Annotated in this window: 57 protein-coding genes and 1 riboswitch (2 of these 58 only partly in view); of the genes, 28 read left to right on the forward strand and 29 right to left on the reverse strand. The window is 58.3% G+C overall.

The features are described 5' to 3' along the window. Positions 1-236 carry the 3' end of a 3-deoxy-7-phosphoheptulonate synthase AroG gene (gene aroG, locus M8013_RS18285; RefSeq protein WP_271269202.1) on the forward strand. Its footprint begins 817 nt before the window's first position, so 236 of the gene's 1053 nt are visible here — the last part of the coding sequence; its start codon lies beyond the left edge, outside the window; the stop codon is at positions 234-236. Between the two features lie 66 nt (positions 237-302). Here aroG and gpmA read toward each other — a convergent pair whose 3' ends face one another. From gpmA to modE, 7 genes are all read right to left on the reverse strand, one after another. Continuing rightward, complete coding sequence (gpmA, locus tag M8013_RS18290) at positions 303-1055, reverse strand: 2,3-diphosphoglycerate-dependent phosphoglycerate mutase (RefSeq protein ID WP_271269203.1); 753 nt, start codon at positions 1053-1055, stop codon at positions 303-305. 211 nt (positions 1056-1266) lie between these two features. Continuing rightward, on the reverse strand, positions 1267-2307 hold the full coding sequence (gene galM / locus M8013_RS18295) for a galactose-1-epimerase (protein WP_271269204.1): 1041 nt from the start codon (positions 2305-2307) through the stop codon (positions 1267-1269). Beyond that, positions 2301-3449, reverse strand: a complete 1149-nt coding sequence (gene galK / locus M8013_RS18300) for a galactokinase (protein ID WP_271269205.1) — start codon at positions 3447-3449, stop codon at positions 2301-2303. Before galK ends, galM begins: the two co-directional genes overlap by 7 nt. A 2-nt stretch (positions 3450-3451) precedes the next feature. Then, positions 3452-4498: a galactose-1-phosphate uridylyltransferase gene (gene galT, locus M8013_RS18305; protein ID WP_271269206.1), complete on the reverse strand. Its 1047-nt coding sequence runs from the start codon at positions 4496-4498 to the stop codon at positions 3452-3454. 9 nt (positions 4499-4507) lie between these two features. Beyond that, positions 4508-5524, reverse strand: a complete 1017-nt coding sequence (gene galE / locus M8013_RS18310; protein WP_271269207.1) for a UDP-glucose 4-epimerase GalE — start codon at positions 5522-5524, stop codon at positions 4508-4510. 204 nt (positions 5525-5728) lie between these two features. Then, on the reverse strand, positions 5729-7198 hold the full coding sequence (modF, locus tag M8013_RS18315) for a molybdate ABC transporter ATP-binding protein ModF (RefSeq protein WP_271269208.1): 1470 nt from the start codon (positions 7196-7198) through the stop codon (positions 5729-5731). A gap of 67 nt (positions 7199-7265) precedes the next feature. Further along, complete coding sequence (gene modE / locus M8013_RS18320) at positions 7266-8054, reverse strand: molybdenum-dependent transcriptional regulator (RefSeq protein WP_271269209.1); 789 nt, start codon at positions 8052-8054, stop codon at positions 7266-7268. Between the two features lie 127 nt (positions 8055-8181). On the opposite strand from modE, the gene M8013_RS18325 reads away from it, so the two are divergent. The 4 genes from M8013_RS18325 (at position 8182) to modC (ending at position 11034) form a co-directional block, all read left to right on the forward strand. Then, a complete protein-coding gene (locus M8013_RS18325; RefSeq protein ID WP_271269210.1) occupies positions 8182-8331 on the forward strand; it encodes an AcrZ family multidrug efflux pump-associated protein in 150 nt (49 codons plus the stop codon). A 179-nt stretch (positions 8332-8510) separates the two neighbouring features. Next, entirely contained in the window at positions 8511-9287 is a 777-nt protein-coding gene (gene modA, locus M8013_RS18330; protein ID WP_271269211.1) for a molybdate ABC transporter substrate-binding protein, read from the forward strand. Then, positions 9284-9973, forward strand: a complete 690-nt coding sequence (modB, locus tag M8013_RS18335; protein WP_271269212.1) for a molybdate ABC transporter permease subunit — start codon at positions 9284-9286, stop codon at positions 9971-9973. The genes modA and modB overlap by 4 nt, the downstream gene beginning before the upstream one ends. Before the next feature lie 2 nt (positions 9974-9975). After that, on the forward strand, positions 9976-11034 hold the full coding sequence (gene modC / locus M8013_RS18340; RefSeq protein ID WP_271269213.1) for a molybdenum ABC transporter ATP-binding protein ModC: 1059 nt from the start codon (positions 9976-9978) through the stop codon (positions 11032-11034). On the opposite strand, the gene M8013_RS18345 is transcribed toward modC, so the two are convergent. After that, positions 11035-11853 (reverse strand): pyridoxal phosphatase, encoded by an 819-nt coding sequence (locus M8013_RS18345; protein WP_271269214.1) that lies wholly within the window; start codon positions 11851-11853, stop codon positions 11035-11037. A 153-nt stretch (positions 11854-12006) separates the two neighbouring features. Between M8013_RS18345 and pgl the strand changes: the two genes are divergently transcribed. Beyond that, on the forward strand, positions 12007-13002 hold the full coding sequence (pgl, locus tag M8013_RS18350) for a 6-phosphogluconolactonase (RefSeq protein WP_271269215.1): 996 nt from the start codon (positions 12007-12009) through the stop codon (positions 13000-13002). Between the two features lie 431 nt (positions 13003-13433). Then, positions 13434-13523 carry a type I toxin-antitoxin system toxin TisB gene (gene tisB, locus M8013_RS18355; RefSeq protein WP_271269216.1) on the forward strand — a complete coding sequence of 30 codons (90 nt, stop codon included), beginning with the start codon at positions 13434-13436 and terminating at the stop codon, positions 13521-13523. A gap of 52 nt (positions 13524-13575) precedes the next feature. Here the strand turns inward: tisB and M8013_RS18360 are convergent, their stop codons facing one another. After that, the gene (locus tag M8013_RS18360) at positions 13576-14859 is read right to left on the reverse strand and encodes a putative acyl-CoA thioester hydrolase (protein WP_271269217.1); all 1284 of its coding nucleotides are present in this window, start codon (positions 14857-14859) and stop codon (positions 13576-13578) included. A 224-nt stretch (positions 14860-15083) separates the two neighbouring features. On the opposite strand from M8013_RS18360, the gene hutI reads away from it, so the two are divergent. From hutI to hutH, 5 genes are all read left to right on the forward strand, one after another. Then, on the forward strand, positions 15084-16307 hold the full coding sequence (gene hutI / locus M8013_RS18365; RefSeq protein WP_271270155.1) for an imidazolonepropionase: 1224 nt from the start codon (positions 15084-15086) through the stop codon (positions 16305-16307). Beyond that, positions 16304-17242: a formimidoylglutamase gene (hutG, locus tag M8013_RS18370; RefSeq protein ID WP_271269218.1), complete on the forward strand. Its 939-nt coding sequence runs from the start codon at positions 16304-16306 to the stop codon at positions 17240-17242. The genes hutI and hutG overlap by 4 nt, the downstream gene beginning before the upstream one ends. A 43-nt stretch (positions 17243-17285) precedes the next feature. Next, positions 17286-18020, forward strand: coding sequence for a histidine utilization repressor (locus tag M8013_RS18375; protein WP_271269219.1), 735 nt, complete (start codon positions 17286-17288; stop codon positions 18018-18020). Between the two features lie 125 nt (positions 18021-18145). After that, positions 18146-19831, forward strand: a complete 1686-nt coding sequence (gene hutU / locus M8013_RS18380) for a urocanate hydratase (protein ID WP_271269220.1) — start codon at positions 18146-18148, stop codon at positions 19829-19831. After that, positions 19831-21351, forward strand: a complete 1521-nt coding sequence (gene hutH / locus M8013_RS18385) for a histidine ammonia-lyase (RefSeq protein WP_271269221.1) — start codon at positions 19831-19833, stop codon at positions 21349-21351. The genes hutU and hutH overlap by 1 nt, the downstream gene beginning before the upstream one ends. Before the next feature lie 83 nt (positions 21352-21434). Here hutH and M8013_RS18390 read toward each other — a convergent pair whose 3' ends face one another. Both M8013_RS18390 and bioA read right to left on the reverse strand, forming a co-directional pair. Continuing rightward, positions 21435-21911 (reverse strand): kinase inhibitor, encoded by a 477-nt coding sequence (locus M8013_RS18390; RefSeq protein WP_271269222.1) that lies wholly within the window; start codon positions 21909-21911, stop codon positions 21435-21437. Between the two features lie 44 nt (positions 21912-21955). Continuing rightward, the gene (gene bioA / locus M8013_RS18395; protein WP_418939548.1) at positions 21956-23245 is read right to left on the reverse strand and encodes an adenosylmethionine--8-amino-7-oxononanoate transaminase; all 1290 of its coding nucleotides are present in this window, start codon (positions 23243-23245) and stop codon (positions 21956-21958) included. A gap of 87 nt (positions 23246-23332) precedes the next feature. Here bioA and bioB point away from each other — a divergent pair, with 87 nt between their 5' ends. The 4 genes from bioB to bioD are packed head-to-tail and all read left to right on the forward strand — an operon-like array spanning position 23333 to position 26963. Next, positions 23333-24373, forward strand: a complete 1041-nt coding sequence (gene bioB, locus M8013_RS18400) for a biotin synthase BioB (protein WP_271269224.1) — start codon at positions 23333-23335, stop codon at positions 24371-24373. Then, on the forward strand, positions 24370-25527 hold the full coding sequence (gene bioF, locus M8013_RS18405) for an 8-amino-7-oxononanoate synthase (protein WP_271269225.1): 1158 nt from the start codon (positions 24370-24372) through the stop codon (positions 25525-25527). The genes bioB and bioF overlap by 4 nt, the downstream gene beginning before the upstream one ends. Beyond that, positions 25511-26266 carry a malonyl-ACP O-methyltransferase BioC gene (bioC, locus tag M8013_RS18410; protein WP_271269226.1) on the forward strand — a complete coding sequence of 252 codons (756 nt, stop codon included), beginning with the start codon at positions 25511-25513 and terminating at the stop codon, positions 26264-26266. Before bioF ends, bioC begins: the two co-directional genes overlap by 17 nt. Then, entirely contained in the window at positions 26259-26963 is a 705-nt protein-coding gene (gene bioD, locus M8013_RS18415; protein WP_271269227.1) for a dethiobiotin synthase, read from the forward strand. The genes bioC and bioD overlap by 8 nt, the downstream gene beginning before the upstream one ends. On the opposite strand, the gene M8013_RS18420 is transcribed toward bioD, so the two are convergent. Further along, positions 26923-27651, reverse strand: a complete 729-nt coding sequence (locus tag M8013_RS18420; protein WP_271269228.1) for an ABC transporter ATP-binding protein — start codon at positions 27649-27651, stop codon at positions 26923-26925. The genes bioD and M8013_RS18420 overlap by 41 nt on opposite strands. 740 nt (positions 27652-28391) lie before the next feature. Between M8013_RS18420 and uvrB the strand changes: the two genes are divergently transcribed. Beyond that, positions 28392-30407, forward strand: a complete 2016-nt coding sequence (gene uvrB, locus M8013_RS18425) for an excinuclease ABC subunit UvrB (RefSeq protein ID WP_271269229.1) — start codon at positions 28392-28394, stop codon at positions 30405-30407. 95 nt (positions 30408-30502) lie between these two features. Here the strand turns inward: uvrB and yvcK are convergent, their stop codons facing one another. Further along, positions 30503-31411 carry a uridine diphosphate-N-acetylglucosamine-binding protein YvcK gene (gene yvcK, locus M8013_RS18430; RefSeq protein ID WP_271269230.1) on the reverse strand — a complete coding sequence of 303 codons (909 nt, stop codon included), beginning with the start codon at positions 31409-31411 and terminating at the stop codon, positions 30503-30505. Between the two features lie 225 nt (positions 31412-31636). Further along, positions 31637-31771: riboswitch (molybdenum cofactor riboswitch) on the forward strand. On the opposite strand from yvcK, the gene moaA reads away from it, so the two are divergent. The 7 genes from moaA (at position 31759) to M8013_RS18465 (ending at position 35817) form a co-directional block, all read left to right on the forward strand. Next, positions 31759-32748 (forward strand): GTP 3',8-cyclase MoaA, encoded by a 990-nt coding sequence (moaA, locus tag M8013_RS18435; protein WP_271269231.1) that lies wholly within the window; start codon positions 31759-31761, stop codon positions 32746-32748. (Overlaps the previous riboswitch by 13 nt.) Positions 32749-32768: 20 nt before the next feature. After that, a complete protein-coding gene (gene moaB, locus M8013_RS18440; RefSeq protein ID WP_271269232.1) occupies positions 32769-33281 on the forward strand; it encodes a molybdenum cofactor biosynthesis protein B in 513 nt (170 codons plus the stop codon). Positions 33282-33284: 3 nt separating this feature from the next. Continuing rightward, complete coding sequence (moaC, locus tag M8013_RS18445; RefSeq protein ID WP_271269233.1) at positions 33285-33770, forward strand: cyclic pyranopterin monophosphate synthase MoaC; 486 nt, start codon at positions 33285-33287, stop codon at positions 33768-33770. Then, positions 33763-34008 (forward strand): molybdopterin synthase sulfur carrier subunit, encoded by a 246-nt coding sequence (gene moaD, locus M8013_RS18450; protein WP_271269234.1) that lies wholly within the window; start codon positions 33763-33765, stop codon positions 34006-34008. The genes moaC and moaD overlap by 8 nt, the downstream gene beginning before the upstream one ends. A gap of 1 nt (position 34009) precedes the next feature. Next, positions 34010-34462: a molybdopterin synthase catalytic subunit MoaE gene (moaE, locus tag M8013_RS18455; protein WP_271269235.1), complete on the forward strand. Its 453-nt coding sequence runs from the start codon at positions 34010-34012 to the stop codon at positions 34460-34462. A 59-nt stretch (positions 34463-34521) separates the two neighbouring features. Beyond that, positions 34522-35229, forward strand: coding sequence for a Bax inhibitor-1/YccA family protein (locus tag M8013_RS18460; RefSeq protein ID WP_271269236.1), 708 nt, complete (start codon positions 34522-34524; stop codon positions 35227-35229). Between the two features lie 165 nt (positions 35230-35394). Beyond that, positions 35395-35817, forward strand: a complete 423-nt coding sequence (locus M8013_RS18465; RefSeq protein ID WP_271269237.1) for a hypothetical protein — start codon at positions 35395-35397, stop codon at positions 35815-35817. A gap of 27 nt (positions 35818-35844) precedes the next feature. Here M8013_RS18465 and M8013_RS18470 read toward each other — a convergent pair whose 3' ends face one another. Genes M8013_RS18470 through M8013_RS18480 form a run of 3 tightly spaced genes read right to left on the reverse strand, consistent with a single transcriptional unit; the run spans position 35845 to position 38806 of the window. Further along, positions 35845-36807 (reverse strand): lysylphosphatidylglycerol synthase transmembrane domain-containing protein, encoded by a 963-nt coding sequence (locus tag M8013_RS18470; RefSeq protein ID WP_271269238.1) that lies wholly within the window; start codon positions 36805-36807, stop codon positions 35845-35847. Continuing rightward, positions 36807-38048 carry a cardiolipin synthase ClsB gene (gene clsB, locus M8013_RS18475; RefSeq protein ID WP_271269239.1) on the reverse strand — a complete coding sequence of 414 codons (1242 nt, stop codon included), beginning with the start codon at positions 38046-38048 and terminating at the stop codon, positions 36807-36809. Before clsB ends, M8013_RS18470 begins: the two co-directional genes overlap by 1 nt. Then, complete coding sequence (locus M8013_RS18480; protein ID WP_271269240.1) at positions 38045-38806, reverse strand: endonuclease/exonuclease/phosphatase family protein; 762 nt, start codon at positions 38804-38806, stop codon at positions 38045-38047. Before M8013_RS18480 ends, clsB begins: the two co-directional genes overlap by 4 nt. 133 nt (positions 38807-38939) lie before the next feature. Here M8013_RS18480 and M8013_RS18485 point away from each other — a divergent pair, with 133 nt between their 5' ends. Beyond that, positions 38940-39350, forward strand: a complete 411-nt coding sequence (locus tag M8013_RS18485) for a YbhQ family protein (protein WP_271269241.1) — start codon at positions 38940-38942, stop codon at positions 39348-39350. Here M8013_RS18485 and M8013_RS18490 read toward each other — a convergent pair. The 5 genes from M8013_RS18490 to cecR are packed head-to-tail and all read right to left on the reverse strand — an operon-like array spanning position 39312 to position 44952. After that, the gene (locus tag M8013_RS18490; RefSeq protein WP_271269242.1) at positions 39312-40418 is read right to left on the reverse strand and encodes an ABC transporter permease; all 1107 of its coding nucleotides are present in this window, start codon (positions 40416-40418) and stop codon (positions 39312-39314) included. The genes M8013_RS18485 and M8013_RS18490 overlap by 39 nt on opposite strands. Before the next feature lie 9 nt (positions 40419-40427). Next, a complete protein-coding gene (locus tag M8013_RS18495; protein WP_271269243.1) occupies positions 40428-41561 on the reverse strand; it encodes an ABC transporter permease in 1134 nt (377 codons plus the stop codon). Beyond that, entirely contained in the window at positions 41551-43290 is a 1740-nt protein-coding gene (locus tag M8013_RS18500; RefSeq protein WP_271269244.1) for an ATP-binding cassette domain-containing protein, read from the reverse strand. Before M8013_RS18500 ends, M8013_RS18495 begins: the two co-directional genes overlap by 11 nt. Next, the gene (gene hlyD, locus M8013_RS18505) at positions 43283-44278 is read right to left on the reverse strand and encodes a secretion protein HlyD (protein WP_271269245.1); all 996 of its coding nucleotides are present in this window, start codon (positions 44276-44278) and stop codon (positions 43283-43285) included. Before hlyD ends, M8013_RS18500 begins: the two co-directional genes overlap by 8 nt. Further along, positions 44275-44952, reverse strand: coding sequence for a transcriptional regulator CecR (gene cecR, locus M8013_RS18510; protein ID WP_271269246.1), 678 nt, complete (start codon positions 44950-44952; stop codon positions 44275-44277). The genes hlyD and cecR overlap by 4 nt, the downstream gene beginning before the upstream one ends. 230 nt (positions 44953-45182) lie before the next feature. Here cecR and rhlE point away from each other — a divergent pair, with 230 nt between their 5' ends. Next, positions 45183-46559 (forward strand): ATP-dependent RNA helicase RhlE, encoded by a 1377-nt coding sequence (gene rhlE / locus M8013_RS18515; protein WP_271269247.1) that lies wholly within the window; start codon positions 45183-45185, stop codon positions 46557-46559. 95 nt (positions 46560-46654) lie between these two features. Further along, positions 46655-48832 (forward strand): ATP-dependent DNA helicase DinG, encoded by a 2178-nt coding sequence (gene dinG / locus M8013_RS18520; RefSeq protein ID WP_271269248.1) that lies wholly within the window; start codon positions 46655-46657, stop codon positions 48830-48832. Here the strand turns inward: dinG and M8013_RS18525 are convergent. Genes M8013_RS18525 through M8013_RS18545 form a run of 5 tightly spaced genes read right to left on the reverse strand, consistent with a single transcriptional unit; the run spans position 48819 to position 54158 of the window. Beyond that, the gene (locus M8013_RS18525; RefSeq protein ID WP_271269249.1) at positions 48819-49322 is read right to left on the reverse strand and encodes a fimbrial protein; all 504 of its coding nucleotides are present in this window, start codon (positions 49320-49322) and stop codon (positions 48819-48821) included. The genes dinG and M8013_RS18525 overlap by 14 nt on opposite strands. A gap of 8 nt (positions 49323-49330) precedes the next feature. Further along, a complete protein-coding gene (locus tag M8013_RS18530) occupies positions 49331-50320 on the reverse strand; it encodes a fimbrial protein (protein ID WP_271269250.1) in 990 nt (329 codons plus the stop codon). A gap of 16 nt (positions 50321-50336) precedes the next feature. After that, positions 50337-52877 (reverse strand): fimbria/pilus outer membrane usher protein, encoded by a 2541-nt coding sequence (locus M8013_RS18535; protein WP_271269251.1) that lies wholly within the window; start codon positions 52875-52877, stop codon positions 50337-50339. A 13-nt stretch (positions 52878-52890) separates the two neighbouring features. Continuing rightward, positions 52891-53565, reverse strand: a complete 675-nt coding sequence (locus M8013_RS18540; protein ID WP_271269252.1) for a fimbrial biogenesis chaperone — start codon at positions 53563-53565, stop codon at positions 52891-52893. A 56-nt stretch (positions 53566-53621) separates the two neighbouring features. Beyond that, on the reverse strand, positions 53622-54158 hold the full coding sequence (locus M8013_RS18545; RefSeq protein WP_271269253.1) for a fimbrial protein: 537 nt from the start codon (positions 54156-54158) through the stop codon (positions 53622-53624). Between the two features lie 263 nt (positions 54159-54421). Here M8013_RS18545 and ybiB point away from each other — a divergent pair, with 263 nt between their 5' ends. Next, a complete protein-coding gene (gene ybiB, locus M8013_RS18550) occupies positions 54422-55384 on the forward strand; it encodes a DNA-binding protein YbiB (protein ID WP_271269254.1) in 963 nt (320 codons plus the stop codon). Between the two features lie 109 nt (positions 55385-55493). Here ybiB and ybiJ read toward each other — a convergent pair whose 3' ends face one another. The 3 genes from ybiJ to ybiX form a co-directional block, all read right to left on the reverse strand. Further along, on the reverse strand, positions 55494-55754 hold the full coding sequence (gene ybiJ, locus M8013_RS18555; RefSeq protein ID WP_271269255.1) for a DUF1471 family protein YbiJ: 261 nt from the start codon (positions 55752-55754) through the stop codon (positions 55494-55496). A gap of 284 nt (positions 55755-56038) precedes the next feature. Continuing rightward, positions 56039-56305, reverse strand: coding sequence for a DksA/TraR family C4-type zinc finger protein (locus tag M8013_RS18560; RefSeq protein ID WP_271269256.1), 267 nt, complete (start codon positions 56303-56305; stop codon positions 56039-56041). 72 nt (positions 56306-56377) lie between these two features. Then, positions 56378-56422 carry the 3' end of a PKHD-type hydroxylase YbiX gene (gene ybiX / locus M8013_RS18565; protein ID WP_271269257.1) on the reverse strand. 633 nt of this gene lie beyond the right edge of the window, so the window shows 45 of its 678 coding nt (coding positions 634-678); its start codon lies beyond the right edge, outside the window — the gene reads right to left on this strand; its stop codon occupies positions 56378-56380.

Below are 56422 nucleotides of genomic sequence, written 5' to 3' on the forward strand. Positions count from 1 at the left end.
AGCAGTACAAAAAGCAGATGGACGTTGGTGCTGACGTTTGCCAGCAGATTGCGGGCGGCGAAAAGGCGATTATTGGCGTGATGATCGAAAGCCATCTGGTGGAAGGTAATCAGAATCTGGAAGGCAGCGAGCCGCTGGTTTACGGTAAAAGCGTGACCGATGCCTGCATCGGTTGGGAAGATACTGAAACGGTATTGCGCCAGCTGGCGAACGCGGTAAAAGCCCGTCGCGGCTAAAAAAATGCCGGAGATTATCCGGCATTCAAAACGTAAGGCCCGGTCATCGCGACCGGGCTTTTTTTATTACTTGGCTTTGCCCTGGTTCGCAACGGCCGCAGCTTTCGCTGCGATTTCGTCTGCGTTACCCAGATAGTAGCGTTTGATTGGGTTGAAGTTTTCGTCGAACTCATACACCAGCGGCACGCCGGTTGGGATGTTCAGCTCGAGGATCTCGTCTTCGCCCATCTTATCCAGGTATTTCACCAGCGCACGCAGGGAGTTACCGTGAGCGGCGATGATCACGCGCTCACCGCTTTTCAGGCGTGGCAGAATGGTTTCGTCCCAGTAAGGCACAACGCGGTCGATGGTCAGCGCCAGGCTCTCAGTGGTTGGCAGCTCTGCATCAGTCAGTGATGCGTAACGCGGATCGTGGCCCGGGAAGCGCTCGTCATCTTTGGTCAGCTCTGGTGGGGTGATTGCAAAACCACGACGCCACTGCTTAACCTGCTCGTCACCGTATTTCTCAGCGGTTTCGGCTTTGTTCAGACCCTGCAGCGCACCGTAGTGACGCTCGTTCAGTTTCCAGGATTTCTCAACCGGCAGCCAGGCCTGATCCAGTTCGTCAAGAACGTTCCACAGGGTGTGGATGGCACGTTTCAGCACGGAGGTATAAGCAAAGTCGAAGCTGAAGCCTTCCTCTTTCAGCAGTTTGCCTGCTGCTTTCGCTTCACCAACGCCTTTCTCGGACAGGTCAACATCATACCAACCGGTAAAACGGTTTTCGTTGTTCCACTGGCTTTCGCCATGACGCACCAGAACCAGCTTAGTTACAGCCATATCTTACTCCTCCGAATCAAGCATTATTTGAATGATAACAATTCTCATTATATTGCCGCAGCTGTGCCGCGGGCAACGCTTAACCCTAACCATAGCGAAAATAGTCCCGCAGTGTAAGATGCTTGTGAATGAGGGGTTGTGATTTTGTCCGTGAATGGCGCTATTTTCAGCAAGATGGGTAAAAAAAACCCTCCTTGCGGAGGGCTGCATTTTATTGCGCAATAAAGTGGTATTCGGTGACGCTCAGGTACGCCTCACCCGGGCGCAATACGCAGTCCGGCTGCGGCCACTCAGCATGGTTAGGGCTATCCGGTAAAAACTCGCTTTCCAGTGCCAGGCCCTGCCAGTCACTGTATTCCCCTTGCTCACGCGCCGGGGTGCCGCCGAGGTAGTTACCCGAATAAAATTGCAGGGCCGGAGCCGTGGTGTACACGGTCATCTGCAGCTGGTTATCGGCCGACCACAGATGCGCTGCAGGCTGACTGACGTCGCCCTGCGCGTCGAGCAGGAAAGCATGATCGTAACCTTTGACTTTGCGCTGATCGTCATCGGCCAGGAAATCTTGCGCGATGACTTTAGCGGTGCGGAAATCAAAGCTGGTATCCGCCACCGGTTTCAGACCGTCCTGCGGGATCCCCATCTCATCGACGGGCAGATACGTTTGCGCCAGTAGCTGCAGCTGGTGATTGCGCACGTCGCTGCAGTCGCCGTCGAGGTTGAAGTAGGCGTGGTTAGTCAGGTTGACCGGGCAGGGCTTGTCCACCGTGGCGCGGTACTCAATGGCGATACGGTTGTCGTCGGTTAAACGATACTGCACGCTTACCGCGCAGTTGCCCGGGTAGCCCTGATCGCCGTCGGGGGAGTCGAGTGCCAGTAGCGCTTCGGCATTGTTTTGCTGCACGATCCGCCAGCGGCGTTTATCAAAGCCGTCCGGCCCGCCGTGCAGTTGGTTTTCGCCCTGACTTGGCAGCAGGGCGTAGCGCGCGCCGTCCAGCTCGAAGCCGCTTTTGGCGATCCGGTTGGCGTAGCGACCTACCGAGGCCCCCAGGAATGCCGTTTGCTCAACGTACTGTTCCGGAGAGGCGCAGCCGAGCAGCGTTTCGCGCACGCTGCCGTCACTCATCGGGACGCGCGCGGAAAGTAGCGTCGCGCCCCAGTCCATCACCGTAACCACCATCCCTGCGCTGTTGCGCAGGGTTAACAGGCGATACGGCAGGCCATCCGGGGCGAGGGTGGGGGTTTCTCTTAGCACTGGCCCGCTCCTTGTGAGGCATTGCAGACGTAGAACGTCTCTTTGATGCCGGTTTTGGCTTCGTACTGCTGTTCAACGGCTTGCTGAACCACTGGAACTAACGCGTCTGGCACCAGCGCGACGATGCAGCCGCCAAAGCCGCCGCCGGTCATGCGCACGCCACCTTGATCGCCAATCGCGGCTTTCACAATCTCTACCAGCGTGTCGATCTGCGGCACGGTGATTTCGAAGTCATCCCGCATTGAAGCATGAGACTGCGCCATCAGCTCGCCCATACGCAGCAGGTCGCCTTTTTCCAGCGCTGTAGCCGCTTCAACGGTACGGGCGTTCTCGGTCAGGACGTGACGCACGCGTTTTGCCACCACCGGATCCAGCTCATGGGCGACTTTGTTGAACTCATTGAGCGACACATCGCGCAGGGCGGACTGCTGGAAGAAGCGCGCCCCAGTTTCGCACTGCTCGCGGCGGGTGTTGTACTCACTGCCCACCAGCGTGCGTTTGAAATTACTGTTGATAATAATGACCGCGGCACCTTTTGGCAGGCTGACCGCTTTTGTGCCCAGTGAACGGCAGTCGATCAGCAGCGCATGGCCTTTTTTGCCGAGTGCGGAGATCAGCTGATCCATAATGCCGCAGTTGCAGCCGACGAACTGGTTTTCTGCTTCCTGGCCATTCAGGGCGATTTGCGCCCCGTCCAGCGGCAGATGATACAGCTGCTGGAAGACGGTGCCGACCGCCACTTCCAGCGAGGCGGACGAGCTTAAACCTGCGCCCTGCGGGACGTTACCGCTGATCACCAGATCCGCGCCGCCGAAGTTTTTGTTCCGTTTTTGCAGGTGCTTCACCACGCCGCGCACGTAGTTTGACCACTGCTGGGTGTCGTGGGCAACAATCGGTGCATCCAGCGAAAATTCATCGATCTGGTTGTCGTAATCGGCGGCGATCACGCGCACTTTTCGATCATCACGTTTGGCACAGCTGATCACCGTCTGGTAATCAATGGCACAGGGCAGGACAAAACCGTCGTTGTAGTCGGTGTGTTCCCCGATCAAGTTCACGCGGCCAGGGGCCTGAATGGCGTGGGTGGCAGGGTAGCCGAACGTTTCAGCAAACAGGGCGTGGGTTTTATCTTTCAGACTCATTGTTATTCTCCGGATTCGCGAAAATGGACATCGCTCACTGCTCGCAGGCGCAGAGCGGCCTGTTCTGCCGTCAGGTCGCGCTGGGTCTCTGCCAGCATCTCGTAGCCAACCATAAATTTGCGCACGGTCGCAGAACGCAGCAGCGGCGGATAGAAGTGGGCATGCAGCTGCCAGTGCTGATTGTCCTGGTCATTAAACGGCGCGCCGTGCCAGCCCATGGAATAGGGGAATGAGCACTGGAACAGGTTGTCGTAACGACTGGTCAGTTTTTTCAGCGCCAGCGCGAGGTCGCTGCGCTGCGCCTCACTCAGATCGGTGATACGCAGCACGTGGGCTTTCGGCAGCAACAGGGTTTCGAACGGCCATGCTGCCCAGTAAGGCACCACCGCCAGCCAGTGCTCGGTTTCCACCACGGTGCGGCTACCGTCTGCCAGCTCGCGCTGGGCGTAATCCACCAGCATCGGCGAACCGTGTTCGGCGTAATGCGCCTGCTGCAGGCGATCTTCGCGCTCGGCTTCATTTGGCAGGAAGCTGTTGGCCCACACCTGGCCATGCGGATGCGGGTTGGAGCAGCCCATCGCCGCACCTTTGTTCTCGAACACCTGGATCCACGGGTAGGTTTTGCCGAGCTCGGCGGTCTGCTCCTGCCAGGTTTTAACCACCTCGGTCAGGGCCTCGACGCTCAGTTCCGGCAGCGTTTTGCTGTGATCCGGTGAAAAACAGATAACCCGGCTGGTGCCACGCGCACTTTCGCAGCGCATCAGCGGATCGCCGCTTTGCGGTGCGTCGGGGGTATCAGTCATCAGCGCGGCAAAGTCGTTGGTGAAAACGTAAGTGCCTTTGTAATCAGGGTTGATATCGCCGGTGACGCGGGTATTGCCTGGACAGAGGAAACAGTCCGGATCGTGCTGCGGCAGCGTCTGTTTTGCCGGCGTCTCCTGCGCCCCTTGCCACGGGCGTTTGGCACGATGTGGCGAGACCAGGATCCATTGCCCGGTTAACGGGTTAAATCGACGATGCGGGTGATCGACGGGGTTAAATTGAGTCATCACAGATCCTTAATCTGAATATCCCTGCGGGTGGCGTGACTGCCAGCGCCAGGTGTCCTGCGCCATTTCATCCAGCGTGCGCGAGACGCGCCAGTTCAGCTCTTTCTCTGCTTTGGTGGCGTCGGCCCAGTAGGCTGGCAGGTCGCCGTCGCGGCGTGGGGCAAAGTGATACGCCACCGGTTTGCCACAGGCGGTACTGAACGCATTGACCACATCCAGCACGCTGCTGCCAACGCCCGCGCCGAGGTTATAAATATGGACGCCGGGTTTATCCGCCAGCTGCTGCATCGCTGCCACGTGACCTTCAGCGAGATCCATCACATGAATATAGTCGCGCACGCCGGTGCCGTCCGGGGTCGGATAGTCGTTACCGAATATCGCCAGCGAGTCGCGACGGCCCACGGCCACCTGGGCGATGTACGGCATCAGGTTATTCGGAATGCCCTGCGGATCTTCGCCCATGTCGCCTGACGGATGTGCGCCTACCGGGTTGAAATAACGCAGCAGGGCGATACTCCAGTCCGGCTGCGCTTTTTGCAGATCCGTCAGGATCTCTTCCACCATCAGTTTACTTTTGCCGTACGGGCTTTGCGGGGTGCCGGTCGGGAAGCTTTCGGCATACGGAATTTGTGGCTGGTCGCCATAGACGGTCGCGGAAGAGCTGAAGATAAAGTTTTTCACGCCTGCTGCGCGCATGGCGGAGATTAAGCGCAGCGTGCCGTTGACGTTGTTGTCGTAATATTCCAGCGGTTTGGCGACCGACTCACCGACGGCTTTCAGTCCGGCAAAGTGGATCACCGTGTCGATCGCGTGATCGTGCAGGATCTCCGCCATCAGCGCTTCGTTACGAATATCGCCTTCGATAAAGGTGGGTTGTTTACCGGCAAGGCGCTCCATGACCGGCAGCACGCTACGTTTACTGTTGCACAGATTATCGAGGATGATGACGTCGTGACCGTTTTGCAGCAGTTGCACACAGGTATGACTTCCTATGTAACCGCTACCACCTGTTACCAGAACTCGCATATTTCGCTCCATTGGGCTTGTGGTATGAGATAATCCTAGCATACCAGAGAGCGAAAAAGTGTGACACGGGATAAATTAGTGGAATCGTTTACACTGCGCGGAGACGCGCATTCCATCCGGTTATGAAGGATTATAAATCAAACGGATAGCGAGATGATGTTGCAGGTTATCTGAAAAGCGCCGGGGTCTGGCCCCCGGCGCGATTTACAGCGGGCCCAACTGGTAGCGGTACCGCTCGCCGTCGGCGACAAACTCTAGCCGGTGGGTGATACAGGTGGGGGCATCTTCCGCATGATGGGAGACGAACAGCAGCTGCGTTTCACCTTCGCTAATCAGGATGTCGACAAACCGGCGGATCAGCTGGCGGTTGAGCGGGTCCAGCCCCTGCAGCGGCTCATCGAGGATCAATAGCGTGGGGTGTTTAACCAGCGCGCGGACGATCAGCGCCAGCCGCTGCTGGCCCCACGACAGGCTGCTGAACGGCGCATCGGCGACCCGATTATCCATCCCGAGGATGTCCAGCCACTGCTGCGCCAGCTTGTGCTGCTTGTCCGACACCGCCTGATAAATACCAATTGAATCGAAGTAGCCTGAGAGGATCACGTTTCTCAGTGTGGTGCTGACCCGGTAATCGAGGTGCAGGCTGCTGCTGACATAGCCGATATGCTTTTTGATGTCCCAGATGGTTTCGCCGCTGCCGCGCCGGCGGCCAAACAGGGTTAAATCGTTACTGTAACCCTGGGGATGATCGCCGGTTATCAGGCTTAGCAGGGTGGATTTTCCGGCTCCGTTCGGGCCGACAATCTGCCAGTGTTCGCCGGGATTGACCGTCCAGCTCAGGTGGTCGAGGATCGGTCGGTCGTTATAGGACACCACGCCATCGTTGAGCACAATCCGCGGCGCATTCTCCGGCAAACCGTGCCGCGCGGCGGGGGCATCCGGCTCGGGCAGGGCGACGCCGTGCAGTTTTTCGCTGTGCGCCAGTTGGGCAATTAACGCCTGCTTTAGCAAGGCTGATTTTTCGCCGACAGCCGTCAGGGCGCAGTCGACCAGCACCCCGGCATGCTGAACAAAATCAGGGATCTCATCAAAGCGGTTGAGCACGAGTACCAGGGTGTAACCCTGCTGATTGAGCGAGGCCAGCAGGTCAGCCAAATGGCCGCGTGATTTGACGTCGAGGCCGTCAAAGGGTTCATCCAGAATCAGCAGCTCCGGGGCACTCATCAGCGCCTGGCAGAGCAGCGTTTTGCGGGTTTCGCCCGTCGACAGATATTTGAAACGTCTGTCCAGCAGGTGGGTGATGCCGAACTGGTCTGCCAGCTGGCGGCAGCGGGCTTCGTCTTTGATCTCATCCTGGATAATTTCTGAGGCGGTGCGGCCCGTATCTTCTTCGCCCGGGCTCAGCAAATCGGTGTTATTGCGCTGCCACTCGTCGCTGACCAGTTTTTGCAGTTGTTCAAAGGAGAGGCGGGTCAGACGGGTGAAGCGGTTTTGGCGTTCACCTTTCAGCAGAGTCAGCTCGCCGGCCAGGGCGCGCGCCAGCGCGGACTTGCCGCTGCCGTTGCTACCAACAAAAGCCCAGCTTTCGCCCGCGTTGAGGGTGAAATCAGCAAGAGAGAGGGTTCGGGTGTCGCTAAGACGAAACGTGCCTTGCGAAATTTGCAATGATGACATGACGTATCCCATATTTTGCAGCGATAAGCCCCAGGGATACGCACTGTCAGCACGAATGTCAATCCGCTTAGCACAACGTGGCGATAATCACCCGGTCGGCATTAAAATATGCGGTTGCATCAGTACCTTCTTCTAAGCTTGCGGCCTCTGCGACCGGCACGGTGGCGCACAGCGTCTGGCCGTCGGGCAGGGTCATCAGCACTTCACACTGCTCTTCGCCATGACCTATATGGTTGATCACCCCACGCAGTTGATTATCGGCCTGGCTCGCTGCGTCAGCATCGCGGGTGATACTGACCCAAGGCGCTTTCAACAGTACCAGCACCTCCTTGCCTTCATCTAACCCTAGCCGCTCGCCGCTCTGGGCGGTTATCGCTGCTTTCAGGCGGGTTTGGCCATCTGCGAGTAAAATATCCACATGCTGCTGCACCTGGTTATGGTCCCGGGCGGTAACGGTGCCAAACCACTGGTTGCGGGCGCTGGTTTGTAACGAGAAGCGGGAAATGGCAGCCAGCAGGCTGTCCAGCGGCAGGGCGTTGTCATCGCTTAAGACATCGAACGCTTTTTGCTGGATTTGCCCCAGCAGATCGTACAGCTGGATCAGTCGCTGCCCGTAGCGCGTCAGCACGGCACCGCCGCCGCCTTTGCCGCCGGTGGCGCGATCGACCAGCGGTTGTTCGCTCAGGGTGTTCATCTCGTTGATGGCATCCCATGCGCTTTTGTAGCTAATGCCCGCGTTTTTCGCTCCCTGGCTGATGGAGCCGGTCTGCGCGATCTGCTTGAGGAGCGAGATGCGGCGGGGATCGGCGAACAATTTTTGCTGGAGACGAAGGGTGAGGAGAATTTCGGCCTGCATAACAATGTCCTAGCAAAAGCATTATTGTGACGTAATTTGTTCTATGCGCAAACCGTACCGCACAAAAGGGGATGTATTTCTCGCTTTTGCGGTTAGAATACTGGATTCACATTGTCTGGAGAAAGCCATGTTAGAGTTGCTGAAAAGTCTGGTATTCGCCGTGGTCATGGTGCCAGTGGTAATGGCTATCATCCTCGGTGCCATTTACGGCCTCGGTGAAGTTTTCAACGTCTTTTCCAATGTCGGCCACAGAAAACAGCCGAAAAAGCAGCATTAATTTCCTGTAAAAACGCCCGGTCTGACCGGGCGTTTTGCCCTCAAGTTTCCCTCTCTCCCGCCGATATTATTTACGGCATCAATTTGATTTACTCATTAATCGGTACGATTTAACGCTGGGAAAACCTTACAGTTATCGTTATATTTCTTAGTATATAACGATAATCACAGGAGTTACCGATGGCACGTACATGGTTCAAACTTGTTGCTGGCGCAACGCTGACACTCACCCTGACCGGCCAGGCTCTGGCGGATGAAGGCAAAATCACCGTTTTCGCGGCGGCCTCCCTGACCAATGCAATGCAGGATATTGCTGCAGTGTATAAAAAAGAGAAAAACGTCGATGTGGTGTCGTCGTTCGCGTCTTCTTCTACGCTGGCGCGTCAGATTGAAGCCGGCGCACCTGCCGACCTGTTTATCTCGGCCGATCAGAAGTGGATGGATTACGCGGTCGATAAAAAAACGATCGACACTGCAAGCCGTGCGACGCTACTCGGCAATAGCCTGGTGGTGGTTGCGCCGAAGGCCAGCGCTCAGGGCGAGTTCGCCATTACCAACAAGACCGACTGGACCAGCTTGCTGAAAGACGGGCGTCTGGCTGTCGGTGATCCGGATCACGTCCCGGCAGGGATTTACGCGAAAGAAGCACTTCAGAAACTGGGTGCCTGGGAAACGCTGTCGCCAAAGCTGGCACCGGCAGAGGATGTGCGTGGCGCCCTGGCGCTGGTGGCGCGCAGTGAAGCACCGCTCGGGATCGTCTACGGTTCCGATGCGGTTGCCGATAAAGCCGTCAAAGTGGTGAGCACCTTCCCTGAAGACTCGCACAAGAAAGTGGAATACCCGGTTGCCATCATTGATGGGCATAAAAACGCAACCGTCAGCGCCTTCTACGATTACCTGAAGGGCCCGCAGGCGTCTGCCATCTTTAAACGTTATGGATTTACGACTCACGAATGATATTGACCGATCCCGAATGGCAGGCCGTGCTGCTGAGCCTGAAAGTCTCTTCCCTCGCGGTTGCGTTTAGTTTGCCCTTTGGGATCTTCTTCGCCTGGTTACTGGTTCGCTGTAAGTTTCCAGGCAAAGCCCTCCTCGACAGTGTGTTGCATCTGCCGCTGGTGTTACCGCCAGTGGTGGTCGGCTATTTGCTGCTGATCGCCATGGGGCGACGCGGCTTTATTGGCGAAAAGCTGTATGACTGGTTCGGGGTCAGCTTTGCTTTTAGCTGGCGCGGCGCGGTGCTGGCGGCGGCAGTGATGTCGTTCCCGCTGATGGTCCGGGCGATCCGCCTGGCTCTGGAGGCGGTTGATCTCAAACTCGAACAGGCCGCTCGCACGTTAGGCGCCGGGCGCTGGCGCGTCTTTCTCACCATCACACTTCCTCTGACGCTGCCGGGCATTATTGTCGGCACGGTGCTGGCTTTTGCCCGCTCACTGGGCGAGTTTGGTGCAACCATCACTTTTGTGTCCAATATTCCCGGTGAAACCCGCACCATCCCGTCGGCGATGTATACCCTGATCCAGACCCCGGGCGGCGAAGGGGCGGCGGCGCGGCTGTGTTTGATCTCCATCGCGCTGGCGCTGGTCTCGCTGCTGATCTCCGAATGGTTGGCGCGTCTTAGCCGTGAACGGATGGGGAACTGATCATGCTGGAGCTGAATTTTAGCCAGACGTTGGGCGATCACTGTCTGACCATCAACGAAACGCTGCCCGCCAGCGGCATTACCGCCGTTTTTGGCGTCTCCGGGGCGGGGAAAACCTCGCTGATTAACGCCATCAGCGGGCTGACCCGACCGCAGTCAGGGCAAATTGTGCTCAATGGCCGGGTGCTGAACGATGCCGAAAAACGCATCTGCCTGACGCCGGAAAAACGCCGCATTGGCTATGTGTTCCAGGATGCCAGGCTGTTCCCGCATTACAAGGTGCTGGGCAACCTGCGTTACGGCATGGCAAAAAGCATGACCGGGCAGTTTGATAAGCTGATTGCGCTGCTGGGCATTGAGCCGCTGCTAAACCGGCTGCCGTCGTCGCTCTCGGGCGGTGAAAAGCAGCGCGTGGCGATCGGTCGCGCACTGCTGACCGCGCCGGAACTGCTGCTGTTGGATGAGCCGCTGGCCTCTCTCGACATCCCACGCAAGCGTGAACTGCTGCCATATCTGCAACGGCTGGCACGCGAAATCAACATCCCGATGCTGTACGTCAGCCATTCGCTGGATGAGATTTTGCATCTGGCCGACAAAGTGCTGGTGCTGGAAGACGGCAGCGTAAAAGCATTTGGCGATCTGGAAGAGGTGTGGGGCAGCAGCGTGATGCATCCGTGGCTCCCGCAGGAGCAGCAGAGCAGCATTCTGAAAGTGAGCGTGCTGGAACACCATCCGCACTACGCGATGACTGCGCTGGCGATTGGCGATCAGCATGTCTGGGTCAATAAGCTTGATAAACCGCTGCAGGCTGGCCTGCGTATTCGTATCCAGGCCTCGGATGTCTCGCTGGTGCTACAGCCGCCGCTGCAAAGCAGTATCCGTAATATTCTGCGCGCCAAAGTGGCCCAGTGTTATGACGATAACGGCCAGGTGGAAGTCCAACTGGAAATTGGCAGCCGCACGCTGTGGGCGCGCATCAGCCCGTGGGCCAGAGATGAACTCGGGATCAAACCTGGCCTGTGGCTTTATGCGCAAATCAAGAGCGTGTCGATCACCACCTGATTACAGCAGATGGGTATAGATATACTGGGCGATGCTGTCGGTGGTGTTGTCACCAATCACCACGTTAGCGCGGGCTTTGACGGCGTCGTCCGCATTGCCCATCGCCACGCCGGTCCCGGCGGCTTCAAGCATGCTGATATCGTTAAAGTTATCGCCAAAAGCAATCACATCCTTCATCGACCCGCCAACAGATTCCACATACTGCGTCAGGCGTTTGCCTTTACTGTTGCCGCTGCGGGCGATATCCACCTGATCGTGCCATGACCATTCGCACTCCAGGCCCAGCGTTTGCTCAACGTGTTTTGCGAAGTCGTTAAGCCTGGCGGTGTCTTCGTCGGTCAGCGCGAATTTCCAGATGGCGTTTACCTCCTGTGCCGCCTGCGCCAGTGAAGGAACCTGGGTAAATACCGGACGCTGTGCTGCTGGTAATGTCTGCGCCCAGTTGCTGGTACGGATCACGTGGCCGGTCGGGCGCTCGTAAAGCATGGCATCATCAACGTACATCAGGCCGTGGATTGCGTGTTGATCGAGCAGCTCAATCAGCTGCAGCGCCTGCACCACCGGTAAAGGATCGGCCTGCAGAACCTTTTTTGCTGCATAATCATACAAATAGGTGCCATTACAACAAATTGCAGGTGTATCTAACGCCAGTGCCTGATAAAAAGGATGGATAGCAACGTGATGTCTACCCGTTACGATGAGGAGTTGATATCCCGCTTCCTGAGCACGTTTCAGTGCGGCAAGCGAAGAGGGGAGCAAGGTTTTTTGCGGGGTTAACAGCGTACCGTCTAAATCCAGAGCGATCACACGCGAGGTCATTTGAGATTCCTGGTTAATGTTGATATTTCAGGGATGACAGATGGTACACCGCGAAGCAATCGCTGCAAAATGCCGGGTTAATATTCAGCATTCACCGTTAAATCAGACTATCCTGGTACATTACTTTTACGCGCAGTAAGGAAAGGAGCATTCATGAAACAAACCGTTTATACCGCCAGTCCTGAAAGCCAGCAGATCCACGTCTGGCGTCTGAATTCCGAAGGTTCCCTCACCCTGGTTCAGGCCGTCGACGTGCCCGGCCAGGTTCAGCCGATGGTAATCAGCCCGGATAAACGTTTCCTGTACGTGGGTGTGCGTCCGGAATTCCGCGTTCTCGCTTACCGTATTTCTCCCGAAGATGGCGCCCTGACCTATACCGCAGAAGCAGCACTGCCAGGCAGCCCGACCCATATCTCTACCGATTTGCAGGGGCGCTTTATCTTTAGCGGCTCCTATAATTCTGGCTGCGTCAGCGTCACCCGTCTGGAAGACGGGATTCCGGTTGAAACCGTTGACGTGGTTGAAGGGCTGGAAGGATGCCACTCGGCGAACATCTCCCCGGACAACCGCACTCTGTGGGTCCCTGCGCTGAAGCAGGATCGTATCTGCCTGTTTACGCTGGGCGACAACGGCAAGCTGGAGGCGCAAAATCCGGCAGAAATCACCACCGTTGAAGGTGCAGGCCCGCGTCATATGGTGTTCCATCCGAATCAGCAGTATGCCTATGTGGTGAACGAGCTGAACTGCTCGGTGGACGTCTGGGCGCTGAATGCGCCGAACGGTAAGATTGAATGCGTGCAGACGCTGGATATGATGCCGGCAGATTTCACCGACACCCGCTGGGGTGCGGATATTCACATTACCCCTGACGGGCGTCATCTGTATGCCTGCGATCGTACCTCCAGCCTGATCACCGTGTTTAGCATCTCCGAAGACGGTAGCGTACTGGCGATTGAAGGCTTCCAGCCGACCGAGACGCAACCGCGCGGTTTCAACATCGATCACAGCGGTAAATTCCTGATTGCGGCGGGGCAAAAATCCCATCACATCGCGCTGTACGAGATTAAAGGCGAGCAGGGATTACTGGAAGAGAAGGGACGTTACGCTGTCGGCCAGGGGCCAATGTGGGTTGTCGTTAACGCACAGTAAAGCGGATGAAATAAAAAAACCTCGCAAACGCGAGGTTTTTTTATGCCCGGTGGTAGCCGGGTGAGCACATCGGAAACACCAACATTGATATCTTAATGCTAACCTGACGCTATGTAAATCCAACGCAACGTGGCGGTTTATGTTGCCTGTTGGATTAAATTTTAAGTCATTGAAAGATTTGTATTTTTAATGAAATTTGAACAAATTCTTAATCTGTTCAAAACTGTTTTTATATACAGTGCTTAAGGGCTACAATGCTGCCGTTGGTCCGATATGAACAGTTCCGCAAATCAGGTTTCTTACAAGTCCTGGCTGGCGGGTGGTGCCGTCGGTGCCTTAACTGTGGAGCATATCGGAAATACCAACAACCACTGGCGACAGGCAGCGGAAAGGTAAGTCAGTGGAAGTGCTCCTGACCAAAGGAGTGGCGTATGAGCAGTATGGGATGGGTAATTCTGTTCCTGCAACTCATGGTTGCAGTTCTGCAACTGCTGGATGCGTATCTTAAAACCAGCGCCTGACGTGTCCAGCCGCGGCATTAAGGGGGAGAAACTCCCCCTTTTTGCTAATGCTTTACTGCTTCGGTTCAGCGATCACTTTGCTGCCTACGCCGCGGTTGTTGTATTCCCACATGCGGTTGTAGTTAGCGTCGTTAAGGTTGCGCTGCACGTTGCCTTTATCATCAACCGTACCGGTATTACCCGCATACGGACGCTGAGAAATGGCGGCATTGCCCCAGGGTTTCGCCATGTTAAAGCCTTCATTGATCACGCTGTCGCGGATCACCACCTGGCCGTTAGAGGCTGAGTCGACATCCAGAGAACGCCCCAACTGTGCCACACCGTCACCTGCAGCGGTAAAGCGGCTGTTTACCGCCAGGAAGCCGTAGAACATGTTCGACAGCGTTGCCGGGGCAAACACGTAGCCTTCCTGCTGGGTACGGCTATTCATCACGCGGAAGTCGGTATTATCAAATACTACTGCGCCGCGCCCGGAAACGATATCCACATCGCCTTCAATGTAGCTGTTCGTGACCAGCGTACGCGTAATGCGGTTGTTTTTCAGCGCGTTATCTACGCCGCTGTTGGTCACAAAGAAGGTATTCTGGCGGCCGAGAATATTCACCTTGTCGATCTGCACCTGGTCGCCATCGCTGCGCAGTGCCACCGCCTGGTGATTGCCGGCGTCAACGCTGTCGCCGAGGTTGTTTTCGATGGTCAGGTTCTGCAACTGCAGGCCGTTGTTCTGAGACCAGACGACGGCTGAGCACATCACACCAACGGTTGCGCTGTGTTTGCTCTGGCAGCGATCGAACATGTACCAGGCCGGTTTGCCAGGCATGTAGCGGCCCGCCGGGTTAACCGCGCGACGCCAGGTGGTGGTGTCCATTTCGGAATCGAGCGCCAGGCCAATTTTTACGTCCAGCGGTTTTTCGCCTGTGCCGTACAGCGTCACGCTACCGGATGCGGCTGGCACATACACGGTGCCCTGATATTCACCAGGTAAAATGGCGATGTACTGGCGAGTGCTGCTGTGCTTCGAGATGGCAGCGTCGACCGCAGCCTGAATAGAGGTGTGCGTGACGCCCTGCGTACCGGCCGCGCCAACCACGAAGTCAGGCTGGGCAGGCAGACGAATGGCATACGGGCTCCACGGCGCAGCGTTCGGATCCATGGCCGTAAAGTAGCGCGCCTGCTGGAAGTTTTTAGCTTCCTCGGCCGACAGGATTGGTCGGGCGGCTGTGCCAGGTGCCACTTGCTCAGAAGGCAGTTGATCCGGCGGAGTAGAGCTGCACGCCGACAACGTCACGCCAAAAGCGAGTGCCAGCGCCAGACGGGAAATCCTGGAAGTATTCAAGGGAAAGCTCCTGCTAAGCAAATCAATGGGGGGAGAACTGAAATAGCCTGCTTTTTTATACTAAGTTGAGCGAAACGGGAAGATGAAATGGCAAAAAGTTACTTTTTATTCCCACGCTTAGCGGGAAAGTTGTCACAAATAACTAACATTTTCGGTAAAGGCGATTGACAGGGCGCAGAGAATGAAAATAAATGTCTATACAACCTATGACAAGTGAAAGCCCGATGCTGCAACTTCATCCCGACGACGTCATCTGGCGTAACCTGCGCCTCGCGACCCTCGATCCCAGTCACGGCACGCCGTACGGCCTGCTGGAAAACAGGGCTTTAATTGTGCGCGGCGAGACGATTCTGGCGATTGTCCCCGAATCTGACCTGCCCGCAGACCTGCCCTGCGCGATCGATCTGCAAGGCCGTCTGGTCACGCCAGGTTTAATCGACTGTCACACCCATCTGGTGTTCGGCGGCGATCGCGCGGCCGAATGGGAACAGCGGCTGAATGGCGTCTCGTATCAGACGATCAGCGCCCAGGGCGGCGGGATTAACGCCACCGTGAGCGCCACCCGGAATTGCACCCAGGAGCAGCTTGAACAGCTGGCGCAGCAGCGTCTTACACGCCTGTTGCGCGAAGGGGTGACTACGATAGAAATCAAATCGGGCTACGGTCTGAACGATGAGACAGAAGAAAAGATGCTGCGTGTGGCCGCGCGACTGGCCCAGACCAACCCGGTGGAAATCAGCCCGACGCTGCTGGCCGCACATGCCGTACCGCTCGAATACCGTCACGATCCCGATGCTTATATTGAACATGTGTGTCAGCACACGCTGCCTGCGCTGTGGGAAAAGCGGCTGTTTGAGGCCGTCGATGTGTTCTGCGAAAACGTCGGGTTCACCCTCGCGCAAAGCGAGCGAGTCTTCCAGGCGGCGCAGGCGCTGGGGATCCCTGTTAAAGGCCATGTCGAACAGCTGTCTCATCTCGGTGGCAGCGAGTTAGTCAGCCGCTATCGTGGGCTCTCGGCGGATCATATTGAGTATCTCGATGATGCTGGCGTGACGGCGATGGCGCAGAGTGGCACCGTCGCGGTGTTACTCCCCGGCGCATTCTACTTTTTACAGGAGCGTCAGCGCCCACCGGTGGACAAGCTGCGTCAACTGGGCGTGCCGATGGCGGTCGCCACCGATTACAACCCCGGCACCAGCCCGTTTGCCAGCTTGCATCTGGCAATGAACATGGCCTGCGTGCAGTTTGGCTTAACGCCAGAAGAGGCGTGGGCGGGCGTTACGCGGCACGCGGCAAAGGCGCTGGGGCGCGGCGAGACGCACGGGCAGCTGAAAGCCGGGTTTGTCGCAGACCTGGCTATCTGGGATGCCAGAAACCCGGTCGAGATGGTGTATGAGCCGGGTCGTAACCCGCTTTATCAGCGCGTCTTCAGAGGTAAAGTTCAATGAGTGTATGGCAGCCGGTTTCGCCGGATATCTGGCAGGGGCGTGACGATCGCAGCGAGGCCAGCAACGCGCTGCGTCTGTTTCAGACCGTGCAGCAACGTGACACGCCTCTTCCATCCAGCAGTGGGATCGCCCTGATCGGCTTTGCCAGCGACGAAGGGGTCAGGCGCAACCAGGGCCGCCCGGGCGCAGCCCTTGCACCGGATGTGCTGCGTGGCGCGCTGGCAAATATGGCGAGCCATCAGGGGCACGACCGTCTGCGGGATATGGGCAACATCAGTGTAGAAGGCGATGCGCTGGAAGCGGCGCAGCAGGCGTTGAGCGAGACGGTTACTGCCTGTCTGCAGGCAGGGATGCAAAGCCTGGTGCTTGGCGGCGGGCATGAAACCGCCTGGGCACACGGGCGCGGCGTGCTCGATGCGTTTCCCGGCGAGCGGGTGGTGATTATTAATCTCGATGCCCATCTCGACTTGCGTAGCGCCCGGCAGGCGACCTCCGGCACGCCGTTTCGCCAGCTGGCGCAGTACTGCGCGGCGCAGCAGCGTGATTTTCACTATGCCTGTCTTGGCGTCAGCCGTGCGGCAAATACTCAGGCGCTGTGGGATGAAGCGGCGCGCCTGCAGGTGACGCTGGTAGAAGACCTCGATTTCCACGAGCAGGCGCAGGCAACGCTCGGGACGCTGCTTAACGGTGCGGATCGGGTCTATCTGACCATTGACCTGGACGTGCTTCCTGCCGCCGAAATGCCCGCTGTCTCGGCACCTGCCGCGCTGGGAGTGCCTGCCCGGGAACTGCTGAAAGTTATCGAGCCGATTTGTCGCAGCGGCAAACTGCAGGCGGTCGATCTGGTCGAGTTTAACCCCCGCTTTGATCGCGATGGACAGGGGGCGAAACTCGCCGCGCGGCTGGCATGGCAAATTGCTCACTGGTGGGCGTAATCCCCGGATATACTCGATATTTTTAACGGCTTAAGGAATTGCTATGTTCTCTCGCACTCCGCAGCAGCAGGCCAATGCGCCCGCACCTTTTTATGAAAAGGTAAAGCAGGCGATCAGTCACCAGATTGCCACCGGCGTCTGGCGTGCGCACGATCGTATCCCGTCCGAGGCGGAGCTGGTGGCACAGTTTGGCTTTAGCCGGATGACCATCAACCGCGCACTGCGCGAGCTCACCGATGAGGGGCTACTGGTGCGTCTGCAGGGGGTCGGCACCTTTGTCGCCGAACCGAAGGGGCAGTCGGCGCTGTTTGAAATCCGCAGCATTGCCGATGAGATTGCCTCCCGCAACCATCAGCACCGTTGCGAGGTGTTGCTCCTCGAGGAGACGCAGGCCAACGCGGTGCAGGCGGTGGCGTTGAATGTCAGAGAGGGAACGCTGATCTTCCACTCCGTCATGATTCACTACGAAAACGACGTGCCGGTACAGATTGAAGATCGCTGCGTTAATGCCGAGTTGGTGCCGGATTACCTGCTACAGGACTACACGGTCACCACCCCGCATGCCTGGCTGTCGCTGATCGCGCCGCTGACGGAAGGTGAACACATTGTGGAGGCCGTCCGCGCCACGGCTCAGGAGTGCGAACAACTGCACATTAAAGAGCACGATCCCTGCCTGCTGATCCGCCGTCGGACCTGGTCAGCATCGCACATTGTTTCTCATGCCAGACTGCTGTTTCCGGGTAACCGCTACCGGCTGCAGGGCCACTTTATGTCATAAGCAAAAAGCGTGATTGCATACGCAATATAATAAAAATGTATCTTAATTGTTAAATCCAGCCTTGTGTGCACTTGTCTATACAAGTATATCTTACTGTATAGTCTTTCCCCGATCAGGAGCACACCATGTCGTCAGGTAAGTATCGCCAGCAAGAGATCCGCGCCCCCCGCGGCACCACGCTTAATGCCAAAAGCTGGCAGACCGAAGCGCCGCTGCGGATGTTAATGAACAACCTCGATCCCGACGTGGCGGAGAATCCTCACGAGCTGGTGGTGTATGGCGGCATTGGCCGCGCGGCGCGCAACTGGGAGTGCTATGACGCTATGGTCGCCGCGCTGACCGAACTTGAGAGCGACGAAACCCTGCTGGTGCAATCCGGTAAACCGGTCGGCGTGTTTCAAACCCACAAAAATGCCCCGCGCGTGCTGATTGCCAACTCCAATCTGGTGCCGCACTGGGCGACCTGGGAACACTTTAACGAGCTCGATGCCAAGGGGCTGGCGATGTACGGCCAGATGACCGCCGGGAGCTGGATCTATATCGGCAGCCAGGGCATCGTGCAGGGCACTTACGAGACCTTCGTCGAAGCCGGGCGCCAGCACTATAACGGCTCCCTGAAAGGGCGCTGGGTACTGACCGCGGGCTTAGGCGGGATGGGCGGTGCCCAACCGCTGGCCGCCACCCTCGCGGGCGCCTGTTCCCTGAACATTGAATGCCAGCAGAGCCGCATCGATTTTCGTCTGCGCACTCAATACGTCGATGAACAGGCCGACTCGCTGGATGACGCGCTGGCCCGCATTCAGAAATACACCGCCGAAGGCAAAGCTGTCTCGATTGCCCTGTGCGGCAACGCGGCGGATATCGTCCCGGAACTGGTGGCGCGCGGCGTCCGCCCGGACCTGGTCACCGACCAGACCAGCGCCCACGATCCGCTCCACGGCTACCTGCCAAAAGGCTGGCAGTGGGAAGAGTATCAGCAGAAAGCGCAGAAGGATCCGCAAGGCACCGTGCTGGCGGCAAAACGGTCGATGGCTGACCACGTCAGCGCGATGCTGGCCTTCAGTCAGCAGGGTGTTCCGACCTTTGACTACGGCAACAACATTCGCCAGATGGCAAAAGAGATGGGCGTCACCAACGCCTTTGATTTCCCCGGTTTTGTGCCCGCCTATATCCGTCCGCTGTTCTGCCGTGGGATCGGCCCGTTCCGCTGGGTGGCGCTCTCCGGCGACCCGGAAGATATCTATAAAACCGATGCCAAAGTAAAAGAGATTGTTGCCGATGATGAACACCTCCATCACTGGCTGGACATGGCCCGCGAGCGCATTAACTTCCAGGGCTTACCGGCGCGTATCTGCTGGGTGGGGCTGGAGTGGCGGCAGAAGCTGGGTCTGGCCTTTAACGAAATGGTGCGCAGCGGCGAAGTGTCCGCGCCGATTGTGATCGGTCGCGACCACCTTGATTCTGGCTCGGTGGCCAGCCCCAACCGCGAAACCGAAGCGATGCGCGACGGCTCCGACGCGGTCTCTGACTGGCCGCTGCTTAACGCCTTGCTGAATACCGCCAGCGGCGCGACCTGGGTCTCGCTGCACCACGGCGGCGGCGTGGGGATGGGCTTCTCCCAGCATGCCGGGATGGTGATTGTCTGCGACGGCACCGATGAAGCCGCCGCGCGCATTGCCCGCGTACTGCACAACGACCCGGCAACCGGCGTGATGCGCCATGCGGACGCCGGGTATGACATCGCTATCGACTGTGCGAAAGAGCAGGGCCTGAACCTGCCGATGATCGCCGCCACACAAGGAAAGCACTGATGAATGCCTTAACCCTTACTCCCGGCTCTCTGACGCTGGCGCAGCTCCGTCAGGTATGGCGCAGCCCGCTTCAGCTTACGCTTGATGACGCAGCCCACGGGGCGATAAACGACAGCGTGGCCTGCGTTGAAGCGATTGTTGCAGAAGGGCGCACCGCCTACGGGATCAACACCGGTTTTGGCCTGCTGGCGCAAACGCGTATCGCCACCCACGATCTGGAAAATCTACAGCGCTCGCTGGTGCTGTCCCATGCCGCGGGCGTAGGCCAGCCGCTGGATGATGACATCGTGCGTCTGATGATGGTGCTGAAAATTAACAGCCTGGCGCGCGGTTTCTCCGGGATCCGCCTGAGCGTGATTCAGGCGCTGATTGCGCTGGTCAACGCCGAAGTCTTTCCGTGGATCCCGGCCAAAGGGTCGGTGGGAGCCTCCGGTGACCTGGCCCCGCTGGCGCATATGTCCCTGACGCTGCTCGGCGAAGGCAAAGCCCGCTATCGCGGCGAATGGCTCCCGGCGGCAACCGCATTGCAAAAAGCGGGTCTGGCCCCGGTGACGCTGGCGGCGAAAGAGGGTCTGGCGCTGCTGAATGGCACTCAGGCATCGACGGCGTTTGCCCTGCGCGGCCTGTTTGAAGCGGAAGACCTGTTCGCCTCGGCGGTAGTTTGCGGGGCGCTCACCACCGAAGCGGTGCTCGGATCCCGTCGTCCGTTCGATGCCCGTATTCATGCGGTGCGCGGCCAGCGCGGACAGATTGACGCCGCGGCGCTGTACCGCCATGTCCTGACCGAAACCAGCGAGATTGCCGAGTCGCATCATAACTGCGACAAAGTGCAGGACCCGTACTCTCTGCGCTGTCAGCCGCAGGTGATGGGCGCCTGCCTGACGCAGCTGCGCCAGGCGGCGGAAGTGCTGCTGGTGGAATCGAATGCCGTTTCCGATAACCCGCTGGTGTTCGCCGCCGAAAACGAAGTGGTCTCCGGGGGCAACTTCCACGCTGAACCGGTGGCGATGGCGGCGGATAATCTGGCGCTGGCGATTGCCGAAATAGGTTCGCTGTCCGAACGGCGCATTGCGCTGATGATGGACAAACACATGTCGCAGCTGCCGCCGTTCCTGGTGCGCAACGGCGGGGTGAATTCCGGGTTTATGATTGCCCAGGTGACTGCCGCCGCGCTGGCGAGCGAGAACAAAGCGCTGTCGCACCCGCACAGCGTCGACAGTTTGCCGACCTCTGCCAATCAGGAAGATCATGTTTCGATGGCCCCGGCGGCAGGTCGTCGCCTGTGGGAGATGGCGGGCAATACCCGTGGCGTGCTGGCGGTGGAATGGTTAGCGGCCTGTCAGGGGGCGGATTTGCGTGATGGCCTGACCTCCAGCCCGCTGCTGGAGCAGGCGCGGCATATCCTGCGGGAGCAGGTAGCGCATTATGATGACGACCGCTTCTTTGCCCCGGATATCGATGCGGCGATCGGCCTGTTGGATAAAGGCAGCCTGGTGACGTTATTGCCTTCCGTGCTCTGATTATTGCCCGGTGGCGCTACGCTTACCGGGCCTACAAAACCGCGAACGTAGGCCGGGTAAGGCGTAGCCGCCACCCGGCTTTTCTACGAATACATCGCCGTTATCGACGCGCTACCCAGTGTGTGGAAATGGACGTTAAAGCCCACCATCGCGCCGCTCGCCCCTTCATCGACCTCAATGCTGTCCACGTCCAGCGCATGCACCGTGAAGATGTAGCGGTGCGTTTCGCCTTTCGGGGGGGCCGCGCCGCCATAGCCCGCTTTACCAAAATCGGTGCGGGTCTGTACCGCGCCATCCGGCAGGGCGACCAGCGATGAACCCGAGCCCTGCGGCAGCACGCGGGTATCGGCGGGCAGGTTGGCGACCACCCAGTGCCACCAGCCGGAGCCGGTTGGCGCATCCGGATCGTAGCAGGTCACGACGAAACTTTTGGTCCCGGACGGAACCTCGTCCCACGCCAGATGCGGAGAGATATTATCCCCCGCGTATCCCATATCGTTGAACACGTGGCGCAGCGGGAGTTTATCCCCGTCGCGCAGATCCTGACTGATGAGCTTCATACTTTTTCTCCGTAATAAGACCTGCACGAAGTGTAACGCAAAAACTAAAGCGCAAAGTGCGCAGGATCCTGAACCGCATCCACCACCGCGCGGGTCAGCTTGCTCAGCTGCTGCTGGCTAATCAGGTACGGCGGCATCAGATAAATCAGCTTGCCGAACGGACGCACCCACACCCCGCGGGCCACAAAGAAGCGCTGCAGCGCGGCCATGTTTACCGGATGACGGGTTTCGACCACCCCGATGGCACCCAGCACCCGCACGTCGGCGACGTACTCGGATCCACGCGCTGCCGCCAGCTGCTGCGTCAGTTGGGCTTCGATGGCGGCAACCTGGGTTTGCCACTCGCCGCTTTCAAGGATCGCCAGGCTTTCGCTGGCCACCGCGCAGGCCAGCGGATTGCCCATAAACGTGGGGCCGTGCATAAAGCAGCCCGCCTCGCCGTTGCTGATGGTCTCTGCTACATGGCGGGTGGTGAGGGTCGCAGACAGGGTCATGGTGCCGCCGGTCAGGGCTTTCCCAAGACACAGAATGTCCGGGGTGATGCCCGCATGCTCGCAGGCGAACAGCTTGCCGGTGCGCCCGAATCCGGTAGCAATTTCGTCGGCAATCAGCAAGATCCCTTCCCGGTCGCACATTTTACGGATCCGTTTGAGCCACTCCGGATGATAAATGCGCATCCCGCCCGCCCCCTGGACGATGGGCTCAAGGATCACTGCGGCAATCTCGTGACGATGGGCGGCCATCAGGCGGGCGAAGCCGACCATATCCGCCTCATCCCACGCGCCGTCGAAGCGGCTCTGCGGTGCCGGGGCAAACAGGTTTTCCGGCAGATAACCCTTCCACAGGCTGTGCATTGAGTTCTCGGGATCGCACACCGACATCGCGCCAAAGGTGTCGCCGTGATAGCCGTTGCGGAAGGTGAGAAAACGCTGGCGGCTTTCGCCCTTTGCGTGCCAGTACTGCAGCGCCATTTTCATCGCCACTTCCACCGCCACCGAGCCGGTATCGGCGAGGAACACGCACTCCAGCGCCTCGGGGGTCATGGCCACCAGACGACGGCAGAGATCCACTGCCGGAGGATGGGTGATCCCGCCAAACATCACGTGCGACATGCGGTCAATCTGCGCTTTCATCGCTGCGTTGAGACGTGGATGGTTGTAACCGTGAATGGTCGCCCACCACGACGACATCCCGTCCACCAGCTGCTCGCCGCTGGCCAGGGTCAGTTCACAGCCGTGCGCCTCGGTGACCGGATAAACCGGCAGGGGCTGGCTCATGGATGTGTAAGGGTGCCAGATATGGCGCTGATCGAAAGCGAGATCGTCTGTTGTCATAATCGACTTGTAAACCATTTTGAAAACATTTAGGTTTACAAGTATAAACCGAACCCATCCTGAACTAAACCTTTTTGGAGACGCCCCATGGCTCACCAGACACGCTGGTCAATGTCGCAAGTCACTGCATTATTTGAAAAACCTCTGCTGGAATTGCTGTTTGAAGCCCAGCAGGTGCACCGTCAACACTTCGATCCGCAGCACGTCCAGGTCAGCACCTTGCTGTCAATCAAGACCGGGGCCTGCCCGGAAGACTGCAAATACTGCCCGCAGAGCGCGCGCTACAAAACCGGGCTCGAATCCGAGCGTCTGATGGAGGTGGAGCAGGTGCTGGACTCTGCCCGCCAGGCGAAAAACGCCGGTTCGACCCGATTCTGCATGGGCGCGGCGTGGAAGAACCCGCACGAGCGCGACATGCCGTATCTCGAACAGATGGTGCAGGGCGTAAAAGCCATGGGCCTGGAGGCCTGTATGACCCTCGGCACGCTGAACGACGGTCAGGCCCAGCGCCTGGCCTCGGCGGGCCTGGATTACTACAACCACAACCTCGACACCTCACCGGAATTCTACGGCAATATCATCACCACCCGTACCTATCAGGAGCGTCTGGATACATTGGGTAAAGTGCGCGATGCAGGCATCAAAGTGTGCTCGGGCGGGATTGTCGGCTTGGGCGAAACGGTCACCGACCGCGCCGGGCTGCTGCTTCAGCTGGCGAACCTGCCGACGCCGCCGGAAAGCGTACCCATCAACATGCTGGTGAAGGTGAAAGGCACACCGCTGGCGGATAACGATGATGTCGACGCCTTTGATTTTATCCGCACCATTGCGGTGGCGCGGGTGATGATGCCCACCTCCTTTGTGCGTCTCTCCGCCGGGCGCGAGCAGATGAGCGAGCAGACCCAGGCGATGTGCTTTATGGCCGGGGCCAACTCTATTTTCTACGGCTGCAAACTGCTCACTACCCCGAACCCGGAAGAGGACAAAGACGTCCAACTGTTCCGCAAGCTGGGGCTCAACCCGCAGCAGACTGCGGTGCAGACCGGCGACAACGAGCAGCAGCACCAGCTCGAACAGCAGCTGTTCCACGCCGATACCGAACAGTTCTATAACGCGGCGACGGTATGACGTGGCAGCAACGCATTGATGCCGCCCTTGAGGCACGTCGGGCGGCCGATGCCCTGCGCGTGCGCACGCCTGTTGCGAACGGCGCCGGTCGTTTTCTGACCCACGGCCAGCAGCGTTACGCGAATTTCTCCAGCAATGACTATCTGGGCTTAAGTCAGCACCCTGACATTATCCGCGCCTGGCAGCAGGGCGCGGAGCAGTATGGCGTGGGCAGCGGCGGCTCCGGCCACGTCAGCGGTTACACCACGGCGCATCAGGCGCTCGAAGATCATCTGGCGGGCTGGCTCGGCTATGATCGTGCGCTGTTATTTATCTCCGGCTTTGCTGCCAACCAGGCGCTGATCGCCGCCCTGACCGGCAAAGACGATCGGATTGTCGCCGACCGTTTAAGCCACGCCTCGCTGCTGGAAGCCGCCAGCCACAGCCCGGCTCAGCTCAGGCGCTTTGCCCATAACGATGCCGCCCAGCTTGCCGCGCTGCTGGATAAACCCTGTGCCGGGCAGCAGCTGGTGGTCACCGAAGGGATTTTCAGCATGGACGGCGACTTTGCCCCGCTGGGTGAACTCCACGCGGCGACGCAGCGCAAGGCGGGCTGGCTGCTGGTGGACGATGCCCACGGGATCGGCGTCAGCGGGCCAGAAGGGCGCGGCACGGCCGCCAGCCTGCAGGTCAAACCCGAACTGCTGGTGGTGACCTTTGGCAAAGGGGTGGGCGTCAGCGGGGCTGCCGTGCTGTGCAGTGCGTCGGTTGCCGACTACCTGCTGCAATTTGCCCGCCACCTGATCTACAGCACCAGCATGCCGCCCGCCCAGGCTGTGGCTCTGCTGGCGGCGTTTAACGTGATCCGCAGCGATGACGGGGACGCGCGGCGTCAGCGGCTGGCATACCTCATCGGTCAGTTCCGCGCGGGCGTCAATGCGCTGCCACTGCAGATCACCGCCTCACAGAGCGCCATTCAGCCGCTGATCGTGGGGGAAAACGAGCGAGCGCTGCGAATGGCGAATACCCTCAGACAGCAGGGGATCTGGGTGACGGCTATTCGCCCGCCAACGGTCCCGGCGGGTACTGCCCGTCTGCGCCTGACCCTGACGGCAGCGCATGAGCCGGCAGATATCACCGCGTTACTGGAGGCACTGCATGTCGCAAGTGAATAAGCAGGCGATTGCCGCCGCGTTTGGCCGGGCGGCGCAAAGTTATTCCCGCCACGATGGGCTGCAGCGGCAAAGCGCCGAAGGGCTGCGGTCCCTGCTGGCGGAACATGATTTTGCCAGGGTGCTGGATGCCGGCTGCGGGCCGGGCGGCAACAGCCTCGCGTGGCGCAACGTCGGAAGCCACGTAACGGCGATGGATCTCTCTGCGCAGATGCTGGACCAGGCGCGCAGCCAGCAGGCGGCGGATGATTACCTGCTGGCCGATATCGAAGCCATTCCGCTGGCAGACGGCCAGTTCAGCCTGGTCTGGAGCCATCTGGCGGTGCAGTGGTGCGCCAGCCTGCCGCAGGCGCTGGCAGAGCTGTACCGCGTCACGCAGCCGGGCGGCAAGGTGGCATTCACCACGCTGTTGAACGGCTCGCTGCCGGAGCTGAATCAGGCCTGGCGGGCGGTGGACACCCAGCCGCACGCGAACCGCTTTCTGTGCGGGCAGCAGGTAACCGATGCCCTGTCCGGCTGGCGCTACCGCTGTGCGGTTCAGACCGTCACGCTGTTGTTCGACGACGCGCTAAGCGCGATGCGCTCGCTGAAAGGCATCGGCGCGACCCATCTGCATAGCGGGCGGGGCGATAAGCCGCTAACGCGCGGGCAGCTACAGCAGCTGGCGCTGGCCTGGCCGCAGCAGTCGGGGCAATTCCCGCTCTCTTATCAACTCTTTCATGGAATTATCGAACGTGACTGAACGTTATTTTGTAACCGGCACCGACACTGAGGTCGGTAAAACCGTCGCCAGCAGCGCACTGTTGCAGGCAGCCAATGCGCTGGGTCTGAAAACCGCAGGCTACAAGCCGGTGGCCTCGGGCAGTGAGATGACGGCCGAGGGGCTGCGCAACAGCGATGCGCTGGCGCTCCAGCGTAACAGCAGCGTGGCGCTGAGCTATCAGGCGGTCAATCCCTACACCTTTGCCGAGCCGACCTCGCCGCATATCATCAGCGCCGACGAGCAGCGCCCGATTGCGTTTCGCACGCTCTCCGCCGGGCTGCGGAAGCTGGAGGCGCAGGCTGACTGGGTACTGGTGGAAGGGGCGGGTGGCTGGTTTACCCCGCTGTCTGAGGAGCAGACCTTCGCCGACTGGGCGATCGCCGAACAACTGCCGGTGATTCTGGTGGTGGGGGTGAAGCTGGGCTGTATCAATCATGCCATGTTGACCGCGCAGGCAATCCGCCAGGCGGGCCTGCCGCTGGTAGGCTGGGTGGCGAATGGGGTAGTGGCGCCCGGCAAACGCCACGCCGAGTACATGGCGACGCTCAGGCGCGTGCTGGCAACGCCGCTGCTGGGCGAAATTCCGTGGCTGGGCGACGAGGCCGATACCACGGCGGTGGGGCGCTACCTCACGCTTAACCCGCTGGTGACGCCGTCCCCATCCAGTGTTCAATAAGCCCGTCGTCCAGCTCGCTGACGTGACCCTGGGCCACGCTACGCCCGCGCCACAGCAGGCAAAAGCGCTCCGCCACCCGGCGAATCAGCCCCAGCTGCTGTTCGGCCAGTAGCACCGACAGCCCCAGCTCGCGGGTGAGCCTGGCCAGCAGCTGCGCCAGCTTCACGGTCAACAGCGGGTCGGGGCCGCGGCTGGGTTCGTCCAGGATCAGCAGGCGCGGGCGAGTGACCAGGGCGTTAGCCAGCGCCAGCTGATACTGCAGGTCGTCGCTGATGCCCGACGCGCGCCGCTGTCGCAGCGGGTACAGCTCAGGAAAGAATTCAAAAATATCGCTGTTCATCGCCGCCGCTCCCGTCTCGCCTTTTGCCCGCCTCGCGATGTGCAGATTCTCCTCTACGGTCAGTTGGGAAAAGATCCGCCGGTCCTGTGAAACATAGCCAATTCCCGGGCCTGGGCGCGCGTCTGGCCCGGCAGACTGCAGGGGGAAGGGCGAGGCCCCGGCTTCGTGCCAGACCATGGTGCCGCTGGCAATGGGCAGCAGGCCTGCGATGCAGTTCATCAGCGTGGTTTTCCCCATTCCGGGCAGACCGACGATGCCGGTGCAGACGCCGGGAGGGAGGTCGAGGTCAACATTCCACAGCGTGTGTTGATTTCCGTAATATTGATTTATGGCGCGCAGGCTCAGCATGATCGTTCTCCTTATGGGGTACAGACATCCAACACTGCAAGACCCTTGCCACCGACCTGAAAGTGGCCGTTAAACGCGGGTTTTTAGGAATGCGCCTGTAAAGTCAGCGGCGGGATAACAGAACAATGCACTGTCTCAGTGCCAGGCGGGCAGCTTTGGTGCAGAGGGCCGCAGAGGAAAATGTGACTAAGATCGCATCAGTTTGTTATGCTCTGCGCAGCGTTAGAATGTCAAAAATCGACAATAAATATTTTTTACCGTCGCGCTGTGAGGAAAAACCGGGAATTAGCCGAGTCACGGACCGCGTGGGCTGGAAGCAGTTATCCACTATTCCTGTGGATAACCATGTGCATTAGAGTTAGAAAACACAAGGTAAGCGAGAGAATACGCGGCCTGCGCCTGAATTGCTGCGAAACGCGTCTTTTGAAAATATTGATTTAATATCAATGCGTTAAATAAAATCAATCACTGTCATCAAACTGTCAAGAGGACCGGCAAAAGTGCAGCGGGACGGCTTGACAAATGTTAAAAATAGAAAAGTTCTGGGGATAACCCCCGCGCGTTGGAATTTTATCTTGTCGCTGTCGAAATTTTGCGCAGCATCGCGCGTTTCATGCCGTCAATAGCAGCAATATGCGTGTATGATACTGTATTTTCATCCAGTATAATTTACTGGCAAAAATAGCCATCAAGAGTAAAATTACTCACCTGCCGTATCAACCATCATCAGGTCGCCGTTCATGAGTAAACCGTTCAAACTGAATTCCGCTTTCCGTCCTTCCGGCGATCAGCCAGAAGCAATTCGCCGCCTGAAAGAAGGGCTGGAGGATGGACTCGCGCACCAGACGCTGTTGGGCGTGACCGGTTCGGGTAAAACCTTTACCGTCGCCAACGTTATCGCCGATTTGCAGCGGCCGACCATGGTGCTGGCACCTAATAAAACGCTGGCGGCACAGCTGTACGGCGAAATGAAAGAGTTCTTCCCGGATAACGCGGTGGAGTACTTCGTTTCGTACTACGACTACTATCAGCCGGAAGCCTACGTCCCCAGCTCCGATACCTTTATCGAAAAAGACGCCTCGGTGAACGAACATATCGAGCAGATGCGTCTGTCGGCGACCAAAGCGCTGCTGGAGCGTCGCGACGTGGTGGTGGTGGCTTCCGTGTCTGCCATCTACGGTCTGGGCGATCCCGATCTGTACCTGAAGATGATGCTGCACCTGACCCAGGGGATGATTATCGATCAGCGCGCCATCGTGCGTCGTCTGGCCGAGCTGCAGTATGCCCGTAACGATCAGGCCTTCCAGCGCGGTACATTCCGCGTGCGGGGCGAGGTGATCGACGTCTTCCCGGCCGAATCCGATGACGTCGCGCTGCGCATCGAACTGTTTGACGAAGAGGTGGAGCGGCTGTCGCTGTTCGATCCGCTGACGGGTCACATCGAATCGACTATTCAGCGTTATACCATCTACCCGAAAACGCACTACGTCACCCCGCGCGAGCGCATCGTGCAGGCGATGGAAGACATCAAAGTCGAACTGGCCGATCGGCGTAAAAATCTGCTGGAAAATAACAAGCTGCTGGAAGAGCAGCGCCTCAGCCAACGTACCCAGTTTGATCTCGAGATGATGAATGAGCTGGGCTACTGCTCGGGTATTGAAAACTACTCGCGCTATCTGTCAGGACGCGGCCCGGGCGAGGCTCCGCCAACGCTGTTTGACTATCTTCCGGCTGACGGTCTGCTGGTGATCGACGAATCGCACGTCACCGTGCCGCAGATCGGCGGCATGTACCGGGGCGACCGGGCGCGCAAAGAGACGCTGGTGGAGTACGGTTTCCGCCTGCCGTCCGCGCTGGATAACCGACCGATGAAGTTTGAAGAGTTTGAGGCGCTGGTGCCGCAAACCATTTACGTCTCGGCGACGCCGGGTAACTACGAGCTGGAGAAATCCGGTGACGACGTGGTGGATCAGGTGGTGCGTCCAACCGGACTGCTGGATCCGATTATCGAGGTGCGCCCGGTCGGGACGCAGGTTGACGACCTGCTCTCGGAGATCCGCATCCGTGCGGCCATCAACGAGCGCGTGCTGGTCACTACGCTCACCAAACGCATGGCAGAAGACCTGACCGAATACCTCGAGGAGCACGGCGAGAAGGTGCGTTACCTGCACTCAGATATCGACACCGTTGAGCGCATGGAGATCATCCGCGATTTACGCCTTGGCGAGTTCGACGTGCTGGTGGGCATCAACCTGCTGCGTGAAGGGCTGGATATGCCGGAAGTGTCGCTGGTGGCGATTCTGGACGCCGATAAAGAGGGCTTCCTGCGCTCCGAGCGTTCGCTTATTCAGACCATTGGTCGCGCCGCGCGTAACATTAACGGCAAAGCGATCCTCTACGGCGATAAAATTACCGCATCGATGGCAAAAGCAATCAGTGAGACCGAACGTCGTCGCGAGAAGCAGCAGGAGTACAACGAAGAGCATGGCATTACGCCGCAGGGTCTGAATAAGAAGGTGGTGGATATCCTCGCCCTGGGGCAGAGCATCGCCAAAACCAAAGCGAAAGGTCGCGGTAAGTCACGCTCGCCGGTTGAGGCCGATACGGTTGTCCTGACGCCGAAAGCGCTGCAGCAGAAAATCCACGAGCTGGAAGGGCAGATGATGCAGCACGCCCAGAACCTGGAGTTTGAAGAAGCGGCGCAGGTCCGTGACCAGCTGCATCAGCTGCGCGACCTGTTTATTGCCGCGTCGTAACAAAAGCAAAATGGCAGCCTTTGGCTGCCATTTTTAGTGTTTGCACCTTCTCCCTGTGGGAGAAGGTCGGGATGAGGGCATCAGACCGCACAACACTAACCCAACGCCTGAATAGCCTTCTCCAGTGCCACGCGCAGCAGATGCCGGTCGTGGCGATACTTAATGTCGCTCGCCTCGAGCGGCTCCTGCACCACCACCCGGCCATCCAGTCCGCTCACGTCATCTTTAGGTCCTACCACCACTGCATCAATAATCTTTTTACCCACGTACTGCTCCATCAGCGCCAGTTTGTCCGGCAGCGACAGGCTAGCGGCGGCCGGGCTGAGCTCGCGTCCCAGGTTGCCGATGTACACAACCGGGGCGGGCGTGCGGCGGAGGGCCTGGGCCATCTCTTTGATCAGCAGCAGGGGCATCAGGCTGGTGTAAAAACTGCCCGGGCCTATCAGGATTAAATCCGCTTCGCTAATCGCCTCTACCGCCTCACGGGTGGCCGTCACGGTCGGGTAGAGCATCAGCTCTTTTGGCGGGACCACCAGCTGATCGATATTCACTTCGCCATACACTTCATGGTCGTTGATGTCGATCGCCATTAAATCGACCGGATGTTCGGACATTGGGATGAGAAATGCATCCACTTTCAGCAGGTTTCGAATTAAATTAATTGCCTCAAGAGGCCGCACGCTGAGGTGATCCAGCGCCTTTAACATTAGATTTCCGAGGTTATGACCCGAAAGCTCACCGTTACCGCCAAAACGATACTCAAACATCGCTGATGCCACGCTCTGTTCGGCGATAAGTTGGTTTAAACAGTTGCGCATGTCTCCCCAGGCGATACCGCCTTCGGAGCGACGAATACGCCCGGTTGAACCGCCGTTATCGGTCGTTGTGACGATTCCGGTAAGCTGCGATCCCAGTGACGATAACGATGACATCACCCGGCCCAGTCCGTGCCCTCCGCCGAGAGCGACCACGCGATCAAGATCCGCAAAAGTGCGATTGCGCATAGAAATTCCTTAGTATGACGAACGCATTAACAGTAACTCAACTACCCCTAAAAGACGATGTTCCAGGCCGGTCAAAATGACTTATATCAATGCAAAATTTCGCTAAATACGTATTCTGATTCGAAACTGCACGATCAGGTCGTTATATTCATTATTATATAGCGAAAGCCGAAGATAGCGAAACCCACATCAACAGGCTACTATCGTCATAACCACGTTTTCTTAATCGAAAACATACACTCTAGCCCTTACGCCTGTGTCGACAGATATGGCGTGCTGGCCGTGGCGGTATCGCCACCAGGGTACAGGAAGAAATGACTGTGCCTCCCGTATCAGGAAAGGTGTACATGGCTTCACAACTTACCGACGCATTCGCACGTAAGTTTTTTTACCTGCGTTTGTCGATTACTGACGTGTGCAATTTCCGTTGCACCTACTGTCTGCCGGATGGCTACAAGCCTGGCGGCGTCACCAATAATGGCTTTCTCTCCGTGGACGAAGTGCGGCGCATTACGCGCGCGTTTGCCGCCATGGGCACCGAGAAAGTCCGTCTCACGGGCGGCGAACCCTCGCTGCGCCGTGATTTCACTGACATCGTTGCGGCAGTGAATGAAAACGACGCCATCCGTCAGATTGCGGTCACCACCAACGGTTACCGTCTGGCGCGTGATGTCGCCCAGTGGCGCGATGCGGGCCTGACGGCCCTCAACGTCAGCGTCGACAGCCTGGATGCCCGTCAGTTTCACGCCATCACCGGCCAGGATAAATTCCGCCAGGTGATGGAGGGTATCGATGCGGCCTTCGCGGCGGGCTTCGACAAAGTCAAAGTCAACACCGTGCTGATGCGCGATGTGAACCATCATCAGCTGGACACCTTCCTGGCGTGGATCAAACCGCGCCGCATTCAACTGCGCTTTATTGAGCTGATGGAAACCGGCGAGGGCAACGACCTGTTCTCCCGTCATCACATCTCCGGCATGGTGCTGCGCGATGAACTGCTGAAACGCGGCTGGATCCATCAGCTTCGCCAGCGCAGCGACGGCCCGGCTCAGGTCTTTTGTCACCCGGATTACGAAGGCGAAATCGGCCTGATCATGCCCTATGAAAAGGACTTCTGCGCCAGCTGTAATCGCCTGCGCGTTTCGTCGGTGGGTAAGCTGCATCTGTGCCTGTTTGGCGATGGCGGCGTCGATCTGCGCGATTTGCTGGCAGAAGATGCCCAGCAGCAGGCGCTCGAAGCACGTATTTCAGAGGCGCTGATGCATAAAAAACAGACCCATTTCCTGCATCAGGGCAACACCGGCATCACCCAGAACCTGTCCTACATTGGCGGGTAATCGCTACAAGGAATTCGAAGATGAGTCAGGTAAGCGCAGAATTTATCCCGACGCGTATTGCTATTCTTACCGTTTCTGAACGTCGTGGCGAAGAGGATGACACCTCCGGCCACTGGCTGCGCGAGGCGGCGCACGACGCCGGGCATCAGATTGTCGATAAAGTGATTGTCAAAGAGAACCGCTACGCCATCCGCGCCGAAGTGTCCCGCTGGGTCGCCAGTGACAACGTGCAGGTGGTGCTGGTTACCGGCGGCACCGGTTTTACCGCAGGCGATCAGGCCCCTGAAGCGCTGCTGCCGCTGTTCGATCGCGAGGTCGAAGGCTTCGGTGAAATGTTCCGCATGCTCTCGTTCGAAGAAATTGGCACCTCGACGCTGCAGTCGCGTGCGGTAGCCGGTATCGCCAACAAAACGCTGATTTTTGCGATGCCGGGTTCAACCAAAGCCTGCCGCACCGCGTGGGAGAATGTGATTGCTCCGCAGCTCGATGCCCGTACCCGTCCGTGTAATTTCCATCCTCATTTGAAGAAATAAATTATGTCGCAACTTACCCACATTAATGCCGCGGGCGAAGCCCATATGGTGGATGTCTCCGGCAAGGCCGAGACGGTGCGTGAAGCGCGCGCTGAAGCGTTCGTCACCATGCTGCCCGAGACGCTGGCGATGATCGTTGACGGCAGCCACCATAAAGGCGACGTCTTTGCTACCGCGCGGATCGCCGGGATCCAGGCGGCAAAACGCACCTGGGAGCTGATCCCGCTGTGCCATCCGCTGATGCTCAGCAAAGTGGAAGTCAACCTGCTGGCAGAGCCGGAACATAGCCGGGTACGTATCGCATCGTTATGCCGCCTGACCGGTAAAACCGGAGTCGAGATGGAAGCCCTCACCGCCGCGTCAGTGGCCGCGCTGACCATCTACGACATGTGCAAAGCGGTACAGAAAGACATGGTGATTGGCCCGGTTCGCCTGCTGGCGAAAAGCGGCGGTAAATCAGGGGATTTCAGGGCGGAAGATCATGATTAAAGTACTGTTTTTCGCACAGGTCCGCGAGCTGGTGAATACCGACAGCCTGTCGCTGGAGATTGCCGTCGACAACGTTGAAGCGCTGCGGGCGCATCTGGCGGCGCAAAGCGATCGCTGGGCGCTGGCGCTGGACGCGGGCAAACTGCTGGCGGCGGTGAACCAGACGCTGGTGGATTTCAGCCATCCGCTGACGTCGGGTGATGAAGTGGCTTTCTTCCCACCGGTCACTGGAGGCTGAGATGGCAGAGACAAAAATTGCAGTTGAGCCGGCGCGTTTCAATGTTGGCACCGAATACAGTTGGCTGGCCGAGCGCGACGAAGACGGCGCGGTTGTTACCTTCACCGGCAAAGTCCGAAACCATAACCTCGGCGATAGCGTAAGCGCACTGACGCTGGAGCACTATCCGGGGATGACCGAAAAAGCGCTGGCGGAGATCGTCGAGCAGGCGCGCGGGCGCTGGACGCTCGGCCGGGTGACCGTTATCCACCGCATTGGCGAAATGTGGCCTGGGGAAGAGATTGTCTTTGTCGGCGTCACCAGCGTTCATCGCAGCAGCGCGTTTGCGGCGGGTGAGTTCATCATGGATTTCCTGAAAACCCGCGCCCCCTTCTGGAAGCGCGAAGCCACCCCCGAAGGGGATCGCTGGGTCGAGTCCCGCGACAGCGACAAAGAGGCGGCCAGCCGCTGGTAGCTGGTTTGCCGGGATGTGTTAGGCTTAACAAAGGGTGTCCACTTAAACAGGAGTGAGTTATGGACCGATTTCCGCGTTCCGATTCTATCGTCCAGCAGACCCGCAGCGGGCTGCAAACCTATATGGCGCAAGTCTATGGCTGGATGACCTGCGGGTTATTGTTAACCGCATTTATTGCCTGGTTTGCTGCCAACACGCCAGCAGTTATGGAGTTCGTCTTCTCCAGCAAAATTACCTTTTTCGGGCTGATTATCGCCCAGTTAGGGCTGGTGTTTGTGCTGTCCGGGATGGTGCATAAGCTCAGCGCAGGTATGGCGACTACGCTGTTTATGCTCTATTCGGCGCTAACCGGTTTAACGCTCTCCAGTATTTTCATCGTTTATACTTACTCCTCCATCGCCAGTACCTTTGTAGTGGCGGGCGGGATGTTTGGCGCCATGAGCCTGTACGGCTATACCACCAAACGCGACCTGAGCGGCTTTGGCAACATGTTGTTTATGGCGTTGATTGGTATCGTGCTGGCGTCGGTGGTGAACTTCTGGTTAAAAAGCGAAGCGCTGATGTGGGCGGTGACCTATATCGGGGTGATTGTCTTTGTCGGTTTAACCGCCTATGACACGCAGAAACTGAAAAATATCGGCGAGCAGATCGACGTGCGCGACAGTTCAATGCTGCGCAAGTACTCCATCCTCGGCGCGCTGACTCTGTATCTGGACTTTATCAACCTGTTCCTGATGCTGCTGCGGATTTTCGGCAACCGTCGCTAATAATACGGCCCATAGTTACACGAAAAGACCGGTCTGATGAGGACCGGTCTTTTTTATGGTCGATAACCGTGGTCCGGCGTAACAATATGTTGTTATCACGATTCAAGATGGCGTCACCCTTCATGATTATATTAATGACAGGGTTGAATAGACTATTATCGCAACATGAATACGAAACTGGATTTAAAAGAAAAAGCTGCTTTGATCAGTAATAAGAAGTGCAAAATGGAAAAGCTGTGGAATGCTTATTCAATGGCTCTACTCACCAGGATCACCGCCACGGAGCGTCTGTATCATCATCAGGTTGTGCCCTATCAGAAAGAGAGGCTGCGAGTGAAGGTCTTTGGGAATATCACCTTGAATATTGTACGCAGTAGCACCTTTGGCGCGATTAACATCAATTATTTAGTGGAATCCCCGGAGCTGGGAATAATAGATATTCCGTCTTCCTGCATTGATCGTCAGGGCGTGCTGGATAACGTTATTTCACTCGCAGAGGGTGAGCAGGTTTTTGACCATTACCTGAATAAACTCAATTTTATCTATAATGCTATTTTGCAATGTTCTGCGCAGGCCGAACAGATTTAATTGTCAGGCCTGCGAAAAGTTGAAAGGCTATTTTTCCATGGCCTGTTCGTTTTTAGCCCGCAGCTTTTTCGCCCGGCTTTCGAGGATCAGATAGCAAACGGTGGCCAGCGCCAGCGGTAAAAAGTAGTACAGCATGCGATAGGCCAGCAGGGCGGCGATGATCGTCCCGTGCGAGACATGTTCCCCGGCCAGCAGGGCGATAAACACGGCTTCCAGTACGCCAATCCCCGCCGGAATATGCATGATCACGCCGGCAATACTGCTCACCAGCAGCACGCCCAGCACGAAGAAGTAGTTCACGTCCTCGCCTATCAGCAGCCAGATAATCGCCCCCATTGCCATCCAGTTGGCGGCCGAAATCCCCATCTGTGCCAGCGCAAAACGCCAGGACGGGAGCACCAGCTTCTGCCCTTTGATGGTCATATGGCGCCGCTTTGCAAACGCGCAGGCCCACAGATACAAACAGCTCATTGCCAGCAGCACGATGCCGATAATGCGCAGCGTCGTCTGATCGATATACCAATGGTCCGGCAACTGCACCACGCCTGCGCTAAAAATCACCCCGCCGAGCAAAACATAGCCCAACCAGTTGGTGGTAATGCTCAGGGAGAAGATGCGGGTGATGGTGGCGCTGGGCAGGCCAAGACGTGAGTAAAGGCGATAGCGCATGCCGATGCCGCCCACCCAGGTGCTGAGGGTCAGGTTAAAGGCGTAGCAGATAAACGACACCAGCATGACCTGTCGCTTGGCCAGCTTGTGGCCGCAATAGACGCGCCCAAGCAGGTCATAACAGCCGTAAATCAGGAAGCTCACCACCACCAGCGCCACCGCGGTCAGCAGCGTGATGCGGTCGTAGTTGCGAATGACCTTCCAGACCTCTTCCCAGTCAACTTGCTGCGCGTACACCACCAGCAGCACGGCAACAGCAATAAAAAACAGCCCGGTGAGGATCTTTTTCGCCAGACGCCAGCGCGGATTTTTTTTCGTCATCAGGGTTTGACCCCCGTGTCACCCGCCTCAACGCGATCCTGGGTTTCCAGTGTCGGTTGAATCGGCGGCGCGACCTGCGCCAGTTCAGGGGTATGTGCAGGCAGCCAGCCGACCAGCGCCGGGAAATGGCGCAAAAAGTGGAACGCCAGCACGCTTTTGCTCAGGTTCCACCAGGTGCGTTTCGGCACCATCGACTCATCAACCCGCACGCAGTCGTTATCGATGATGGCGGACAGATTCTCGCGCAGGGTGTGATTAAACTGGCGATCGTGAATGATCAGGTTGGCCTCCAGATTCAGCGACAGGCTGAGGGGATCGAGATTGCTGGAGCCGACGGTCACCCAGTGATCGTCCATCAGCGCTACCTTACCGTGCAGCGGACGACGGCGGTATTCGTAGATCTGAACCCCGCCTTTCACCAGATAGTGATACAGCAGGCGCGCGCCCACGGTGACAATCGGCATATCGGGCTCGCCCTGCACAATTAACTTCACCCGCACCCCGCGCCGGGCCGCATTGCGCATGGCGTGCAGCAGGCGATACCCCGGGAAGAAGTAGGCGTTGGCGATAATCACTTCGCGCTTCGCATTGGTCAGCATCTTCAGATAGTGCCGCTCAATATCGTCCCGGTGCTCTTCGTTATCGCGCCAGACAAACAGCGCCTGTGCCTCACCGGGTTGCACATTCTCTTCTGCGCGATGGCGGCGCTTCCACCAGCGGCGGCCTGCGACTTTGCCGGGCAGATTTTCCAGCACGAACTGCAAGATATCCTGCACCACCGGGCCTTCGATCTGCACCGCATAGTCCTGCTTAGCCTCCGGGCCATAATCAGACATATGTTCCGCAGAGTAGTTAATGCCGCCGACAAAGGCGATCTGATCATCCACCACCACAATTTTGCGATGCATCCGGCGAAACACGTTAGTGCGCAAGCCGAACAGGGGAGGGCGCGGATCGTAATAGCGGAATACCACGCCTGCCGAGGTCAGCTCGCCGACAAAGTTATCGTTAAGATCCGGTGAGCCATAGCCGTCGAGCAGCACTTCGATGTGCACGCCGCGCCGGGCGGCACGCAGCAAGACGTCGTGCAGCTGGCGGCCTACGGCGTCATCAAACCAGATAAAGGTTTCGAGCAGCACCCGATTCTGGGCTTTATCAATGGCGGCAAACACCGCCGGATAAAAGTTATCGCCATTTTCCAGCAGCGCGATTCGGTTGCCGCTTTGCCATGAACATTTCATAGGTGAATCTCCGCACTTAATGGCGCATGGTCGGAAAGATGACGCCAGTTGCGCAGCGCCAGCGCGGTCGGGCTGCTGGCATGGGCATTTTTGACATAGATCCTGTCGAGTCTGAGCAGGGGAAAGCTCACCGGGAAGGTGCGCGCGGGCCTGCCGTGCGCCCGGGTAAAGATTTCGTCCAGCCCGGCGTGCGTTTTCAACGGATGGTTGGCGCGCTGACGCCAGTCGTTAAAATCACCGGCCACCACCACCGGATCGCCCTCGGGCAGGGCGTTGACCCATTTGGCCATCATCTGCAGCTGCGCCTGCCGGTGGGCTTCGCGCAGGCCAAGGTGCACGGAGGCGACGTGCAGCGCGCCTCCCTGATCCGGCAGCGCAACCCGGCAGTACAGCAGGCCGCGCTTTTCGCTCTCGCCAACCGAAACATCATGATTTTCATAGTGCTCGATCGGGTAGCGGGAGAGGATCGCATTGCCGTGGTGCCCTTCGGGATACACCGCATTGCGCCCGTAGGCGTAATCGCTCCACATGGTGTCGGCCAGAAATTCGTAATGGCTGGTATCCGGCCAGTTCTCCACGTGCAGCGGGTGCACTTCATGCGCGCCCATCACCTCCTGCAGGCAGACAATATCGGCGCTGACGGTACGTACCGCATCGCGTAATTCGGGCAAAATAAAGCGGCGGTTAAAAGCCGTAAATCCTTTATGGATATTAATCGTCAATATTTTCAACGAAAAATGGCGGGCGTGTGGGCTCATATATTCCTTCCGGCATCACTATCCTGATGAAAATAAAGTGTAGTCGGCGTCACAAAAAGGTGCTGTGTTACGGAATTTTCCGTAAAGTGCGATAGTCTGAACAAGCAGACAAAGATCCTTCAGGAGAGTACCCATGAAATGGCAACAACGCATACGTGTCGCGACCGGCCTCAGTTGCTGGCAGATTATGTTGCATTTGCTGGTTGTCGCCGTTGTGGTGATGGCATGGATGAGCGGGGCGCTGGTGCGCGTCGGTTTAGGATTATGTGTCCTCTACGGTGTCACCGTATTGATGATGCTCTTTTTACAGCGCCACCACGATCCGCGCTGGCGCGAAGTGGCGGATGTGCTCGAAGAGCTCACCACCACCTGGTATTTCGGCGCCGCGGTAATCGTCCTCTGGCTGCTGTCGCGCGTGCTGCAAAACAACCTGCTGCTGGCCCTGGCGGGGCTGGCTATCCTTGCGGGGCCAGCGGTTGTTTCACTGTTAGCCAAAGAGAAAAAGCTACGCGATATTCCGTCTAAACATCGCGTACGCCACTGAGCCCGTCACGGCCGCTATCACCAGTAGCGGCCATAAACTCCCCCACACAATATCCAGACTCGCATCCTTCAGATAGATCTGCTTGGTGATATCGGTAAAGTGCCGGATCGGGTTAACCCAGGTTAAATTCTGCAGCCACACCGGCATATTCTCGACCGGGGAGACATACCCCGAGAGCAAAATCGCCGGCATCATAAAGACAAATACCCCGATAAACGCCTGCTGCTGGGTTGAGCACAGCGCTGAGATCAGCAGGCCAAATCCCACCAGCGACAGCCCGTATATCACCATCGTGAAATAGAAGAGCGCCAGCGAACCGGCAAACGGAATGTGATAGGCCCAGATGCCGATCGCCAGTACGATGCTGGCCTGAAAGGTGGCCACAATCAGCGCCGGAACCGCTTTGCCGACAAAAATTTGCCACGTCGCCAGCGGCGAAACCAGCAGCTGATCCAGGGTGCCCTGTTCACGCTCGCGGGCCACCGACAGCGAGGTAACGATCATCACCCCGATGGTGGTGATCATGGCGATCAGCGACGGCACCACAAACCATTTGTAATCGAGGTTTGGGTTGTACCAGTTGCGCACCACCAGCTCGCTGTTATTCGGTTTAGGTTTGCCCTCCATCAGCTCCTGCTGATAATTCTTCACCACCTGCTGCAAATAGTTAGCGGCAATCTGCGCGCTGTTGGAGTTACGCCCGTCGAGGATCAGCTGTAGCGGGGCAGTTTCAAAGCGGTCCAGATTGCGGGAAAAATCGGCCGGAAAGCGCACCAGCAGCAGCGCCTTTTGCGTGTCGATGGTCGGCTGGATCTCCTGCGGGCTGTTCAGCACCAGTACGTGAGTAAAGGCCTTCGCCCGGGCAAAGCGCTGGGTTAATTCCACCGAATGTTTGCCGTTATCTTCGTTGTAGACGGCGATGGTGGCGTTGGTCACTTCCAGCGTTGCCGCCCACGGAAACAGCAGCACCTGGATCAGCACCGGCAATACCAGAATCGCGCGGGTTTGCGGTTCGCGCAGCAGCGACTGCAACTCTTTGCGAATCAATGTCCATAAGCGATAAAACATGTTGGCTCCTTAATCCAGCCGCCGTTTAGTTTTCATCCACGTCAGGCCAATAAACAGCACCGCCGAGGCAATTAAAAACAGCAGATTCACCACAATCACCACCGGAATATTGCCCGCCAGAAACAGGCTCTGCAGGGTGCTGACGAAATAGCGCGCCGGGATGATATAGGTCACCGCACGGATCGCCGCCGGCATGCTGTCGATCTGGAAAATAAACCCGGACAGCATCATCGAGGGTAAAAATGCGGCGTTCAGCGCCACCTGGGCGGCGTTAAACTGGTTGCGGGTGACGGTGGAAATCAGCAGTCCCATCCCCAGCGTACTGAGTAAAAACAGGCTGGTGATAACGAACAGCACCAGCAGCGAGCCGCGATACGGTACGCCGAGGATAAACACTGACACCAGCATGCACAGCAGCATTGCCAGCATCCCGAGGAAGTAGTAGGGGATCAGCTTGCACAGCAGCAGCTCGGTGCGTGTCACTTCGGTCGAGAGCAGCGCCTCCATGGTGCCGCGCTCCCACTCCCGGGCGATCACCAGCGAGGTGAGGATCGCGCCGATCACCGTCATGATAATGGTCACCGCGCCGGGGATAATAAAGTGCTGGCTGATGGCCGCCGGGTTAAACCAGTAGCGGGTCTGCACGTCGATCAGCGGCTCGAACGTCTTACCGCGATCTTCCGCCCGCTGCATCTGCCACAGCTGCCAGATCCCCTCGGTGTAGCCCTGCACAAAGTTGGCGGTGTTGGGCTCACTGCCGTCGGTGATCACCTGGATTGGGGCGGTCTCATTCGGTCGTGCCATCTGGGCGGCAAAATCCACCGGAATGACAATCAGGCCACGAATGCGCCCGGCCTGCATCATCTGGATCAACTGCTGGCGATTGTCGCTGATGGTGGCATCAATGTACGGCGAGCCGGTCAGAGTGTGGGTAAAGTCCAGCGCCTCTTCGCTGCGCTGCTCCAGCAGAATGCCGACCCGCAGCTTGCTGGAATCGAGGTTAATGCCGTAGCCAAAAATAAACAGCAGCAGCAGCGGGATCACCACCGCAATCAGCCAGCTACTCGGATCGCGCACGATCTGACGCGTCTCTTTGATGCACAGGGCGCGCACCCGGCGCCAGGAGAGGGCGTTACTGGACATGACCATGCTCCTTATCCCAGTCGTTAATCAGGGTAATAAACGCCTGCTCCATGGTCAGGTCGGCCTGGCTGTCGTCCGCTGCCTGGGCTTTTAGATCGTCCGGCGTGCCGTGGGCAATCAGTTTGCCGCGATACACCAGCCCAATCCGATCGCAATACTCCGCCTCATCCATAAAGTGGGTGGTCACCATCACCGTCACCCCTTTTTCCACCATGCTGTTGATATGCAGCCAGAACTCGCGGCGGGTGAGGGGATCGACCCCGGAGGTCGGCTCATCGAGAAACAGAATATCCGGCTCATGCATCAAGGAGCAGGCCAGCGCCAGCCGTTGCTTAAAGCCGAGCGGCAGGTCGTCGGTGGCGTGGTTGGCGATGCTGCGCAGGCCAAACGCCTCGCTCATGCGATCAATTTTCTCGTTCTGCGCTCGCCCGCGCAGGCCGTAAACGCCGGAGAAAAAGCGCAGGTTCTGCTCGACGGTCAGGTTGCCGTACAGGGAAAACTTTTGCGCCATATAGCCCAGATGCTGCCGCGCCTTGCCGGAGCTGACTTTCAGATCCATACCCAGCACCAGCGCGTTGCCGGAAGTGGGCACCAGCAGGCCGCACATCATCTTAAAGGTGGTGGACTTCCCCGCGCCGTTGGGCCCTAACAGGCCGAATATCTCACCGCGCTTCACCGCGAAGTTAACGTCGTCGGTGGCGGCAAAATCACCAAATTTTTTGGTCAGCGATTTCGCTTCGATAACCGTTTCGCCGGGCGTGCCGTCAACGGTGTGCAGGATCGTGCCAAGGGGCGATTCCGACGTGCCAGCCCCGCCCAGCAGGTCGATAAACGCATCTTCAAAGCGCGGGGCGGCGTCATCAATGGTTAAATCCGGCAGACCTGCGCCATGGCGGATATCGTTGGCACGGGCCCCTTTTTTGAGGATCACCCGCACCGATTTGCCCTGGATCATCCCGTCACTGACCTCGGGCAGCTTCAGCACCCGCTGCAGCAGGCGGCGGTTATTCTCCTGCGGCGTATGCAGCAGCAGGCTGCGCCCGGTCATGCTGTGGGTCAGGGCGGTAGGATCGCCCTGATACAACAGTTCGCCTTCGTTCATCAGCAGCACGTCCCGGCACTGTTCGGCCTCGTCGAGGTAGGATGTGCTCCAGAGGATCAACATTCCGTCGCCTGCCAGCTCATGCACCATCTGCCACAGCTCCCGGCGCGAAATCGGGTCAACGCCAACGCCGGGTTCGTCCAGCAGCAGGACTTTCGGTTCCCCCACCAGCGTGCAGGCCAGCCCCAGCTTCTGCTTCATCCCGCCGGAAAGCTTGCCCGCCAGCCGTTCGGTAAACGGCCCGAGCGCGGTAAATTCCAGCAGGCGCTGGAAGGTTTTCTCCCGTACCTCGCCGGTGACGCTGCGCAGATCGGCGTACAGGGTCAGGTTTTCCATTACCGTCAGATCTTCGTATAAGCCAAACTTCTGCGGCATATACCCCAGCATGGCGTGCAGGGCGCGATCGTCCTTGATGGGGTCGAGCCCCAACACGCTGGCCGAACCCTCATCGGGCTTCAGCAGTCCGGCGAGCATGCGCATCAGGGTGGTTTTCCCCGCGCCGTCCGGGCCGACCAGCCCGGTGACGTAGCCTTTATGCAGCGTGCAGTCCAGCGGGGCGACGGCGGGTTTATCCATCCCGGCAAAGCGTTTGACCAGCCCCGAGAGCTGGATAACCGCGTCATTCATGGCGTTGCCCGTTGTCGAAGCTGACGGTGACCGGCATCCCCTGGCGCAGGGCGTCGTCGGCATCGTTGACGATAATGCGCAGGCGATAGACCAGATCGGTACGCAGATCCGGGGTTTCGACCGTTTTTGGCGTAAATTCGGCGGTTGGCGACACAAACCCGATCTTGCCGTGATACGGCTTATCCGGCCGTCCGTCGGTGTAAAGCAGCACCTCGCGTCCCGGCTGGGCATCGCCAAGGCTGGTTTCATCTATATAGGCCCGCACCCACACCGGACGGGTCAGTGACAGGGTCAGCGCCGTGCTGCCTGCGGTTAACATGCTGCCCGGCTCCACAGCGCGGGTCATCAATGTGCCGTTAGCCGGAGCCACCAGGGTGGTGTCGTGCAGATCGAGCTGGGCCTGTGCCAGCTGAGCCTGGGCCTGTTCGAGACTGGCTTTTGCCTGGGCGATATCCTGCTCACGGTTGCCGGAGCGGTACTGGCGCAATTTATCCTGCGCCGATTTCAGGCTCGCCAGCGCCTGATCGCGTGAGGAGCGAGCGTTTTCCAGATCGTTGGCCGACACGGTACGGCTTTTCCACAGCCCCTGCTGGCGAGCGAAAAAGTTCTGCGCATAATCATACGCGGCCTGCGCCTGTTTAACGGCGGCGGCGGCCTGCGCCACCTCTTCGTCACGATAGCCCGCTTGCATTAAATCGTACTGCGCCTGGGCGACCGATACCCCGGCCTGCGCCTGCATCAACGCATTCTGGTACGGGGCTTTATCCAGTTCGCCCAGCGTTTGACCGGCGGTAATCGTATCGCCTTCATCGACGGCTAACGACGCCAGCCGCCCACCGACGCGGAAGCTCATATTTACGGTGCGAATATCCACGTTGCCGTACAGGGTCAGCGGTTGATGCTGCTGGCTTTGATACCACCACCAGCCGCTGAATCCGGCGGCCAGCACCACCAGCGCAGTCAGCACAATGACGACAGGTTTTTTCATGACTCCAGGCTCCTTAGCGTTAAACCTTGCAGGATCAGATCGACGTGGCAGGTAATGACCTGACCAATCTGCGCGGCTTTATCCTCATCAAATTCGGTCCAACCGGTGCGTAATAAAATCGTCTCGCGTCCAAGGCGAAAAGCGAGCACTTCACCGAGCAGGGCGTGGGTATGCAAAATGGTCTGCGTATCATTGGCATCGCGCCCGGTATAGGCCGCCACCAGCTGAGTCAGGTGGGTATGCATCGGGGCGATAACCTGATCGTGGACTAATTGATAGGCGGCGGAAGGCGAGAGTTGCTCGCGTGAGATAAACTTACTCAGGTTCAGCGTATCGTCGTGGGTCAGCAACTGAATCATGTTGTGGCAGGCGTTTAAAATCAGTCCGCGGATGGCCGGGCGATCCGGCGAAGGTGCCGCCAGTAGCGCGGAGGCCGCCTCCACGTGCGGGCGAAAATGGGTGCCGATAAAATCAGCGATCCACTGGGCACAGGCGAGGTACAGATCCTCTTTCGAGCCAAAGTAATAGGGAATGGCGGCAATATTCTGCCCGGCCTGGGCGGCGATATCGCGGGTGGTGGCATGCATGCCGTACTCGCCAAATTGCGCCAGCGCGGCGGCAATCAGCTGGCTTTTAGCCTGCTCGCCTTTGGTGGTGGTCGGGACGGGATTCATGGCGGCCCCCAGAATTAATCAATCGATTGATTAATATTATGTCGAATTTGACATAAGTCCAGCCAGCCGGAGAAATATTTCGTTGATGAATCGCTGCGGGATATTTTATGCGCCATGTCACAAAAGCTGCTACACTCCGCTGCTTCGCGACACTGTGGTTTTTGTCCTCTTATTTGTCATTATCTCCCTGAAAACTACACCTGAAATGGTCGGGGCGGTTCGGAGTTGTTATGTCTTTTGATACCCTTGGCCTGAACCCGGAAATTCTGCGTGCTGTAGAAGAACAGGGTTACCGCGAACCTACCCCTATTCAGCAGCAGGCGATCCCTGCCGTGCTGGCGGGCCGCGACCTGATGGCCAGCGCCCAGACCGGTACCGGCAAAACGGCGGGCTTTACCCTGCCGCTGCTGCAACGTTTGATCGATAATGAACCCCATTCTAAAGGCCGTCGCCCGGTGCGCGCCCTGATCCTGACCCCAACCCGAGAACTGGCCGCCCAGGTGGGTGAGAACGTGCGTGAGTACAGCCGCTATCTCAACATCCGCTCGCTGGTCGTGTTTGGTGGGGTGAGCATTAACCCGCAGATGATGAAACTGCGCAGCGGCGTCGACGTGCTGATTGCCACGCCGGGCCGTCTGCTCGATCTGGAACATCAGAATGCCGTTAAGCTCGACAGCGTAGAGATCCTTGTGCTCGACGAAGCTGACCGCATGCTGGACATGGGCTTTATCCACGATATTCGCCGCGTGCTGGCTAAACTGCCTGCTCGTCGCCAGAACCTGCTGTTCTCCGCGACCTTCTCTGACGATATCAAAGGGCTGGCCTCAAAACTGCTGCACAACCCGCTGGAAGTCGAAGTCGCACGCCGCAACACCGCCTCTGAACAGGTGACCCAGCATGTTCACATGGTGGACAAAAAGCGTAAGCGTGAGCTGCTGTCCCAGATGATCGGCGAAGGCAACTGGCAGCAGGTGCTGGTGTTTACTCGTACTAAGCACGGGGCTAACCACCTTGCTGAGCAGCTGAACAAAGACGGGATCCGCAGCGCGGCTATCCACGGCAACAAGAGCCAGGGTGCCCGTACTCGTGCGCTGGCGGAATTTAAATCCGGCGATATCCGCGTGCTGGTGGCAACCGACATCGCGGCCCGTGGTCTGGACATTGAAGAACTGCCGCACGTGGTCAACTACGAGCTGCCAAACGTGCCGGAAGATTACGTGCACCGTATCGGTCGTACCGGCCGTGCGGCGGCAACCGGCGAAGCCCTGTCGCTGGTCTGTGTCGATGAAATCAAACTGCTGCGCGATATCGAACGCCTGCTGAAAAAAGAGGTCCCGCGTATTGCCATCGAAGGCTACGACGTGGATCCGTCGATCAAAGCCGAGCCGATCCAGAACGGTCGCCAGGGTGGCGGTCGTGGTCAGGGCGGTGGACGCGGGCAGGGCGGCGGTGGCCGTGGTCAACAGCAGCCGCGCCGTACTGAAGGTCGTTCCGACGGTGGCGCACCGAAAGCGGCCAGCAAGCCACCGCGTCGCGATGGCGATGCCAAACCGACAGGTGAACAGCAGCGCCGACGTCGTCCGCGTAAACCTGCCGCCGCGCAGTAATCTGGAAGCCCGGTCGTAAAGCCGGGCTTTTTTTTTGCGACCCGCCAGAGAAAGTGCCACAATAGTGGCTGTTTATACAGTACTTCAGGTTCATCATGGCTTTAACCGCCGCGCTAAAAGCGCAAATTGCCGCCTGGTATAAGGCGCTGCAACAGCAGATTCCCGATTTTATCCCCCGCGCACCGCAACGGCAGATGATTGCCGATGTGGCGAAAACGCTCGCCGGTGATGAAGGCCGGCATCTGGCAATTGAGGCCCCGACCGGCGTCGGTAAAACCCTCTCCTACCTGATCCCCGGCATCGCCATCGCCCGGGAAGAGCAAAAAACGCTGGTGATCAGTACCGCCAACGTCGCCCTGCAGGATCAGATCTACAGCAAAGACCTGCCGCTGCTGCGCAAAATCATCCCCGAGCTGCGCTTTACCGCCGCTTTCGGGCGCGGGCGCTATGTTTGCCCGCGCAACCTGACGGCGCTCGCCAGTAGCGAACCGACCCAGCAGGATCTGCTGGCGTTTCTCGATGACGATCTCACGCCGAATAACAAAGCCGAGCAGGAGCTGTGCGCCCGGCTGAAGACCGATCTCGACGGCTATAAATGGGACGGTCTGCGCGATCATACCGACAAAGCGATTGCCGACGATCTGTGGCGCCGACTCAGCACCGACAAGGCCAGCTGCCTGAACCGTAACTGCCACTACTACCGGGAGTGCCCGTTCTTTGTCGCCCGTCGCGAAATCCAGGAAGCCGAAGTGGTGGTCGCCAACCACGCGCTGGTGATGGCGGCGATGGAGAGTGAAGCGGTCCTGCCGGACCCGAAAAACCTGCTGCTGGTGCTGGACGAAGGCCACCATCTGCCGGACGTCGCCCGCGACGCGCTGGAGATGAGCGCCGAAATCACCGCGCCGTGGTTCCGCCTGCAGCTCGATCTGTTTTGCAAGCTGGTTGCCACCTGCATGGATCAGTTCCGCCCGAAGACCATCCCGCCGCTGTCGGTCCCGGAGCGCCTCAGCGAGCACTGCGAAACGGTGTATAGCCATATCGCCTCGCTGAATAACATTCTCGATCTCTACCTTCCGCCTGGCCAGGAGGCGGAGCACCGCTTTGAGATGGGCGCGCTGCCGGATGAAATCATGGCCATTTGTCGCGAGCTGGCGCAGCTGATTGAGAAGCTGCGCGGGCTGGCGGAGCTGTTCTTGAACGATCTCAGTGAAAAAACCGGCAGCCATGACGTGGTGCGACTGCACCGGATCCTGCTGCAGATGAACCGCGCGCTGGGCATGTTTGAGGGGCAAAGCAAACTCTGGCGGCTGGCGTCGCTGGCGCAGGCCTCCGGTGCCCCGGTCACCAAGTGGGCGACGCGCGAAGTGAAGGACGGGCAGGTGCATCTGTTCTTCCACTGCGTGGGCATTCGCGTCAGCGATCAGCTGGAAAAGCTGCTCTGGCGCAGCGTCCCGCATGTGGTGGTGACCTCCGCGACGCTGCGTTCGCTGAACAGCTTCTCGCGCCTGCAGGAGATGAGCGGCCTGAAAGAAAAAGCAGGCGATCGCTTTGTGGCCCTCGATTCACCGTTTAACCACTGCGAGCAGGGCAAGCTGGTGATCCCGCAGATGCACTACGAGCCGCTGATCGACAACGAAGAGCAGCACCTTGCCGAAATGGCTGCGTTCTTCCGCGAACAGCTGGAAAGTAAAAAATACCCTGGCATGCTGGTGCTGTTCGCCAGCGGCCGGGCGATGCAGTTGTTTTTAACCTTCGTCACCGACTTGCGATTGCTGCTGCTGGTGCAGGGGGATCAGCCCCGCTACCGGCTGGTGGAGCTGCACCGTAAACGCATCGACAGTGGCGAGCGCAGCGTGCTGGTCGGGCTACAGTCGTTTGCTGAAGGGCTGGATCTGAAAGGCGATTACCTGACCCAGGTGCACATCCACAAGATTGCCTTCCCGCCGATCGACAGCCCGGTGGTGCTCACCGAGGGTGAATGGCTGAAAAGCCTGAACCGCTTCCCGTTTGAAGTGCAAAGCCTGCCGGCGGCGTCGTTTAACCTGATCCAGCAGGTGGGGCGTCTTATCCGCAGCCACACCTGCCGGGGCGAAGTGGTGATCTACGATAAACGCCTGCTGACGAAAAACTACGGCAAGCGTTTACTGAACGCCCTGCCGGTGTTTCCCATTGAGCAGCCCGAGGTTCCCGAGGTCAAAAAACGCCCGGCAAAACCGGCTGCCGTGCGTAAAAAAAGCCATTCTGCCAGGCGGCGCGGCCCTACTGGTAAGTGAAGGTAATCTGCACCACGCTCGAAAACGTGCCCGCCGTGACGGGTGTGTGTGAGGTGTAGTAGCGCGCCGCCATCGGGAAATCCCCGGTGTGGGTGACGGGGTCAATTACGGCGTTAAAGCGTGCTTCCGGAGCCAGAATAATCATGTCTGGGCGATCGGCTATCTCCAGCGCCAGTCCTTTAGCCGTGCCGTTATTGGCAAACTTAAACGGGTGTAGCAAATCGCGCTGGCCGTCCAGTTGAATGGTGGCCAGCGTCAGGCTTTGCGGGCAATTCGAGACGGTGATATCAAAGTTCTTCCACACGCCGATATCCCCAACCGCCTTAAAATCGCTGGCGACCGCCTGGCCGAGATCCACCACCTTATTCTGACTGGCGCTGTCCACCTGACAAGCGGTGTCGTAAATATTGCCTTTGATGCTGAGGATGACGTCGGTGGCCGACGCGGACAGGCTTGCCAGCAGCAACAGCAGTGTGAGGGGTTTGTTCATAGGATCCTTCAGCGGTATTCAATGTCGATAGTGGCGATGACGTTGGCTTTCCCGGCGCTCACTTTCTCGTCGGTCTGGTAGTACTGCACCTTGAAGGGCAGATTAAACGGCTGATTGGGTACCGTACTGTCGCCAAATGGGATGGGGTAGTCGTAGCGCAACCACACCCCGTCGATGATCATAATGACCCCAATCCCGGTGGCGCTGTCGCTGCCGGGCGCAACGTTCAGCACATCATTGCCATCGCGGATCGATACCGCGCCATAGGGGCTGGTCACACTGGCGGTCATCGTCACGGCATCGGAGCAGGTCGCCGTTAAATTAAAGGTTTTGGTGTCGCTGGTGCTGCCGACATGAGTGAACTGGCTCACGGGAAAATCCCCCAGGTAGACGGTCAGACTTTTGGGATCGACTGAGCAGGTGGTCGCTTTCAGCGCCAGATTACCGCCATAGCGCACGGCGTTAAGCTGCCCCAGCTGCTCATCGGGATAGATCCCCAGCGACCAGATGCCGTTATGCACCGTCGTTGTCGTCGGCTGGCCCGCGGTGTTGGCGGTTTTGATGAGCTGCATGGTTAGCGACACGCTGAAGCTGCCCGAGCCGTCGTGGCTGACATAGCCCAGCGGCGTGCTCCTGCTGTCGCAGTGGGCGGCGCGGCCCCGCACCGGCTGTCCGGCGCTGTTCAGCAGCTCGATGCCAATCCCTTCGATACCGCTGCGATACACTCCCGGCATCCCCGGCACCTCTTCCCCTTCGCCCAGATGGCAGGCGGTGATCGGCTTGCCGCTGTCGGTCGCGTCACAGTGCCCTTTCACCGTATGCGAGCGGGCAGAGCCGGGAACCGCATTGCCAACGCCAAGGGTGGCAGGCACCGTCAGCGTGCCTGGCGTGGCATTCCACGGCAGATCCGCCGTAGAGCAGGCCGCTATCGCCTGAGGCATCACCAGCCACAGGGCGGCAAACAGGGCCAGCACACAGCCGTAACGAAAGGGTTTCATGTTGTCCTCGATGTCGTCAGGAGCACTGGGCGGTGACGCTTATCACCGGGTCAGCAGAGTGGGAAGGCAGGTGATAGTGGGCGGAGCAGTGCGCGCCAGCGCCGTTGCCCCAGTTGACGTTAAGGTTGCCCTGGGCGTGCATCCCGGTCAGGTAGACCTGACCGCCATCGCCTACGATAAATTCGCCGCTGTCATGGGCCGGTGCCGCCGTTGCGCCGAACGGTACCGGACGACCATCGGCCCGGGTGAGGGTCAGCAGCACCCGGCTGCCGACGCGGGTATCAAAGCTTGCGCGTACCACCGCGCCCCGGGTTGGGGTCACCACTTTGGCGGCCTGGCCGACGTCTGCGCCAGCGGGCAGGCTTTCGGTATCCAGCGCCACGGTGTTGTGATGGTATGGGGTGACGTAAGGCACGATAGTGTAGCCGCGATAGTCGGTTTTAACTCCGGTCTGGTTATCGATCCCGGTGCCGCTTGCCCCCGGTGCCTGCACCAGCGCAACGGTATCGCCCATCGGCTGGCCGAGCGTGACGCCGTTGGCGTGCACAATCATACTGCCCTGCATGCCCAGGTTGAGCTGGCGCTGCTGATTGTCCTGCGAGTAACCTGCCGTCATTTCGCCGTAGGTGGCTTTGTAATCGCCGTTCAGATTGGTGCTGTAACCGCTGGACTGGCTGTGGCCTTGCTGCACGCCCCAGCTGAGGTTGTCTCTCTCCAGTGCCGTCCCGTTCAGGCCGACGCTCTGGCTGGTGTCGTGCTTGCTGGTGTTGAGGGTGTAATTGACCCAGGTATTGCTCAGCCAGTGATCCAGCGGAACCGAGACGTTAAAGCCGAAGGTCTGTTCATCTTCCCGATCGTCTTCATCTTCATTATCCTGGGTGTTTTTGCTCAGACCATAGTTGATACCGTAGCTAATGCCCTTCCAGCTGCCGTTATAGCCGAGACTGAAAGACGTCATGCTTTGGTTATTGTTCCAGTAATTCTCTTTCACCAGGCTTAACGTCATTGAGCCAAGGGCCCCTCCCAGCGACTGGTCGAGGGTCGCTTCCTGACGGGTGCGTCGCCTGTCGGCCGGGCTCCAGTCATCATTGTGGGTGTGCGAGTCCATCACATCCGACATCGTGGCGAAGCCGTCGCTGTTGTAGCGATACCCGGCCACCGTAAAGTGGGTGCCGGTGCTGGCAACGTCTTTGCTGTAGCGTACCCGCCACGCGCGGCCGTGCTCGGTTTTTTGCCCCTGCATCTGCGATTTCGCTGCCGTCATATCCGCCGAAAAGGCACCCCAGTCACCGATGTTTTTGCCGGTGCCGAGCGCCAGCGCGTCATAATACTGGCTGGTCTGCATGCCGCCGTAGGCGGTGATATCGTACGGCAGGCCGTAGATCCCCGTGCCCTGCAGGAACGGAGTTTCCTTTACGCTGTGGTCATAGCTGCGGTAGCGCCCGCCGGTCAGGCTGTATTTGAACCGCCCTTCACGCTGCAGGACGGGGACCGAGGCGTAAGGCACCACAAAGTGCTGCGCGCTGCCGTCGGTCTCTTTGACGGTGACGTTCAGGTCGCCGCTGCCGCCGGTGGGGTAGAGATCGTTAATGTCGAACGCACCGGGAGCGACGTAGTTCTGATAGATAACATAGCCGTTCTGACGCACCACCACCTGGGCATTGCTGTGCGCCACGCCGCGAATGCGCGGGGCAAAGCCTTTCATGCTGTCCGGCAGCATGTCGTCGTCCGAGGCTAACTGTGCGCCGGTAAACGACAGGCTGTCGAATACATCCGACGGGGTCGCGCTTTGTCCGAGCGTAACGACGCTGCCCAGCGCCAGGATATCGCGCTGGGCATAGCTGTAGACTGAAGAGAAATCGCGCTGCGTGGTGCGATCGTCGCGCGTCTGGCTCCAGGTCGAGTAGTTACGCAGACGCCAGGCGCCGAGGTTCAGCCCTGGGCGCAGGTTCAAGTATTCATTGCTCTGATGGCCGCCATCATCACCCCGGCTGTGGCTGTTTCCGGCGGAGTAGCTGTAGTTGAGCAGAAAGGCGTTGATCCCTTCGTCCATCTCTTCCGGGGCCACATAGCCGTGGGGAACCGGAGTGATGGCCGCCTGCGGGATACTCAGCAGTAGCTGCTGCTGGCCGGGGCGAAAGGTGGCGCTGGCGGCAGGTAACCCAGAGAGATCGACACAGCTGTCATCGTGCGTGACGCTGAATTTATCGCTCTGGATACCCAGGTTTTTAAGCGTTTCGACTGAGAGGCAGGGCGCCAGGGTAGCCGGTCCGGTGGCGGATTTTTGCAGGCCAAAGGCTATTTTTTGGTTGGCCACTTTATTGTTATTCACATAGACATCCACCTGATAGCTTCCCGGTGCAATGCCCGGACCGGACTCATAGACCGAAAGGTCAGTTTTGCCCTGGCCGGGCGTGTCGATGTCCAGCATCGCCGGGTTGAAATAGTCTTCCGCCAGCACTTGCTGTACGCAAAAGCTCAGCGCCGCGCAGCCGAGCGCGACCAGCAGGGTGCGGGCGGATTTGCGTGGCGCGTCAGTTGAATAGTCCCAGGGCATTGCGATGTCGGACTTATTGCAAAGGCGCAGACCAGGCGTGACTTACCGCGCCGTAGTCATTGATGATTTTCCAGCTTACGGACGTACCGCTGATCCCGCCGGGCACGGCAAAGTGCGCGTCGCTGTCGGGGGCCACCCAGGTGACGTTATCGACTTTTTTACCGCCCACGTCGATGGTCTGGAAATTCATGTAAAACGGCGTTGGGTTACTCACCACCAGGTTATTGCCCTGTTTGTGCCAGCGTAGTTTATCGGCCATCTCGTCCGGTTTTCCGCTGAGGCCCGCCGGGCGGTAGAGCAGTTTAATGCGCGTTTTGATGGCGATTTGCAGGGTGTTGCTGTTCTCATCGTGGGCGGTTGATGGAATTGATTTGATATTCAGCCAGTACAGCGACTCGCGATCGGTCGGCAGATTGCCTCCGGTACGCACCACGCGCAGGACATTATCCTGGTGGCCGTCGAGACGAAACAGCGGTGGCGTGATCAGAAAAGGGGCTTTTTCCCGCGTATGGTCTGCGCTCTCGACCCAGGACTGCACCAGATAGTCGAGGTTATCCGGGTTGGAAATACCCAGTGAGGACTCTTTTTTATCTCCCTGATAAATTAAGCGGGTTCCTTCAATAATGACGCCCGCGTGAGCGATGCTGGTGATTAATAACAGGGAAGAAATCAAAACAGTTTTACGCATAGCGGGCTCTGAAAAAGCAAACGCGGCCTGGCCGCACAGGGCCAGGCCGCGCAGGATTAGTTATAGACGACGGTAAAGGTTGAGACGGCATTTGCCGGACCGGCGGTGATGGTGCTGCCGGTCTGGATATAGCGTGCGCCAAATACCAGATCGTTGGTGGTGGTGCCGGACTGCAGCGCATAGCTGGTCGAGGCGGTATATAAGCTCAATGGATTTTCTGTTTTATCCAGCAACTGAATACCGACGCCGGTTGCTGCACCGGTGCCCGGCGTTACCGCCAGCACGTTCGCATTGGTGTCATCCGCCGAACCGCCAAAGGTGATGGCGGCGCTGGTGATGGTTTCTGGGCAGTCTTTGAGCTGAATATCGAAACGGGTGGTCGACGTTGTGGAACCAGAACCGGTAAAGGCCGTTTGCGACACTTTACCCAGCGAGACATCCAGCGGGCTGCTGACGCCATTGACCACCTGGCAGGCGGAGTCGATGATTTCGCCCGTAAAGTTAATTTGCCCCTCGCCGCTGGTCGCAGCCCAGGCGGAAACAGAGCAACATAACGCAGCGGCAATAAAGGTGCCGGACACAATTTTACGCATAATAATTCCTTTAAAAATATCCATTGGGTTGAATCGACGAAAAAAGCGGGGCGACTTTTAACGGAGGCTAATTTATGAAATTTATTGTTGGTGAGTAACTATTGGCAGGGTCAATAGTGATTGCGTTAGCAGTTGAAATTAAATTTTCACTTGAATAACAAAGAGATGTTTTGATTTTCACTCTGTAGTGATAAGAGAAATGTCTGTCCGATGACGCCTTATCAACGCTATAGTGTTAACAAGATGTCACAAGGAGATATAACGTGGATTATCGCAAAATTATCAAAGAGGTCGGACGGGGTAAGAACCACGCGCGCGACCTCGATCATGATACCGCCCGGGCCCTGTATACCCGGATGCTGAACGGCGAGGTGCCGGAACTGGAGATGGGCGGCATTCTGATTGCGCTGCGTATTAAAGGCGAAGGCGAGGCCGAAATGCGCGGCTTCTACGAGGCGATGCAGGCGCAAACCCTGCGTCTGACGCCGCCGGTGGCTAAGCCGATGCCGGTGGTGATCCCCAGCTATAACGGGGCGCGCAAGCAGGCGAACCTGACCCCGCTGCTGGCGATTTTGCTCAACAAGCTTGGGTTCCCGGTGGTGGTGCACGGGGTCAGCGAAGATCCGACCCGAGTGCTGACTGAAACCATATTTACCCTGCTGGGCATTGAGCCGACCCGCCACGGCGGCCAGGCGCAGGCCAAGCTGGAAGGGCATCATCCGGTATACATCCCGGTGAGTACGCTGTGCCCGCCGCTGGAAACCCAGCTGGCAATGCGCTGGCGGATGGGGGTACGTAACAGCGCCCACACCCTGGCGAAGCTGGCGACGCCGTTTGGTGAAGATGAAGCCCTGCGGCTTTCCAGCGTCTCGCACCCGGAATATGTCACCCGCGTTGCGGCATTCTTTGCCGATATCGGCGGCAGAGGACTGCTGATGCACGGTACCGAAGGCGAGGTGTATGCCAATCCGCAGCGCTGTCCGCAGCAGACGCTGATTGAACCGGCCGGTACCCGGGTGGTGCTGGAGCGTGGCGAAGAGAACAGCGACGTGATGTTACCGCAGGCGAAAGACGCTGAAACGACCGCTCGCTGGATTGAGCACTGCCTGAGCGGGCGCGAGGCGGTTCCTCACTCTCTGAAGTTACAGATGGCCTGTTGTCTGCTGGCGACCGGATTGGCTGAGACGGTCGAGGCCGGGCTGGCGCGGGTTAACCAGAGTTTTTAAATAAAAAAAGCCCGTCCAGCGATGGACGGGCCAAAAAAGTAACAAAGGGTCAATGAGGGTTGGAGCTGCCCGTCAGCGAACTGACGAGCGGATGGAGATTTGATTCAGCTTACTTGTAGATAACTGCAGTGCCGCTCAGTTTGTTGTTGCTGTTCGCGGAAGTAATGGTGTAACCGGTCGCGCCAGCGGCTTCTGCTTTCTCAGCCAGGCGTGCTTCCAGGCCATCCAGCGTGGTTGCGCCATCTACGCTTACCACACCGATTTTATTCATACCGTTAGCCTGAGACGGGCTCACAGATTGTGCAGCGAACGCACCGAAAGAGAGAGTAGTCAGGGCAACAGCAGCAACAGCATATTTGATGGTTTTCATAGTTAATATCTCGCAGGTTATTCTGTTAAGGGGACGATGTTCCGTCGATGTGATAAGTATCACGTTTTTTTGCGAGAGATAAAATCGAAGAGAATTGACGTCGTCATTCGAAAAATTTGAATGACAAATAAGTTATTGAATATTAATAAATTCAGTGAATGTCTTTACCTTTCTTGCCGTTGCGCTTTACAGACGGCGAGGCGAGGGCACTTTTTGCGAAACCCTGGCTTAAAATTCATGCGCTAAGACGAAACCGCTTGCGTGGCTCTCCGGGTTCCAGCAAGTCAACGTAACTGGCTGTCCTTCGATCCTCTGCGATTATATCCTGCCTGTGAAGCAGAATGTGAATCTTTCTCCTGCTGACAGGCGATGCACAGCCTGACGCCGGGCACGGCCTGACGCCGCGCCTCGGGGATCGGTTCCCCACACTCTTCACACTCTTTCAGACTCTCGCCGTGCGGAATTTCACCCCGCGCCCGCGCCACCGCATCTTCAATGGTACTGTTGATCTGCTCGTTAACGGCGTCATCGTTCGCCCAACCGGAAGCCATAGGCCCCTCCTGAAAGCTGAATGTGCGTACCCTAACTATGGGGTCAAAAAACGCACAATCCAAGGCGGAGGGTCAGATTTCAGACCATTCGCGCAGCAGGTTATGGTAGAGGTTGAG

This window comes from Silvania confinis (genome assembly GCF_025564085.1).
GTDB classification, from domain to species: domain Bacteria; phylum Pseudomonadota; class Gammaproteobacteria; order Enterobacterales; family Enterobacteriaceae; genus Enterobacter; species Enterobacter confinis.

Coding starts and splice junctions, on each gene's coding strand:
- gpmA (WP_271269203.1), bottom strand. CDS start 1,055: ATGGCTGTAACTAAGCTGGTTCTGGTGCGTCATGGCGAAAGCCAGTGG.
- galK (WP_271269205.1), bottom strand. CDS start 3,449: ATGAGTCTGAAAGATAAAACCCACGCCCTGTTTGCTGAAACGTTCGGC.
- galT (WP_271269206.1), bottom strand. CDS start 4,498: ATGACTCAATTTAACCCCGTCGATCACCCGCATCGTCGATTTAACCCG.
- galE (WP_271269207.1), bottom strand. CDS start 5,524: ATGCGAGTTCTGGTAACAGGTGGTAGCGGTTACATAGGAAGTCATACC.
- modF (WP_271269208.1), bottom strand. CDS start 7,198: ATGTCATCATTGCAAATTTCGCAAGGCACGTTTCGTCTTAGCGACACC.
- modE (WP_271269209.1), bottom strand. CDS start 8,054: ATGCAGGCCGAAATTCTCCTCACCCTTCGTCTCCAGCAAAAATTGTTC.
- M8013_RS18325 (WP_271269210.1), top strand. CDS start 8,182: ATGTTAGAGTTGCTGAAAAGTCTGGTATTCGCCGTGGTCATGGTGCCA.
- modA (WP_271269211.1), top strand. CDS start 8,511: ATGGCACGTACATGGTTCAAACTTGTTGCTGGCGCAACGCTGACACTC.
- modB (WP_271269212.1), top strand. CDS start 9,284: ATGATATTGACCGATCCCGAATGGCAGGCCGTGCTGCTGAGCCTGAAA.
- modC (WP_271269213.1), top strand. CDS start 9,976: ATGCTGGAGCTGAATTTTAGCCAGACGTTGGGCGATCACTGTCTGACC.
- M8013_RS18345 (WP_271269214.1), bottom strand. CDS start 11,853: ATGACCTCGCGTGTGATCGCTCTGGATTTAGACGGTACGCTGTTAACC.
- pgl (WP_271269215.1), top strand. CDS start 12,007: ATGAAACAAACCGTTTATACCGCCAGTCCTGAAAGCCAGCAGATCCAC.
- tisB (WP_271269216.1), top strand. CDS start 13,434: ATGAGCAGTATGGGATGGGTAATTCTGTTCCTGCAACTCATGGTTGCA.
- hutI (WP_271270155.1), top strand. CDS start 15,084: ATGCTGCAACTTCATCCCGACGACGTCATCTGGCGTAACCTGCGCCTC.
- hutG (WP_271269218.1), top strand. CDS start 16,304: ATGAGTGTATGGCAGCCGGTTTCGCCGGATATCTGGCAGGGGCGTGAC.
- M8013_RS18375 (WP_271269219.1), top strand. CDS start 17,286: ATGTTCTCTCGCACTCCGCAGCAGCAGGCCAATGCGCCCGCACCTTTT.
- hutU (WP_271269220.1), top strand. CDS start 18,146: ATGTCGTCAGGTAAGTATCGCCAGCAAGAGATCCGCGCCCCCCGCGGC.
- hutH (WP_271269221.1), top strand. CDS start 19,831: ATGAATGCCTTAACCCTTACTCCCGGCTCTCTGACGCTGGCGCAGCTC.
- M8013_RS18390 (WP_271269222.1), bottom strand. CDS start 21,911: ATGAAGCTCATCAGTCAGGATCTGCGCGACGGGGATAAACTCCCGCTG.
- bioA (WP_418939548.1), bottom strand. CDS start 23,245: ATGACAACAGACGATCTCGCTTTCGATCAGCGCCATATCTGGCACCCT.
- bioB (WP_271269224.1), top strand. CDS start 23,333: ATGGCTCACCAGACACGCTGGTCAATGTCGCAAGTCACTGCATTATTT.
- bioF (WP_271269225.1), top strand. CDS start 24,370: ATGACGTGGCAGCAACGCATTGATGCCGCCCTTGAGGCACGTCGGGCG.
- bioC (WP_271269226.1), top strand. CDS start 25,511: ATGTCGCAAGTGAATAAGCAGGCGATTGCCGCCGCGTTTGGCCGGGCG.
- M8013_RS18420 (WP_271269228.1), bottom strand. CDS start 27,651: ATGCTGAGCCTGCGCGCCATAAATCAATATTACGGAAATCAACACACG.
- uvrB (WP_271269229.1), top strand. CDS start 28,392: ATGAGTAAACCGTTCAAACTGAATTCCGCTTTCCGTCCTTCCGGCGAT.
- yvcK (WP_271269230.1), bottom strand. CDS start 31,411: ATGCGCAATCGCACTTTTGCGGATCTTGATCGCGTGGTCGCTCTCGGC.
- moaA (WP_271269231.1), top strand. CDS start 31,759: ATGGCTTCACAACTTACCGACGCATTCGCACGTAAGTTTTTTTACCTG.
- moaB (WP_271269232.1), top strand. CDS start 32,769: ATGAGTCAGGTAAGCGCAGAATTTATCCCGACGCGTATTGCTATTCTT.
- moaC (WP_271269233.1), top strand. CDS start 33,285: ATGTCGCAACTTACCCACATTAATGCCGCGGGCGAAGCCCATATGGTG.
- moaD (WP_271269234.1), top strand. CDS start 33,763: ATGATTAAAGTACTGTTTTTCGCACAGGTCCGCGAGCTGGTGAATACC.
- moaE (WP_271269235.1), top strand. CDS start 34,010: ATGGCAGAGACAAAAATTGCAGTTGAGCCGGCGCGTTTCAATGTTGGC.
- M8013_RS18460 (WP_271269236.1), top strand. CDS start 34,522: ATGGACCGATTTCCGCGTTCCGATTCTATCGTCCAGCAGACCCGCAGC.
- M8013_RS18465 (WP_271269237.1), top strand. CDS start 35,395: ATGAATACGAAACTGGATTTAAAAGAAAAAGCTGCTTTGATCAGTAAT.
- M8013_RS18470 (WP_271269238.1), bottom strand. CDS start 36,807: ATGACGAAAAAAAATCCGCGCTGGCGTCTGGCGAAAAAGATCCTCACC.
- clsB (WP_271269239.1), bottom strand. CDS start 38,048: ATGAAATGTTCATGGCAAAGCGGCAACCGAATCGCGCTGCTGGAAAAT.
- M8013_RS18480 (WP_271269240.1), bottom strand. CDS start 38,806: ATGAGCCCACACGCCCGCCATTTTTCGTTGAAAATATTGACGATTAAT.
- M8013_RS18485 (WP_271269241.1), top strand. CDS start 38,940: ATGAAATGGCAACAACGCATACGTGTCGCGACCGGCCTCAGTTGCTGG.
- M8013_RS18490 (WP_271269242.1), bottom strand. CDS start 40,418: ATGTTTTATCGCTTATGGACATTGATTCGCAAAGAGTTGCAGTCGCTG.
- M8013_RS18495 (WP_271269243.1), bottom strand. CDS start 41,561: ATGTCCAGTAACGCCCTCTCCTGGCGCCGGGTGCGCGCCCTGTGCATC.
- M8013_RS18500 (WP_271269244.1), bottom strand. CDS start 43,290: ATGAATGACGCGGTTATCCAGCTCTCGGGGCTGGTCAAACGCTTTGCC.
- hlyD (WP_271269245.1), bottom strand. CDS start 44,278: ATGAAAAAACCTGTCGTCATTGTGCTGACTGCGCTGGTGGTGCTGGCC.
- cecR (WP_271269246.1), bottom strand. CDS start 44,952: ATGAATCCCGTCCCGACCACCACCAAAGGCGAGCAGGCTAAAAGCCAG.
- rhlE (WP_271269247.1), top strand. CDS start 45,183: ATGTCTTTTGATACCCTTGGCCTGAACCCGGAAATTCTGCGTGCTGTA.
- dinG (WP_271269248.1), top strand. CDS start 46,655: ATGGCTTTAACCGCCGCGCTAAAAGCGCAAATTGCCGCCTGGTATAAG.
- M8013_RS18525 (WP_271269249.1), bottom strand. CDS start 49,322: ATGAACAAACCCCTCACACTGCTGTTGCTGCTGGCAAGCCTGTCCGCG.
- M8013_RS18530 (WP_271269250.1), bottom strand. CDS start 50,320: ATGAAACCCTTTCGTTACGGCTGTGTGCTGGCCCTGTTTGCCGCCCTG.
- M8013_RS18535 (WP_271269251.1), bottom strand. CDS start 52,877: ATGCCCTGGGACTATTCAACTGACGCGCCACGCAAATCCGCCCGCACC.
- M8013_RS18540 (WP_271269252.1), bottom strand. CDS start 53,565: ATGCGTAAAACTGTTTTGATTTCTTCCCTGTTATTAATCACCAGCATC.
- M8013_RS18545 (WP_271269253.1), bottom strand. CDS start 54,158: ATGCGTAAAATTGTGTCCGGCACCTTTATTGCCGCTGCGTTATGTTGC.
- ybiJ (WP_271269255.1), bottom strand. CDS start 55,754: ATGAAAACCATCAAATATGCTGTTGCTGCTGTTGCCCTGACTACTCTC.
- M8013_RS18560 (WP_271269256.1), bottom strand. CDS start 56,305: ATGGCTTCCGGTTGGGCGAACGATGACGCCGTTAACGAGCAGATCAAC.